We start from the raw sequence: 42,836 nt of genomic DNA, 5'->3' as shown, positions 1-42,836 counted from the left end.
ACGTTAGTCACTAGGGGAATGACTTTGACTTCTCCTGTTTCGGTAATCACAAAATCGACTTTAGTTCCTGTGTCTAGTTTGAGATAGTCTCTAATCTCTTTTGGGATTGTTACTTGCCCTTTACTGGTTATGGTGGCACAAGGCATTATTTTTTCCTTTCTCTTGTTCCTTACTTTATTGTAAGGAGTTTTGAGCAGAAACGATAAACATCTTTTGAACACAATTGTTAAGGTAAAATAAGGAGTAAGATTATTGATAACTAAAATGTCTAAACTTACTCGCTCTCTTGATGAAATTATTCATTGGCTAAAGCTTAATTGCCCCGAAGAGGTTTCTCAACTTCGCCGAGGATTAAGTATTAAAGAAATTGAAGAAATAACGAAAGATTTTCCTTTTGTACTTCCCAAAGAAGTCTATGACTTATATCAATTTTGTGATGGAGACATTATGTTAGGTTCTGATGATTTAGTATTATATCCTTTAAAATTAGCTTTGGAATGGTCTCCTCATTGCGAAGCATACAAAGATCCATGTAGTTTTGACAATCATATATTAACTATTATGCACGGCTGCGGAAAGGATGTTTACTATATTCTTTGTGATAAAAAAGAAAAGGATTACTCTTCAGTTTGGTACGCAAAAATGGGATTAGATTCTGTAATATATGCTTCTAGCTTGACTAACTTAATGTTGACGATAGCTGAATGTTATAGAGAAGGAGCGTATTACACAAAATTTTATGAAGAATTTGGTTATATAAGAATAGAAGAAGATTTGGAAAAAATCGAAAAAATCTTTCAAAAATACAATCCCGAACAAATAAATACTTGGCGAGGAATTTGGAAAGATTAATGTATATGAAATCATCTCTTAATAATAATTGGTACGAAACCTATCTCAAAATGATATATCCTCGCACTATAGAGCAGGATTTAGAAATACATCCAACACCATCTATGAACCAATATCTAGATAGATGTGTTTTTTCTTTAGAAAATTTAAAGTATAAAGTCTTCAACTTAAAACAATCATCTGTGAACAGAAATAGCCAGTTAGAAGAAAAAACCTTTCAGCGTGTAATTGAGTTTTTAGGTAAATTACAAACTCATATTAATAGCTCTAAGCTATCTTCAAAAGATTTACTAAAAGCTCACCAAATTATTAATGAATTTGAAAATATTTTTCAAGCAAATGAAGAAAAAATTATAGATATTTTTCAATCAGAGCGTAAGGATTCAGGTGGCAAATATTGACAAACAGGCTGACTGCGCTAAAGTAACGGTATGAGTCAAACTGAACCAGGAGTACAGTTAAATTCAGACGAATTAAACCAACTGTCAAAATCTGGGTTGGTACAAATTATCTTGGCTCAACAGAAACTTATCGAGCAGCTACAAAAAGAAATAGAAAAATTAAAGCTCAGTCGTAATTTAGATAGCCAAACCTCATCAAAACCCCCATCAACAGACTTATTGAAAAAGTCTGAGAAGGCTAAAACAACTGAAGACGATAAGGATAAGAAAAGAAAACCAGGGGGACAACCTGGACATAAGGGAAAAACAAGGAAAGGCTTTGGGAGAATTGACAGAATTCAAATCTTGCAACCATCAATATGTAGTCACTGTGGTCAAACAGAATTATTAATAGAACCAGTGAAAGTTGATTCTCAGCAGGTAGCACAACTGGTAGATAAACCCATTGAGGTAGTAGAATATCATCGTCATCATTGTCGCTGTGGGCATTGTGGTGAAGTGACCAAAGCGAATTGGTCGCCCAAGACCGTCCCAGGACAAGATTTAGGAGTGAAGTTACAAGCTTTTCTGGGATGGTTAGGGAATTATGGACATCTACCTTATGAAAAGCAACAAGAGATGTTGTGGGAGTTAGGGCAAATTGAGATAGGTATGGGGACCATCGTAGCCACCAATCAACGAGTAGAAACAGCCATTAATCCGTCGGTTGAACAATTATCCAAGTGGGTCAAAGTAGAACAACCCCCAATTCATGTTGATGAAACACCCTGGCCAGTGAAGGGAGTCAAAGAATGGTTGTGGGTATTTACCAATCAACTTTTCTGCCTGTTTCGGGCTGCTGATACTAGGGGGCGTAAGGAATTAGAAGATCAGTTAGGCCATGAATATGGTGGTGTTTTAAGTAGTGATGATTTGGGAGTTTACAATGGTTATACTGTTGTTGCTCAACAGAAATGTTTGGCACATTTACGCCGTCACTTTCAGCGATTAATAAAAACTCCAGGTCAATATAACAAAACCATCGGTCAAACTTTTCTCAAATTAATTGATGAAGCTTTCCGTCATTATCGTATTTGGCAAAACGATAAGAATAGGCATGGTTATCAAGTTTGGGCAAGACAATTCAAAGATAAGATAAAGATAGCCACAGAAGAATGGAAGCCTAAAGCCGGTTATGAAGCCGGAAAACTTTTGCGAAACCTTCGGCAAAAGGCAGAGCAATGGTGGTATTTTCTGGAGCATCCAGAGATCCCCCCTGATAATAATCTTGCTGAAAGATCCTTAAGATTAGCCATCACGAAACGGAAAGTTAGTGGGGGTTCAAGAAGCATGGAACGATTTAAACAAACAGCTAACTTATTGACGGTTATTCAAACTTGTCGTCGTCAAGAACGTTCGGTGATTGATTTTTTCGAGAAGTCATTAATAGCCAAAGTCGGTCATCCGAATTGTTTGTTTCCTTCCCTAATTCCTAACTTCTAGACCTGAATCCTTACATCAGAGCTAGATAATGACTTGCCTTCTAAACTAATAATTTGGAAGAATTTTGTCGATCAGTGTATGCAAGCTCAAGACAAAAAAAGTTCCTGGGATTATTGGTGGGATACAAAAGGGAATGAATTAGTTATGTGGGAAGGAGAAGAAGAATATGATGACTTTATTAATAGTATGCAAAACGATTCAAAATATATAAAAGCTTGGGAATATTGGGATTATATAGATCCTTTATTTATTAGAGATGAAATTTGCCCTACTATACAGTTAGGAAAAAGCTATTGTAGCGTCAATAAATATAATAAGCAGCTATCTTTTTTAGATGAACAATTGAAAAAAATACTTCTTAAGAAAAAACATATATTATCAAGTTCACAAGAACAGTATTACCCAAAATCTTATTACTGGTGGTACTATCATATTCCGCAAAATGTTGTACTTTGGAATGAAATAGATGATTAAGCAAGCATCAAAAATAAAAGACTCAACGCTTCCAAAGTAGAAAAGCCTTCAATTTTATCACCTTCCTATTTTGATTTCATCAAAGGTTGCCTAAAACGATAAACATCTTTAATCACTTGAACCCAACCATCAGAAACAGAGGCTAAGAGGCGATCACCTTTTTCTTTGGTTGCTGCGGTAGCATCCCCCATCACGCCACTTTTCGTTAACTCTTTAGTCAACCAAGCAAAGGGTAACTTTCCCTCCATACTGACTAAACTATCTTCTGGCAACCCTTGGGGATATTCCTTAACTGCTTGGGACATTTTCACTTGATCGGGTAATAAAGACAGAATAATACTCGTTTCTGCGTCTCCTGCATGGATACCATATTCTAACTCTTGAGACGTTAATAACTCCTTAGCAATATGAGGCACTCGCCAAGTAAAAAAAGGAAACACCGAAAAATTTTGATAGTGTTGATGAATATCTCTGGCTGCAATTTCCATAATTTGAGGTTGTCCCCCGTGGGAGTTCATTAAAATCAGTTTACGAAACCCTGAATTATAAACACTTTGAGCCACTTCTGTGATCACCGATAATAAAGTAGTAGCACTCAAAGTAATGGTTCCAGGAAAGCCGGAATGCTCATTAGATTTGCCATAATAAAGACAAGGCAAACTATAAGCAGGAATCTCTAAATCTAATTTTTCTAAGGTTTTACCCAAAACCCCTAAACTAATAGCAGAATCAACTGCGATCGGTAAATGAGGCCCATGTTGTTCGATCGCCCCAATAGGTTGCACAATCACAACATTTTCCTTATCTTCCATAGACTCAATTTCAGTCCAAGATAAATAGGGAAAAAAGCGGTGAGGAGGAATAAAACCGTGCATCATAATTATATTTAAGATGAGTGATCAAACTTAGACCTAACTTCCAGTTTACAGGGTTAGCCAAAATAGAGTAACTTAAGGTAAAAATTGTTACACACAATGGAAAGGGACAAACCAAACCCATGTTAATGCCAACAGAACTATATCATCTCGTTGCTTTTATCATCGCGCTGGTGGTGGTTTGGTGGAGTACCCCCATCATTAATGAATTTGGACAAAGAAAAGGTCTAGTAGATAACCCAAAAAGTAATAGTAAAGAAGAAAGCGATCGCAAAATTCACCGCCGTCCTATGGTGCGTCTCGGTGGAGTTTCTATTTTTGCAGGAACCGTTATTGCTCTTTTATTAGTTTGGATTTTTGGGGGGTTTGGTTGGTTACCCCCTCACAAAGAATGGGAAATTTGGGGAGTCACTATTGGAGGGGTTGCTTTTTTCCTCATTGGGTTGGCTGATGATCTTTATAACTTAAGCCCCATGACTCGCCTTCTGTTACAAACAGTGGTAGCTAGTACCGCTTGGGGGGTAGGGGTTCGCATTGAATTCTTATCAGTCCCTTTTGGTAGTTTAGTTCAGATTGGTTTATTAAGTCTTCCTATTACTGTTATTTGGCTGGTAGGTATGGCTAATGCTATCAATTGGATTGATGGGTTAGATGGTTTAGCTGCCGGAGGTTGTGGTATTTCTGCGGTGGTGATGATGGTATTAGCTTTATTTATGGAGCAACCGGCCGCTGCTTTGATTGCTGCTGCTTTAGCTGGTGCAGCGTTAGGATTTCTCCGCTACAACTTTAACCCTGCAACCATTTTTATGGGAGATGGTGGGGCTTATTTTATGGGGTTTACTCTAGCAGGGGTTGGGGTCATTGGTTTGGTAAAAGTCGCAACTATGGCCACGGTAGCAGTAACGGCTGTTTTATTGCCCTTCGTGGTTTTAGCTGTGCCAATTTTAGATATGTCTATCGTCATTATTTCCCGTATTAGTCAAGGAAAATCTCCCTTTATTGGAGATAACCGTCATCTGCATCATCGTTTGATTCAAGCAGGTATTTCTCACCGTCTCACGGTTTTATTTATCTATGCCTTAACCTTATGGGTGGGTAGTATTGCCCTAGGACTGTCTAATATTCCCAGTGGTTGGGGATTTGCGATCGCAGCCACGGTTTTATTAGGGTATGTCGGTTGGCAAGCTTGGCGTAAAAGCCGTAAGATTCGAGGTTGATGCCACTCTAGCACTAGAGTTCTCTTGCTACCTTTAAGATAGATTTAGCTGTTACCCTTAAATGCCCGTGAATAAAACCAAAGCAGACGATATTTGTCAGGTAAGATGTTTCAATACCGAGCTAGTTACTCAAATTCGAGAAACTTTACCCTCAGAAGATACTTTAGAGGAAATGACGGTTATATTTAATGCTTTAGCCGATCGCTCGCGGATTAAGATCCTTTATGCCCTCAGAAACGGTGATGAGCTTTGTGTTTGCGATATTGCAGCCATGTTAAATGTCAAGATCGCTACGGCTTCCCATCATTTACGGAAAATGCGAGATTTGAAATTACTTAAATATCGCAATGATGGAAAATTAGCTTATTATTCTCTAAAGGATGAGCGTATAACTGATATTCTTACTTATTCTTTACCAAGTTTTATTTAAAAACTATTTACTATTTTTTAGCTTTTATTAATTTAATTAATTTTACATTTTAATGTTCTTTTGAACGTTTAAAATATATTATAACTATTATTCAAACATTCATTTGAATGTTAAAAACTCATGGCAGAACACTGTTGTCAACACAAAGCTAAGGAATTACAAAAGCTGCAAAAACGCCAGAGTAAGGTATTGTGGATCATTTTGGTAATTAATGCAGTCATGTTTTTAGTGGAGTTTATTGGAGGATTTAAAGCGTCTTCACTCTCTTTAACTGGGGATTCTTTAGATATGCTTGGTGATGCTTTAGTTTACGGGTGTAGCCTTTACGTCCTTCAAAAAGGGAACAAAGCCCAGGCCAGAGCAGCAATACTTAAAGGCGGTATTATGTTTATGTCAGCGATCGCTGTATTTGCTAGAGCCACCCATCAATTATTTACTCAAACAGTTCCCACAGTGCAAATAATGAGCGAAATTGGGCTTTTAGCTTTGATAGCTAACTTAATCTGCTTTTTACTGTTAATTCGCCACCGTGATGATAATATCAATATGTCCTCAGTTTGGCTGTGTTCTCGTAACGACATTATTGCGAATACTTCAGTGTTGCTGACTGCTGGCTTAGTTTTTTTAACCGGTTCTTTTTGGCCAGATTTTATCTTGGGACTATTACTCACCGCAGTTTTTGCTCAATCTGCAGGCAAAGTTCTCACTCAAGCTAGACAAGCATTAAAATAAGAAACTGGGTGAGTAAATCTCACCCAGTTTCTTAGTTCTCAAGGATAATCAGAGGTTGAATTAAACAGTAGCAGTTTTCTTGGTATTTGCGCTTAATTCACCCTTAGCATACTTAGCAGCATACTCTTCAAGGGTCATTTGCTTGATCTTACTAGCATTTCCAGCAGTCCAGAATTGCTGATACCGATCAGAACAAACTTGCTTCATGTACTTGATAGAAGGCTTCATGAAGTGACGGGGGTCAAAGTTAGAAGGATCTTTAGCAGCAGCTTCACGAATAGCTGCAGTGATAGCTAAACGGTTATCAGTATCAATATTAACCTTACGAACACCACTCTTAATACCTTTTTGAATTTCTTCAACAGGTACACCATAGGTTTCGGGAATTTCACCACCGTACTGGTTGATCATATCTAACCATTCTTGAGGTACGGAAGAAGAACCGTGCATCACGATATGAGTATTGGGAAGACGGTTATGAATTTCTTCAATACGACTAATAGCTAAGATTTCCCCGGTCGGTTTACGGGTAAATTTATAAGCACCGTGACTGGTTCCAATAGCAACGGCTAAAGCGTCAACTTGAGTGCGTTCTACAAATTCTACTGCTTCATCGGGATCGGTGAGCAGTTGATCTTTGCTGAGGGTTCCTTCAAATCCATGGCCGTCTTCTTTGTCTCCTTTTCCGGTTTCCAAAGAACCTAGACAACCGAGTTCACCTTCTACACTAGCACCCACAGAGTGAGCAACTTTTACAACTTCAGCAGTTACATTAACGTTATACTCAAAGCTTGCAGGAGTCTTAGCATCTTCTTCTAAAGAGCCATCCATCATAACACTGGTGAAACCATTGCGGATAGCACTGTAGCAGGTTGCAGGACTGTTACCATGATCTTGGTGCATGGCAATGGGAATATGAGGATAACTTTCTACTGCACCTAAAATTAAATGACGGAGAAAGTTTTCTCCGGCGTATTTACGCGCACCACGAGAAGCTTGTAAGATTACGGGACTATCTGTTTCATCTGCTGCCTGCATAATGGCGATAATTTGTTCCATGTTGTTAACGTTAAATGCAGGGATAGCATAACCGTTTTCTGCTGCGTGGTCTAAGAGCAGCCGCATAGGTACGAGCGCCATAGATGTCCTCCTAGTCTATTTCTTTTATTTTGTGAGCGAGTTGTCAAGAAAATTAATTCTCTTATTCGTTAATCTTAAGATAGATTTCACTATTTGACTAATTTGATTTGTATTTTTTTTCACACACATTTAAGTCAATTTGTCAAGTCTAACCGTAAATGTCCAATAACCTATCCTAAAAGACTGGTGAGTGGTATTTTTTTTCCTCTTCTCGAAGCTTCCAACTTCTCAAGTTATCATAGTCAAGAGGCTCTAATTGGCGAGATTTGAGAAGATTCACTGTTTCTTTTAGCCATTGTAAATAATCGGATTCATAGAGAAGAGATTTTCTACATTTGCATTAACTGTCATTTTAACAATGAGTCAACTATTTTTAATACAAAAAGAGGTAATCAAGCAACTACCTCTATAAACGCTATAAATCATGCTAATTATTAACTACTAAGCAGCAGACACTTTATGTTGTTGATGACGGTGTACTTTTCCAGTTTCTTCACATAAAGAGCAAGACACCATATTTTCTTTTCCCTCTATAGTTAGTTTTCCATGACCTTGGCATTGTTGACAAGTTATTTTTTCTTGCCACCAATAGTTTTTTAAAAAGTTACCATCAGTAATATAATTAAAATCTTCGTACATTCAAAACACCTCAGCTATCATTGATATTTTAGTAATTATTCCTTAATCCAATTGCTTTATTAAATTACTATATAAATAACATTACTTTCTGTATACTGACTAGCTAAATTAATATTTTTTAAAGATGTATAAAGAATCAGAAAAATTGAATTTTGTATTAATTAATACAGAAAAAACTAAATAATACCCTTTGTAATTAATAACGCATTTGTAAAGTCACCATCGCTTCTATGTTTTGTTCTCCTCCAATAACAGGAGTGCTATCAGCAGCACTAGCTGTTCTTAAGCTTTCTGGTGATTGTATAATCTGAGGTTGGGGTTCATTAGCACCATTAATAGAAATACTAATAATTTCTTGAGATTGAAAATTTAAGGTAGATAACACCGCTTCAGCTTGTGCTTGTGCGTCCATAGTGGCTAATTTTAAAGCTTCTTTTTGTGCTGCTGAAATCGCGGTTTCTGTTGCGCTAAAACTCACTCTATCAATACGAGTTGCTCCTGCTTTGACTGCATCATCTAATAAACTGCCAACTTCCTCGGTTTTCACCCGAAAACTAACTATATTAGTACCAATATAACCCACTAAACGTCGTTGATTGTTATCATATTGATAATTGGGTTGTAGACGAATTCCTGTGGTTTCTAATCTTTCTACTTGACGTGATCGCAAAAAATCTACTAAGGATGAAGTTCGTTGAGCCACATTTTGTTGAACTTCTGCTGCTGTTTTTCCTTGTATTTCTACTCCTAAACTAACATCGGTTAAAGTAGTAGGAATTCTCACTGTTCCTTTTCCTGTCACGGTTAAAGTTCTTAAAACCTGTTCTTGTGCCATTGCTGGAGTAATTAAAGGTATACTAACAACTGGATAGGTAACAAAAGTTAATAAAATGGGCAAAAAGGAGAATAGTAATTTCTTCATTTTTATTATTTTATTTTTTATTATTTTTTTAGTATAACAAATAATTTTTCATAACTTAAGGTCATAGTAAAATGTAGTATTATTTTTATTTAACTTAGCGATCGCCTTATCGCAAAAAATTTGCTTAAAATACTTTGTAATCCTTTATTTTGAGAAAATTTTCGTTTCCTTAGTAACAAAGCTGCTTTACTATTGACTTCGGATAAAGTTGGGTAAACATGAATACCTGATAAAGCTGATACTTTAAGATTATTAGACATAGCTAAAACAATTTCATGAATTAATTCCCCTGCGGATTTACCCACTAAATGCGCCCCTAAAATTTCACCATTTTCTTTAACAATGATCTTAGAAAATCCTTCAATTGCTCCTTCTGCTTGGGCGCGATCTACTTCAGAAAATTGTTGTTTCAAAACATAAATATTATCCCCATATTTTTCTTTCGCTTGTGTTTCGGTTAATCCCACTCTAGCCAACTCAGGATCGGTAAATGTTGTCCAAGGAATGACATTATAACTTATCTTATTTATAGGAAAAAATAGAGCATTAGTTATTACTGTAACTGCTTCATGGGATGCTACGTGAGTAAACTGATAACCGCCAATAACATCCCCACAAGCATAAATTTTAGAATTGGTGGTTTGTAGTTTATCGTTAACTTTAATACCTTTTTTATCGTATTCTACCTCGGCTGATTCTAAGTTGAGAGATTCCGCATTAGGCGATCGTCCAGTACAAACTAAAATTTCATCAACCATAACTTCTTGTTCATTAGCTCGTAATTTTTTTTTGTTTCCAATGATTTCTACTTTATCTGCTCTAGCATTTTTTATAATTTTTATCCCCTCTTCTAAAAACTGTTTTTCTATAACATCTGCTGCTTCAGGATCTTCTTTAGGAAGTAAATGAGGATGACTATTAATTAACGTTACCTTAGTTCCTAAACGATGAAAAGATTGACCTAATTCACAACCAATAGGTCCAGCACCAATAATAGCCAAAGATTCGGGACAGTGTGTTAAAGAAAATACGTCTTCATTAGTTAAATAACCACTTTCTTTTAATCCAGAAATATTAGGAATATTGGGACGAGAACCAGTAGCAATCACAAATGCTCTTGCCTTTAAAATTTTTCCATTAACTTCAAAAATATCAGAATTAATAAACTTTCCTGAGCCAAATATAACCTCTACCCCTAACCCTTCAAACCGTTGCGGAGAATCATGGGGTTCAATAGCTGCAATCACATTTTTTACATAATCCATTACCTGAGAAAAATTAACACTCGAAGTGTTAACACAAACCCCAAAACGTTCACTATTTTTTACTTCGTAAGCCACTCTAGCAGCATGAATTAATGACTTACTGGGTACACATCCATACCATAAACAATCCCCTCCTAAACGGTCTTTTTCTACTAAAGCAACCTTAGCATTTAATTGGGCTGCAGCACCGGCAATAACTAATCCTCCAGAACCGCCACCGATAACAACAATATCATAGTCAACTCTCATAGTTTTATCTCCCCATTGTTATCTATAATTTTACGAAAAGATATTATTTATACTATTGTATCTTCCAAATTTTTAACTAGATAAGTTTTTAGTTTGACTTTGCACTTTTTAAACAAAACTTATTGACTTCTCACCTTTAAAATACTTTGCTTTCTTTGATTTAAGTAACTTTTATGATCTAACCATTTTCCTTGTTTAATAAATCCCCAATTTTTTATCCTTGGGCCGCATAAAAATAAACTCCAAGAGCCTTGAGAATTAGAAGAAATTTCAATACGATGAAGAGATTGAGGCGAACGAATACGAAAATGTCCAGGACCTCGCCAAAATTTACCGTCTGGAGTAATTTCCCAATAACCCCCTTTTAAAATTAGGGTGGCATACCACCAAGGATGATCGTGTAAATCATCAGGATCACTTAAACAAATGTAGTGTAACATGACATTAAAGGGAAGAAAGCGTGCGCTTTCAGTTTCAGTTAGTTTATCTCTAAACAGCAAGTAATAACGGATTAAATAAGGTTGTACACCATTGCGATCATAAATAATCCGTTTACGGCCTAGTTTCTCTAAAAGTGTTAGTAACATTTTTAAAAATTTATCAATAGTAATCAAACTAAATTAATTATAAACCCTAATTTTTATTTTCTTGACTCTTGAACCTTTTGACAATTTGAGCGTCTTTGATCATAGGCGCATTGAAGATAAATTGTATTTTGATTTGTGTCTTCTGCACGACATTGAATCCATCCATCGTCATTATTATCTTGTGAGTTACATTCAAGGGGAGTTAGGTTATTTTTCTGGGTAAACAAGATTAAATTTTCTTTAACAACTTTAGCAATAACTGAACTATTTTGCCGTTTAATAAATTGAGGTAGAATCAAAGCGGAAACAATCCCACAGAAAACAATAATTAAAAGTAGCTGCCAGACAGCTAAACCAGCATTTTCTATTTTTAGGTCTTTTACATTCATTTTTAGTAAAAAATAAGACTTTTTAGCAACAAATAGCACCATGATTATAAAATTTTTATTAAGTTTAACCAACAGTGTGACACTTTGCAGGGTTTCACCCAGTCATAGTCATCAGCAATAAAGTCGTAATACAGTAAAAGAGTAATTAGACTAGCTAGTCTAGTTTAATGAATGTGATGATTATCATCAGGTGGTGTGAGATGTTTGGAAGATTTATTGAAGCGTGTACAATTACGCTAGGACTGTATATCTGTTTACAATTAAGCAGTATATCTATTCCTTCTTCTAGTGTTTTATGGTTTAAACTATCTAGATCAAATCAGTTTTTTCTATCTAATATGCAAGAGACGGTTGAATCTGATAGATGGTTAAGTTGGAAAAATCAGAAAAACTTTAATCCTAGAGTGAATAGATATTGAACCCTTTTTAGCCATTACTGAGAAAAGCTCAGGAATAGTTACAGAAGTATAGAGGTTTGTGTCGTCTTTTATCAATAAAATTACTGAGTTAATTTGACAAAATTATGAGAATTACTGAAAAACACTCAAGAATCTTCTCTAATTTTTGATTAAATTAACATCAATGCTTCTACTCTTTACGCTCACTTTCCTTATCATCAAATCTCTATTTGCTTTTTTATTTGCTTAAGCGTTTAACTTATGAAAAATTCTCAACCGATTGAAATTCTTTTAACCCATATTAAATTACAAGCAGTTCTCTATAACATTGAAGAAACCATTGCAGTTGATTACACATTGCTCAATTTATATCGAAATACAGGGGAAATTTCTAAACAAGAGTATCATGAAACCCTTTGGGAAATAACTGCTGAGATTGCCCAAACCGAAGAAGTTTGGGAAAAGTACATTAATTTTTCTGAATTTGTCACCACCCTAACCAACGAATACTTTGTTGAATACTGGTTTGAGTTAGAACATTTTCTCAGTCTTTTTCCTTTAAATGAATAGAGAAACCCGCCTCAACCCAAAAAACTCTTATTAATACCCTATTAACTCCTGCCTATTATGGCATTGCCTGTTGCTTTAAGATATAAATCTACCATCAGGGGTGCTTCTTTGATAAACTGTAAATCTTAGATAGATACCGATTAAAAACATATGGCACAACGCACTCGATTAGGAGATTTACTCAGACCCCTTAATTCTGAATACGGGAAGGTTGTTCCTGGATGGGGAACTACTCCTCTAATGGGAGTTTTCATGGGCTTATTTTTAGTCTTTTTGTTAATCATCCTCCAAATTTACAACTCTTCTCTAATTCTTAACGGATTTACCGTTACTTGGGGAGGTTAATCCCCAAGTTTGTTATCAGTGATTAATGGTGATAGCGTTTCTCAAAATTCCAGAAAATATATCACGAGTAATCCTGAGTTAGATTTTCCCCGACTTTTCGGGGTTTTTTTGTCGGTAATTGGGATATACAGCACTTTGCAAGTGATTAAAGTAGGTCTGACACCAAATCTGTAAACAAAAATCTACTTATAGATTTCTCTCTCCCTGCTCCCCTGCTTTCACAAATGAGGTTTATGGCAATCGAATCTAGTATGAAAGAAACCTGCCTCCTGCCTCTTTCCCTCTACCTCAAGCTTTAACTTCTTGTACCACCCTAACTCGAAAACTGCTGTCTTAACCCCGATCTCTAAACTCCGAATGACCCTTATCCTTCAACTCTTGCTGCTATAAGATAGACTGAAAAAAGAATATATAGGAGTAACTTATGAATGTTTTTGGCATTGGACTGCCGGAAATGGCCTTAATTTTAGTCATTGCCTTATTAGTTTTTGGTCCGAAAAAACTACCCGAAATTGGTCGGAGTCTAGGTAAAGCCATTCGCGGGTTTCAAGATGCGTCTAAAGAGTTTGAAAATGAATTCAAACGAGAAGCCCAACAACTCGAAGAATCTGTCACCATGAACGCAGAACTCGAAGAAAACAAAATGGCTAATCCTACCCCAACGGATAACGATAAGACTCAAATGAATACCTAAACCTAGTTACTCATTAGAAGATGACTTAGGAAACATTGTGAAATCTTTTCAGAATTATACAACCTAATTCTGTTGAGAAAGGATATAATCGATGACAAAATGCCCGTCAACAGTTAAGTACCCTTAAGGGTCAACTATTTTGACAAACAAAATGATAAATTTCATTATTTCAGTGGTTTGATAAAGGAAATATAGAAGGAGGCCCTAGATGAGTGAACAAACACCCTATGAAAAGCTTGGTGTCGGCGAAAACGCCTCTTTTGAGGAGATCCAAGCAGCAAAAAATCGTTTAACACAAGAATATAGTAATGACGTAAAAACCGTAGAAGACATCGAAGCAGCCTATGATTCTATCATCATGGAACGGCTGAAACTGCGTCAAGAAGGTAGGATTAAAGTCCCCGATCGCATTCGTTTTGCTGAACGTCAGCGAGAAACTCCCCCAAGCCCTCCGTCCCTTTCTTTAGATAATTCTCCTCCCTGGTTACAACAGTTTATCGATACCCCTTCTTCTAACGACATTCTTTGGCCGACAGGAATTTTCCTAGTTTTAGCCCTGATCACAGGTTTTTCTAATGGGGATTCTTCTTCAATTTCTGTCCTTTTAGCATTAGGGGTTTTTGCTAATATTTATTTTCTCAACCGCAAAGAAAATAAGTTCGGTCGCGCTTTATTAATTACCTTAGCCGGGTTATTCATAGGAATCGCTTTAGGATGGGGAATTAGTCAATTATTACAAGGGGCAAATCTTCCTGGAGAAATTAGTCAATCTGTTATCGGAATCGCCATCTTTTTTATCTTTTGGCTGAGTAGTAGCTTTTTACGTTAATTCTGTGAATCAATTTCTAGATAATATTGATCGCCTGTTTTCGAGTCTGGTGACTCTGATTGAACGGGTACTTTTTTTTGAGGTTGCCCATTTTCCTGTGATTATCCTTTGGTTACTCATAGGAGGGATTTTTTTTACCCTACGCATGGGCTTTATTAATATTATTGGCTTTAAACACGCGGTTAAAATTGCGTTAGGTTTATACGATCAACAAGATGACATTAAAGGGGAAGTGTCTTCCTTTCAAGCCTTAGCTACCGCTTTATCAGCCAGTATTGGTCTAGGAAACATCGCAGGCGTTGCGATCGCGATCCAAATGGGTGGCCCTGGAGCAGTATTTTGGATGACGGTAGCCGGTTTCTTGGGAATGTCAAATAAGTTCGTTGAATGTACGTTAGGGGTAAAATACCGTATTGTTAACCCAGATGGAACTATTATCGGCGGGCCGATGTATTATCTATCCCAAGGGTTAACAGAATTGGGAAAAGGAAAATTAGGTAGAGGACTGGCAATTTTTTACGGTATTGCTGGCTTAGGGGCGGCCATTGGCGGTGGTAATATGTTCCAAGCTAATCAATCTTTTGCTGCTTTAGCGGCGGTGGTTCCCGCCGTGGAAAATTACGATTGGCTATATGGTTTGACGTTGGCCTTATTGGTGGGATTAGTAATTATTGGGGGCATTAGTCGCATTGGGGTGATTACTAGCAAGTTAGTGCCAGTAATGGTCTTTTTTTACCTTTTAGGGTGTTCATGGGTCTTAGTGGCTAATTTTACCGCTATTCCTGCTGCATTTAGCTTGATGTTGAGGGATGCTTTTTCCCCCTCTGGCATGGAAGGGGGATTAATTGGTATTTTGGTTCAAGGGATCAGACGTAGTGCCTTTTCTAATGGGGCTGGGTTGGGATCGGCTGCGATCGCCCATGCAGTGGCTAAGACGAAAGAACCCATTCAAGAGGGCATTGTTGCTATTTTAGAGCCATTTATTGACACCATTGTTATCTGTAATGTCACAGCTTTAGTGATTATTACCACAGGAATGTATGGGGAGTCTGTTGGGGATACGATTAGTGGATCTACCTTAGCAGCTATGGCTTTTGGTCAAGTGATAGATTGGTTTCCCTTTGTGTTAGTAGGAATTATCTGTTTATTTGGTTTTTCTACTATGATTACTTGGTGTTATTACGGGGAACAATGTTGGGCTTATGTGTTTGGCCAACCGAGTTCTATTGTGTTTAAAATTATCTTTTTAACTTGTATTTTTATCGGTTCTGTGGTCAGTTTAGGGGCAGTGGTTGATTTTAGCGATATGATGTTATTAACCTTAGCTATTCCTAACCTGTTGGGGTGTATGTTGTTATCAGGAAAAGTAGCTACATGGTTAAAAGAATATTGGCAGAAATTAGCAATTTTTTAATTATTTTTCAGACTTCATCTTTCTACTTCCTAGGTTGGATAAAGTCGCATTGTCTAACTTAGGGACAAGGTTTAAACAAAAATGAACTAAGAGAAAAAATGGAACATTCACTAGAATTTGAAACAAAAGTCAAACAAGGTATGATTGATATACCAGAAGAATACCAACATGAACTTAAAGAAGGAAGTAAAGTCATGGTTATTATTAATCCTGTTAACGAGGAAAGTAAAACAACAAGATTAATGGATAAATTAGCAAAAAATCCTATTAGTGTCAAAGGAAAAAGAAAGCTGACAAGAGAGGAAATTCATGAAAGATAATTATGAGTGATCCAAAAATATTCATTGACTCTAATATTTGGTTATATCGTTTTCTCGCTGATCAAGATCCCAATCCCCAAGAAGATGCTAGAAAACGTAAAATAGCAGTTTCATTAACTAATTATAAAGGTATTATAATTAGTACACAAGTAATTAATGAAGTTTGCTCTGTGTTAAAAAGAAAAACTAACCTTAAAGAAGAAGATATTTACCAACTTATTGAAGAATTTGAAGAACAATGTGATCTTATCCAACTAACAACAGTTATCCTGAAAAAAGCATCTCTTCTAAGAAGTCAGTATAACTTATCATTTTGGGATAGTTTAATTGTGGCAACTGCTTTAGGTGCAGATGTCGAGATTCTCTATTCAGAAGATATGCAAGATGGATTAATTATTGATGATCAATTAAGGATGATTAATCCATTTAAGGTAAATTGATATTGTTAGAATCAAGACTAGGATAATTTTTGAAGCAAAATTGAGCGATGACAGCAGTAATTTTAAATTTAGATACGGTTAATCTAACGGATGAGCAATTTTATCGTCTTTGTCAAGTTAATCAAGATTGGCAACTAGAAAGAACTGCAAAAGGAGAATTAATTGTTATGCCACCAGTGGGGGGAATTAGTGGAGAACGAGAAGCTGATTTAATCAGTTTACTGGTAGTGTTATTTAAGTAGTGAAAGTCGAATTTTTGCCTAAGTTTCTATTAGAATAAGGGAAAGAAGTGAAAAGAGTTATCAAATCTGGGATAATTATCTATAGTTTAGACCGAATTTTTAATAACTCAGCAAAAAAACTGATAATGGATAACGACTATTCCTTAACTTCTCGTCCACCTTGTCCCTCTTGCGGTTCAAGACAGATTTTGAAAAATGGAAGTACACATCATAAAAAACAGAAGTTTTTATGTAAAGAATGTGGTCGTCAGTTTATTGAAAAACCACAGAAAAAACAAATAACATTAAAGGAAAAGAAACGAGTTAAAAAATTACTATTAGAACGAATTTCTCTCAGAGGAATTACTCGCTCTTTAGAAATATCAATGACTTGGTTACAAAAATTTGTTAATAGCTTATATCGCTCTGTTCCTCTTGAATTAAAGGTTAGAGAAACATCCGATTTAGAAATTGAGGTTGAATGTGATGAATTGTGGTCTTATGTAAACTCCAAAGAAAATCCAGTCTATATTTGGCTGGCGATCTCGAAGAGATCCGCTTCGCGGTGCGCTAGAAAAACTAGGCGAATTGTGGGATTTTATTTAGGCGATCGTAGTAGACTTAGTGCCAGAGAGTTTTGGAAGACGTTACCAAAAACTTATCAGGATAATGGGAAATTTTATACAGATTTATGGGAATCATACTGTGATGTACTGCTTAGCGGTGCAGCCGCACTCGCGGAGCGAGACCGCCACTATCCTAGTACAAAGAAAAGTGGTGAAACAACAAGAATTGAAAGATTAAATAATACCTTAAGGCATCGCTGCTCTCGTCTAGTCAGAAAAAACCTAGCGTTTTCTAAAAACTTTTTCAATCATGAAGGAGCAATTTTATATTTCATTCATCATTATAATGAAGAAATACTATCAACTTAGATTGATTTTCACTACTTATGATACACTACCCTTTTTTCAAATTGAATAATAAGGAGATTGTAGATCCAAGTTTGAAATTCCTATCCCTGCCTTATTTTGCTGGTGGAATACCTTTCAAAGAAATCAACGCATCCATAACTAATTTAGCCACAGGAGCCGCTACCGTTGAACCATAAGTATTACCTCCTTTCGGTTCATCTACCACCACCAAAACCACATATCGAGGAGATTCTACAGGCAAAATAGAGACGAAACTGGTAATCTTAGCATTCGGCAAATAACCTCCCCTCGGCCCTGCTTTTTGGGCGGTTCCAGTTTTCCCTCCAATGCGATACCCTTCTGTTTTAGCTGGCTCTCCTGATCCCTTATCTACCACTGTTTCCATTAATTCCACCACCGTTTGACTGACTTCTGGAGAAATAATTTGTTTGCTAGGATAATCAGGCTGCCAGTGTAACGTTCCTTCTATATCAACTAACCCTTTCACCAGATGAGGCGTGACTAACTTGCCCCCATTGGCTAAAGCACCATGTAACTGAACTAACTTCATGGGGGTTAAGGAAAATCCTTGACCAAAAGAGGCAGTAGCAACTTCAATAGAACGCTCAGTAAAAACCTCTTTGCGCTTGAGTCTCCCTGCGACTTCTCCGGGTAAATCAATGCCTGTTTTTTGGTTAATTTCTAACGCTTGTAAACGATTATAATAATCCTCTTTTTTCAACCGTCGCATCATGTGAACCATAGCTACATTACTCGAAGTTTGCAAAACTTCAGCAATATTAATGGAGCCATTACCCGTCTTAGAAGCATTTTTAATCGGCCAACCGTCCACTGTTACCAAGCCAGAATCATGGATCACGGTATTCCTTTGAATTACCCCCGCTTCGAGGGCTAAAGCCACATTGAGGGGTTTAAAAGTAGAACCGGGTTCATATAAATCGCTAACCGTCCAATTCTTTAACAATTCGATGCTGGACTTGTAGAATGTATTCGGGTCAAAAGTAGGTTCACAAACCAACGATAAGATCGAGCCATCCGTAGCGTCCATAACGATAACGGCTCCTCGTTTGGCGTTGAACTTGTTAACTTGTTTTTGCAAAGCAGCCCTGACCGCCCGTTGCAAGCGCATATCTACGGTTAATTGAACCCGCCAATCATTGGACTTGAGTAAATCTTGAGGTAAAGAGTTGGGAAGAATAGCACCGAGGGCGGTTCTTTGAACGTATAAACTTTCTAAATCCCGTTGTAAGAGTTTTTCTTGACTTAATTCTACCCCGGCTTGTCCTTGTCGTTCATGATCGACAAATCCAACCACATCAGCCATCATTTTTTCTTGGGGATAAAAACGGACATAGGTTTCATTAACTTCGACCCCATCTAACCCCAGTTTTTGAATTTGTTCAGCTATCCCTTCATGTAAATTTCGAGCGACGGGAATCCCTGTTTTGCGCTGTTTGAACCGTTCTATTAGTTCTTGGGGGGTTCTATTTTCTAGAACACTGCTTAATTTGTCCGCTACTTCTGCTGGTGGTAGTTTAAATTGAATGGGATGAACATATAAGATATATTCGAGATGGTCTGTAGCTAATATATTGCCTTCACTATCAATCATTGACCGTCGTGGAATATAAGGACGGATATTAACCGTTTGTTGGAGACGAGCTTTTTCTTTTAATTCCTCGGCTTGAACAATTTGTAATTGATAGGTTTTCCAACCTAATCCTAACATTGCGCTCACTAAAAATGCCCAAACCAATAAAAGACGAAATTTAGGTAAGGTAAGAGTTTTCGTTTCTCCTCTCTGTTTTGAGGAATTAAGCGATCGCCGTGTAATTCCATTTTGAGCGACTGGTTTTTTAGAAGAACGAGTTTGACGAATATTTTTAGAACGATTAGAACGCCGTTGAAATCGAGAGTTAGCCATGGCCAGTTCAAGTGAGAGAAGTGATTGAATGAACTCAGAAATCAGAAGTCAGAAGTTTAAACGGTGAAACATCTAAAATACTGTATTCACTAATAAGCAACAGGGGTTTCTGTGATAACAGGTATTTTATGCTTTTTTTGAGGTTGCTCACTAATCTCAATAACAGGAACTTCAGTAGGAGCCAGAAAGATTGATTGATGGGGATTTGGAGCGGTTAAACTCGATCCAGGTTGTTCAGCTTGTTCTGCCATTTTATGCTTTAAAGATTCATTGGTCGAAGTCAGTTGGCGTTCATTTCTTTGTAGGGTTTTTAGTTTAGAAAATTCTTGACTCCACAGGGTCGGCGCATAAACTGTCCAAGCATAAACTCCCAACGTAATAGCCACTAAACCACAGGTGAAAGTCGTCGAACTTTTCTGTACCAATAAGAGAAATTGTAAGGCTAAAGGAAGTCGTTTGGGCTTCGTGGGAAGACGAGTCACTTTAGAACGAGATTCAGACGGACGACGAGTAACGGTTTTGGGCGCGACAGATTGATAAGTGCGGGTTGGGGTCGCTTTTTGACGACGACGGTAACGGGTGGGGGGTGGTGTGGGTAAATAATCGCGAGCAGCAGTCATAGTGATAGTTTATGAATCTTGCAAATACTTTGATTGTAAATAACCCTCATTCAATGATTCTGATAAGAATCTTAAAAAGGTGACTGGTGGGTTAGACGGCCAGAACCTTCACTATGTTGCATCTATTATTTATGATTTGTTGAACGTCTAAAAAGTCATGAAATCTGTATAATTGAAAAAAGACATTGAAAACTAAAAAAGAATGAAAAAAGAGAAGCTAATTTTCACGGTTACCATTATTATAATTAAACGTTTACCATAACAACAAGTTTAATTAAGTTGAATTTGAGAACAAAAGAGCAAATAGCTAAACAATCCTTGAATAAGACCTTACAGTAAAGAAATTATTAAAAATAACTTGCTCATGCTAACGCCTTTAAGTCTTTGTTTAAAACTTAATTAAAATTTAATGTTTACTAACCCAAAATGTATAGTAATATGCAGATTATAGAGATAAATTTGATTTAAGTGTGACGGACTATCAAAACAATCAAATTGTCTTGATCAAGATTTGAAGGAAAACCAATAAATATGATTGCAGCAGCACCCTCCTCCAACGGATACCACATTCATGGGACTAAACCAGGACTACCTCCCATTAGTGGTTGGGAAGACGAGATCGCCTCAGTTGTCAACCACAATGATCCTATTTTTGCCCCTCATTCCAATATCAATCTAGCTAATGTAAAATCAGGGTTTGCTTGCGCCCTTCATATGCACCAACCCACCATCCCTGCAGGTCAAGATGGTGCTTTAATCAGTAATCTCCAGCATATGTTTGAAAATCAACATATTGGAGATAATCATAATGCTCCTACCTTTGCTTGGTGTTATAAGCGCATTGGTGAGTTTATCCCTGAATTAGTCGGTAATGGTTGCAATCCTCGCATCATGTTGGACTATTCGGGAAATTTATTATGGGATTTCCAACAAACCCCCCGACATGACATCCTTGAACCTCTCAAACGGATGGCTTGTGATCCCCAATATCAGCCTTATGTCGAATGGTTAGGTACCATGTGGAGTCACGCCGTTGCTCCTTCCACTCCCATTCCTGACCTAAAATTACAGATACAAGCGTGGCAACATCAATTTGCTGCTTTATTCGGTTACGATGCCCTCAGACGAGTTAAAGGGTTCTCTCCTCCAGAAATGCACCTACCGAATAATCCTGATACCCTTTACGAATATATCAAAGCACTTAAAGAGTGTGGTTATCGTTGGTTATTAGTGCAAGAGGACTCCGTAGAACGGTTAAATGGGGATGACTTCCACAAAAACGGTGATGATAAGTATGTTCCTAACCGTTTAGTTGCCCGTAACTCTCACGGCGAAACCATCAGTATTACTGCGTTAATCAAAACCCAAGGGTCTGACACCAAGTTAGTGGCTCAAATGCAGCCCTATCATGAAGCAAAAGCCAGAGGAAAGCAAAAAGTAGGTAACGTAGAAGTACCTAGTTGTGTCTCTCAGATCGCTGACGGAGAAAACGGCGGTGTGATGATGAATGAGTTTCCCGACGGTTTCCGCAATGCTTTCTATAGCATCAAGGATAATAATGAAGGTGTGGTTGGTTTCAACGGAACTGAATACATCGAACTCTTAGAACAAGCTGGTGTTACTGAAGATGATTATCCTGTTTGCCAAGCAGTGGGACAACATAAAATCTGGAATAAGATCGGTACCGAGAATCTGACTCCAGAAAAAGTCAATAAGGCCATTGAAGAATTACAACAAGAAGACGATCGCTTCCACATGGATGGTGCATCTTGGACTAACGATCTCAGTTGGGTCAAAGGTTATGAAAACGTCCTAGGACCCATGAACGAACTCAGTGCTGGTTTTCATCAGAAATTCGATTCTCGTGTTAAAGAAGATGGGAATGTTACTCGGACTCCTGAGTATCAAGAAGCTCTACTCTACACCATGTTAGTTGAAACTAGCTGTTTCCGGTACTGGGGACAGGGTGCTTGGACAGACTATGCTCGCGAACTTTATAATCGCGGTCAGCATTTCGTTAAATAAGTCTTTGTTGGGTACATTTTATGCGATCGCTTCTTTAATTAAGGGGCGATCTTTTTTTTTTAATTTCCTGTTAATTCGGAATGATAATCAAACACTTATATTTATAATTCATTAAGATCAACCCCCAATTCTCTCAATTTTTCTTCTAATTTTTTAGCTTTTTCTTGTGCTTTTTTTGCCTCTTCTTGAGGAGTGAGATAGCGTTTGCCTTTTTTATCATACCAATATAACCATTCTCTTTCTACTCCTTGATAAACCCCGATTTCTCTACCAATTCCTAAATTAATTTCTGCTAACCAAACTGGTTCTCCTGCTAATAATTCATACTTTCCATTTTCCAATTGATACACTTCTAAACGAGGTTTTCTTTTTCTTAAAGGGTTATAAATTACATAATATAAAATCCCCATTTTCGCATAATCTTCTTTCTTTTGTGTATATTCTCCTCTTCTGGTTTGAGAGACGACTTCTAACACCATTGTGGGGATAACCAGTTCATCCCATAACACATAAGATAACCTTAAATCTGAATCGATAATACGGGGAACTCCTACGCTTAAAAATCCATCAGGAACGATGACATCTGTAGGGTTTTCAGGGTCATAATAGATACCCATATCGACCCCAAAATACCAATTCATTCTATCTTCCCAAATCAAGGCTAAAATATCTTTGAGAATATGGGGAATTAAGTCTTGTAATTCGTTATCCACAGGAGTATCATCAGAGTCGGGTAAATCTTCAGCAGAGGGTAAACAATGACGAGGATTATAGTTTAATAACATTGTTAGAAATTGAATTCATTTGGGAAGATTTGATTTTATTCTATCATTATAGTAATTGTTTCTTGCTTTTAACGGTTAAAAATATCATTAACCATAATATTAATATCAGGAAAAGCTAAAGGTGATACTTGCTCATCTAAAGATAATATTGTTTCATTTTCATACAATCCATCCACAGGAGATCGATAGACAATCAACTTTTTATTCTTAACATCAACCACCCAATAGTCTTGAATATTTGCTGCTGCATAAATATCCCTTTTTTCGGAAGTATCGAACTTCAAAGTAGAATAGGATATTTCAATTAATAAGTAAATATCTTCAGAGTAAGGATGATGGGAACGATAAAGAGAATGAGGAAGACGAACAATAGCAATATCGGGTTCAGGTTCAGACTTAGAAAGGGTAATAGGTCTTGTTTCTCTAACCCAAGCTACTTCTTGAGTTAATCTGCGTAAATAATCAGCAAAAGTTTCCCCAATATAAGTATGTTCTGTTCCTTCAGGAAACATTTCTAAAATAAGTCCATTAATTAACTCAACGTGACGATAATTTAATAGTCCAGATTCTATCATTTTATTATAGTCTTCAACAGAAAATTTAGCAGTTATTGTTTCCATTGTTCTCAGTTTATTCATTTAAGCTACAGTAAAATTTTCAAAGCTAAGGTAAAACCAGGAATGACCGTTTCTCCGTTTAAAATTGCATCAGGAGGATAAATAGTAATAGAGTCATCTTGACGATAAACTAAAGCTTGCTGGTTATGACGATCAATTAACCAACCTAATTTAACTCCATTATTTCTATACTCTTCCATGTTTCCTGATATTTTATCTGCGGGTTTCATAGTAACTAAAGTTCCATCTGCGTTGCGTTCAAATCTCAATTCTGGGTTTTGAGAACTGAGTTTTATTAATTCTTGATCGGTAATCGTTGAAGAAGTTTGTATCATATTTTATTTATAGTTTTCAAAGGTTTAACTAATAATTGTTTCTAAAGATTATCAGCAAAATAACGATGGTATAATTGACAACTAGGTTGAGCTTCATCTCCTACTAAAGTAATCAATCCCATACTTTCTAACTTATAAGCAACAGATGGTTCTAACTGAACACCTTTATCACTTTTTACTACCTCTTTCATTGCTTCTGCTAAGTCAGGAGAAGATTGTAAATTATCCCAATGACGACGTAAATGACTACTATAAATTCCTCCTTGGGTGGGTGCTTCTGCTAATAGTTTATCGGGGGGAATTTTTTTAGAAGCTAATGCTTTTAAAGCTAAATCAACTAGATAAGGATGACCCCCTACCATCTCAATTAAATCTTTAGTAAATTTTTTTTGTTCAGGGTTTTCTGACCAATCTAATTTATAAACTTTGGCTAACTTTAATACTTGTTCTAAGTTAAATCCTGGTAATTTAACTTGTTTTCCTACATTAAACGGAGATTGATTAGCATCTAATTTAATATAAACTTCTGTGGAGTTAGCAATTACTAATCGTAAGTTTTGCCAAATTTCTAAGTTATTCGCTTCTTCGTGCCAATAGCGTAACATCGGTAAAAAATCTTTCGCAATATCTGCGTATTCAAAAATGCGATCTAAATTGTCTAAACCCAAAACTAAAGGACGATCAATATTTTCTAAAACATAACTTTGAAAATAGGTTTTACAACTAACTAAACTACCAAATAATTCCTCATCCCAATAATCATCTAGCTGAGGTTTTAAGCCTAATTCTCTGCTGATATTAGCACAAAACCACCGTAAAAATTTATCTAAACTACTAAACATAGCCGATTCAGCAGAGCGAAGATTGAGGTAAACTTTACAATAATCACTATTTTCTGCATGGTCTAAAATCAATTTTAAGAGAGATGTTTTGCCCATTTTTTCAGGAGCTTTGATACGAATTAATGCTCCAGGTTTAAGAATGGTTTGATAACAATCTGATTCAATAGGGGGACGAGAAATATAATCACCATCAGGGATAGGGGGATCAATGATAACAATATCACCGTCTTGTTTCCATTCAGGATATTTAATATCTTTTAACCATTCTCGTAAGATTTGAAACTTTCCTGGTCCTTTGCTACGGGGGTCTAATTCAGGACAACCATTTGTTTTTTCACTAGAAAAAGAACTATAGAGTTCTGTCATTTGCTTTTTATAAGTTTCATGACTGGCTGCTTCTGCCAATTCCCATACTTCTGTATCCGGTTTACGCCAATTTTCATAAGCAAACCGAACTAAAAAAATTTCTCTTAATCTTCCTTTTAAATTTTGATCATTGGCAACTTCTTTAAGGAATAGATCCCAGTTTTTTGGTTTCATAGCGATCGCATTAATGATAATATCAATTAAAACAAATATCCCTGATTTGACCAGGATGAAAAAAAGTTTCTGAGGGGAAACAGTCTTATCATTCTACTATTTTCTACTTTATTCCATGTTACCTCCTACAAAAAATGGAAAAAATCAACGATCAATGGGACTGACATTCTAACAAGTCATACCTATCATGAGAGTAGAGGACAAAAGAAACCCTCTAACCAGGTGTGAGTTAAGGAGATGACCTAACCATGAACAACAAACTAAACCTCAAACGTAAACTAGCGACAATAATGGCAATTTCCCTTCTGGTTGTTTTCGGTGTGGAAACTATGGCCGTTGCATCTTCTAACCCCTACTCAGACAGTTCTATGGGCTATGCTAAAGACTGTCCAGGGGATGACAAAGATGATTGCTAAATGTTATTGCCGTTCTTAAACTCCGACCACAACACACCTAGAAATGAAACAAAGCTAGGACTTTTCCTGGCTTTTTTTTTCAAAGCCTAACAGGTCAATGGTAAAAATAGAGATAACAATGATTATAAAGTACGAAAAAAGTTATCCTAGAAACTCATAAGTAGTTTCTTCGGTAATATGTGGCTTAAACAATCTTCCCAGTCCAAATGGCAAAACCCTATACCTACGGATAATTATAGTTCCTACGATACCCGACAGAAAAAAACGAACCGAACTATCGGGCAACAACGTCAACCCCTATTTATCATGTTATTTGTCAGTGTCATCCTTTTGGGAGCTATTGGCACTCGTCTCGCCTTTTTACAATTAATGCAAGGGGAAGTCTATCGAGAAAAGGCAGAAAATAATCGCGTTCGCATTGTCCCTAAACCCCCTGTCCGTGGTAATATTTTTGATCGCAAGGGGCGGGTTTTAGCCTCCACTCGTCTCACCCACGCAGCTTATCTCTGGCCAATGGTGGTTAACCAACCCGACTGGCCGCAAAATCGTAAATATTTAGCCCAACTTCTGGCTGTCCCTGAAGAAAGTATTGAAAGTAAAATTCAACAGGCAGGCTATAATGCTTCAACCTTAATTAGAATCGCTCGTAGTTTAAATCCTGCCCAAATTACAGCCTTAGAAGAATTTAAAACCGAATTAAACGGTTTAGAAGTCGATATTGAAACCGTCAGAGATTATCCTAACAAAGAAATTGCAGCCCACGTTTTAGGCTATACCGGAGAACTTAACGCCGAAGAACTTAAGCGAAGACGTTCTGAAGGCTATCGTTTAGGGGATATTGTCGGTAAAATGGGGGTCGAAGCGGCCTACGAACAACAATTACGAGGAGAATGGGGCGGTATCGAATTAGAAGTTGACGGGGCCGGCAAAGTCATGAAAGTATTAGGCCAAAAAGTCGGCCAACCCGGTAAAGATGTTACCCTTACCCTAGACCTCGATGCCCAAAAAGCAGCAGAAGCAGCCCTAGGGGAACGTATCGGGGCTGTCGTTGCCATTAACCCCCAAACCGGAGGGGTTCTCGCTATGGCTAGTAATCCCACCTTCGACCCTAATATTTTCTCAACTCAAATTACCCCTCAAACCTGGAAACGCTTACAAAAGAAAGGTAACCCCTTTGTTAACCGTGCGTTACGGGGCTTTCCCCCGGCTTCTACGTTTAAAGTGGTAACTGCTACTGCTGGCATGGAATCGGGTAAATATCCTCCTGATACCATCTTGAGTACCTTTGCTTATCTCAACGTAGGAGGGACAGCCTTTGGAGAATGGAACCGAGCCGGGTTCGGGCCGATGGGTTACGTTCGGGCTATGGCTTGGAGTAGTAACACCTTTCATGGTCAAATTGGCCGAGGGGTCGGTGGACCAACGTTAATTAAATATGCCCGTCTCTATGGTTTTGGTTCAAAAACTGGAATTGAATTAGGGGAAGAGGCTGCCGGGTTAATCGCAGATAATGAATGGAAAATGGAAAATTATGATTGGGAATGGACCGACGGGGACACGGTTAATATGTCCATTGGTCAAGGGTTTACCCAAGCTACCCCTTTACAAGTAGCCATTATGTTTGCAGTTCCGGGTAACGGGGGTTATCGCGTCAAACCCCATTTCTTTGAAGAAAAAGATGACCTTGAAAAATGGCGTACTTCTATGAACCTGAAACCCAGTACCTTAAAAACCCTACGAGAAGGGCTGAGGGCAGTGGTTTCCAGTGGAACAGGAAAAGCCCTTAATGTTCCTAGTTTGCCTCCTGCAGCTGGCAAAAGTGGCACAGCAGAAGCCCCTCCAGGAGACTCTCATGCTTGGTTTGGTGGCTTTGCACCTTACGATAACCCAGAAATTGTAGTGGTTGCCTTTGCAGAACATTCTGGAGGCGGTGGGGGTTCCGTGGCCGCTCCAATGGTACGCCAAGTGATGGAGGCTTATTTTCAGCATAATAAAAAGTAAAGAGAGGAAACTGTCTCTTTTTTTGTTGCTAAAATTTGTATAAATAAACGTCAAAAATCTAGTGTGTGTTGAGGAGGAAAAATGATTAAAAAATCCCTCGGTTTAGGTTTATTAATGACCACAGGTGCAGCGTTAGGAGAATTCGCATTCTCTCCGAAAATGGCACAAGCATCAGAACTTTGTAATTATCGTAATGAAATTGTCCGTGTATCAGGTGCTTATCTCAATCAAGATGAGGTTTGGGTTAGTAAGGGATGGTGGCTCGTTGAACCTGGGGAATGTATGGTTTATCCGGACGATTGGTATACTTATGTAGAAGTTGACCGCGCTCAAACCGTTGAACGTACCTATTTATTAAATTTAGAAGAGGAAGAAGTACAAACTATTCAATTATGCGTTCTTCAGGATAGATACACTTTCTACAACGCAGAACTTTTTGAGGCCTGTGATAAACATCATTATGGGTTTACTGATAATTCTATGCAAACATTTTATTTAATTGGTGCTAGACGCGAATTGATTGAATATACGCAATAACTAATCAATAGTTATTGATAATTCTAGGGGTTTTAATGAATTTAAGCCCCTATGCTATTTTCTGAAAAAAAAACGATCTTAAGCTCAAGTAAATAGTTAATTGATCGCCAAATTTAAACTAACCTAAAATTCAGCCAAAGGAACTAACCCGCCACTGCTTTTAGGATCACCTCGGTGGCTATTTTCCCAGTCTTCATCCTCCTGTTCAACATCAACTAAATCAGACTCATTTAACAAATTTGGTGAAACATTGTACTCGATATTTTCAGAGATAATGCCGTCACTTTCCTCAATATCCCAAGACCATTGTTCCCTGTCTTTGACTTCTAACCCTTGCAAGTCTTGCCACTCCCCAGTAGAAGCTTCTAAGGGTTCAACGGTTTCGACGTTAGTAACCGAGGGTTGATTGGCCAATACTTCCGGTAAAGAAGCCACGATCGCACTTAAAATGATCATACTGATAAAGGCAGGCCAAAGATAATTAACAAGTCGTAAAGGGTTCATAACTGATTCGTTGACTCCATCACAATAAAGACTAGGCTAATTAGCCCTACTTATTAAGATAATCAAAACTCAAAAAGATGCAATGTATCTAAAGTATAGGGTAGAGAGTCAGTGATCAGTGACCAGTGAACAATGAACACTTAACAGTGATCACTATCGTTAAAATGTAACTAAAGTTTCCCCTTTCTTTATAAAGAGGGTTGACAATAAAAATAAAGATCACTATCTAGTAGATTAACGTGGAACTGAAACAAGTCATCATTGCTTATAAGGCAGGAGACATCGAAAGCCAAAAATGGGCGCAACGGTGTGCTAAAGAATTAGAAGTCCTCGACTGTAAAGTATTGATGGGTCCGAGTGGCTATAAAGATAACCCTTATCCTGTGTTTCTTTCCTCTGCATCAGAAAAAATTGACTTAGCCATCGTTTTAGGAGGAGATGGCACAATTTTAGCGGCCGCGCGACAACTAGCCCCAGAAAGCATTCCTATTTTAGCGGTTAATGTTGGGGGACATTTAGGCTTTTTAACCGAACCCTTTGAGTTATTTAGAGATACTCAACAAGTTTGGCATCGTTTACAAGGCGATCGCTATGCCATGTTACAGAGGATGATGTTAGAGGCGCGGGTATGTGAAGGCGATCGCTGTTCTCCTCAGTCTAGTAGCGATCGCTTCTACTGTCTCAATGAAATGTGCATCAAACCGGCTAGTATTGACCGAATGCCCACCGCTATTTTAGAACTAGAAGTGGATGGGGAAGTGGTTGATCAATATCAAGGGGATGGCTTATTAGTGGCGACTCCTACCGGTTCAACTTGTTACACCGCCTCTGCTAATGGTCCCATTATTCACCCTGGAATGGATGCGATCGCCGTTACCCCTATTTGTCCTTTAAGTTTGTCGAGTCGTCCCATTGTTATTCCGCCGGGTTCGATAGTTGATATTTGGCCCCTAGGAGATTATGAACTCAATACTAAGTTATGGACTGATAGTTCTTTAGCGACTTCTATTTGGCCGGGTCAATGGATATCAGTAAAAATGGCTCATTGTATGGCCAGATTTATTGTCTTACGAGAAAATTATTCTTTCTATCAAACCCTACGAGAAAAATTACAATGGGCAGGAACAAGAATACATTTTGATAATAATCATCGAGTTAATTAAATTAATAAGAATTATTACCAGTCATAAATTGTCGGAAACCTTCTCTTAAAATGCTAAAGTAATAATCTGATCTATCGAAAATAATTAACCATGAGTTGGACAAAAGTGCTTGCTGTTGATAGCCTGCCAATAGGTTCTCGTCAAGTGGTAAAGACAGAGAATCATAACATATTATTGTTAAATCATAACGGACAAGTTTATGCGGTAAAAAATAGCTGTCCTCATCTAAAAATTTCTTTAAAAAAAGCTAAAATTAACGAAGATGGTGATTTAGTTTGTCCTATGCACCGCAGTGCTTTTGACCTTAAAACAGGAGCAGTAAAAGAGTGGACTCCTTGGCCACCTTTAGTGGGCAAAGCGATGGGCATGATCTCTCAAGAAAAAGCCTTATCTGTCTTTCCTGTGAAAACCGAAGAGGGAAATATTTGGGTTGATTTAACCGATAGTTAAGTTTTATTTATTTCCCTGGATAGAGGCGTTTTTCATAACGTCTCGATACCATCAATTTGATAGTTGAATTGATGAAAGCTGATGGCAAATTTAATTGAATTCGAGTTATTTGCTCCTTACAATGAAAAGGCAACCATAAAAGGGTCTTTTTCTGATTGGTCAGACATTGAAATGGAGAAGGACGAAAACGGTTATTTTCGCACAAAAGTAGAATTAGAAGATGGGATTTATGAATATCAATTCCGTGTGCAAAGTAAATCTCCCTTTTTAGATCCCGATGAATGGGTAGAAATTAACGATCCTTATGCAAAAGAAATAAATACAGAGAGTGGAAATAGCGTAGTTCGTGTTAAAGAGGGTGAAAAAATAATCGATACTTACGTCTGGAAAAATGACGATCATTCCTTACCCAAAAATGAGCAATTAGTTATTTACGAATTATTTGTTAATAAATTTTCTGGAAATTTTAAAGGAATTATAGAGCAACTAGACTATTTATCAGAATTAGGAATTAATGCCATTCAATTAATCCCGATACAAGCTTTTCCTGAAGACAAAAAATGGGGTTATACCCCTCGTCATTATTTTGCAGTTGAACCCAGATATGGATCATCAGAAGACTTAAAATATTTGATTGATGAGTGTCATGGTAAAGGAATTCGTGTCTTATTAGATTGTGTTTTTAACCACTCTGATACAGAAAACCCTTTAACCCAAATTAATCATGATTATTGGTATCGCGAACAACCCAATGATCCCGATCATAGTTGGGGTCCCGAATTTGATTATGAATATTATGACGATAATTTAGACATTAAACCTGCTTGGCAATTTATTGGTGATGTCGTTAAGTTTTGGGTTGAAGAATATCATATTGATGGGTTTCGTTACGATGCAGCAAAACAAATTGATAACTATGATTTTTTAGATTGGTTAAGTGAACAAGCGAGAAATTCTACAGGAGATAAACCCTTTTTTAATACCGCAGAATATATACCAGAAAATCCTCAGTTAGCTGGTTTTGATCGACCCGTTGATGCTTGTTGGCACGAAAGTTTTTATCAGCAAGCCATTGTTCATATTTGTGGAGATAATTATAATTTTGAAGACTTAAAAGAAGTTGTTAATTGTAAACAACAAGGTTATCAAGGGGCTATTAGTACCATTAATTATATTTCCTGTCATGATCATCAATCCGTGTTCAGTGAATTAGGCGATCGCAATATTTTTGAAGAAGAAGCCTTTCAAAGAGCTAAGTTAGGAGCTATATTATTAATGACAACCGTCGGTGTTCCCTTACTTTGGATGGGAAATGAGTTCGGAGAATATGATGCAGATGCAGAATCAAGTATCAATTGGAATTTACTAGAAAATGAGAGTAACAAAAATCTGTTTGAGACTTACCAAAAACTGATAAGGTTAAAAACCCAAACTAATGCTTTGCATACCGATAATATTGACTTTATTCACGAAGATATTGATAATAAAGTCTTAGTTTATCATCGTTGGGATAACGAAGATTCTCGTGTGGTTGTTGTACTTAATTTTTCAGGTAATTCTTTATCAGATTATAGAATTCCTAATTTTCCTAATTCGACAGATTGGAACGATTATCTCAACGATGAAGAGTATCAAGCATCCGACAATCAATTAATTCTTGATATAGGAGAGTACGAAGGGAAAATATTAGTTAGTTAACCTTACTCATTAAGACGGTGATGGTGTAAACTTCAAGATTTAAGGTTAAATAATAACCATAGAAAAAATCTAACAGGAAAATCTATGTCGTCACCGTCTAAACGCATATTATTTATCAGCAATGGCCACGGAGAGGATAATCACTCATCCTATGTCATTGAAACCCTATTACAACTGTATCCTAATTTAGATGTGGCGGCCATGCCCATTGTGGGGGAAGGGAACGCCTATCGTCGCTTAAATGTACCCATCATCGGCCCAACCCAAAATATGCCCTCTGGCGGATTTTCTTATATTAACCGTTTACGCTTACTGACAGACTTAAAAGCAGGGTTAGTGGGGTTAACTTGGCGACAGTTACAAGCAGTCTGGAAATATGCCCCTAGTTGCGATTTAATTATGGCAACTGGTGACACTGTATCCCAAGGGTTTGCTTATTCGACAGGCTATCCTTACGTTTCTTTTATTTCCTGTCTATCTGCTTTATATGAAGGAAAGTTAAATGTTGGGCCGTTTATTGGGACTTTTTTGCGATCGCCTCGTTGTTTAGCGGTGTTTACTAGAGATCCTTATACAGCCAAAGATTTAAAAAAACAAGGCATCAGTAAAGCGCAGTTTGGAGGTATTCCTTCCCTCGATAAATTGCAACCCACAGGGAAAGATTTACAATTAAAGTCCGATATTCCTATGGTTGCATTACTGCCCGGATCACGCTTACCTGAAGCGGTTCGTAACTTTAAGCTACAACTCAATCTTATTCTAGAAATTGTTAAGATAATGTCCCCTGAAAACATACAATTTCGGGCTGCATTAGTACCAAAAGTGATGCAAGAATTAGCAACGATTGCTAATAGTGAAGGATGGCAATATGAAGAGAATAAATTAAGCAAAAAAACTGAACAAGGAACCGTAGAAGTCTTCTGTTATTCTGATGGGTTTAATGACATTTTACACAACTGTACGTTAATGTTAGGCATGGCAGGATTAGCGGTGGATCAAGGCATTGCTTTAGGTAAACCGGTTATTCAAGTCCCTGGAGAAGGCCCTCAGTTTACCTATGAATTTGCTGAGGCACAAAACCGTTTGATTGGTAGTTGCGCCCAAACCATCGGCAAAGGACCAGCCAGTTCCGAAACCCTCACAGAAGCAGCTAAATGTGTTGCTAAAACCGTTACAAATCAATCTTATTTACACGAGTGCGAGGAAAAAGGAAAAGCCCGTTTCGGACCCCCTGGGGCTTCTGAAAGAATTGCTCGTTTTTTATTGTCCCATATGGGAGTTAATCAAGATAGGGAATAGGGAATAGTAAGCTGTCACTGCATTTCAAAAAACGAAGAAAAAAGAAGCAGTTTTGCTTCCTTTTTATAAAAATTATGGCGATAAACTAGATTTTAAAAATAACTTTTTTAAAATTTACTGTTGAGGAGGTTCTACAGTTTCGTTCGTAGCTGAATTGATAGGAGCCTCGTTTTCAGGGGGATTTTGATTTGTAGAAGATTGAGGTTCAGACGGATTTTGTTGTATCGAAGAAGGAACATTAATTTCTACTTTTGGTTCTGGAGAAGACGTTTCGGGTGCTTGTTGCACTGGGACAGGAATGATTTCTTTTGTTTTTTCAATCACTGTTGTTTCCTGGTTAGGTTGTTGTTGTTCAACTGTCTCGTTAGATTCAACAGGGATAGGAATAAGCTCTTGTGTCCTTTCAATAATGGTCGTTTCCTGATTAGGTTTTTGTTCCTCACTAATAGCTGGAGATTGATCAGTTTCTTGCTGTTGAGCAAAAATAGAGTAAAATATACCTGAACTTACCCCCATACAAATCTAGTACACGAAGCTAAAAAGCCTATCTATCAAGGGATATAGAGATTAGACTCCGACGCTGTACCCATGTAAATCGTAATATTTCTTAATGGACAGTAAGAAGGGAACTAAGCTAAAATAGTAGTCATGTATATAGAGCGTGTTCCTAACAGAAATTCCCCACCGGCTGTTCTTCTTCGCGAATCTTATAGAGAAGGAGATCAAGTCAGAAAAAGAACCCTGGCAAATTTATCAACATTGCCAGATGATGTTGTTGATAATATGAAACTGGTTTTAAAAGGGGCTAAAGTTTCAATGACTGAAACAATACCCGATAATTTTGAGGTAATTTCAAGCCGTCCACACGGTCATATAATGGTCATATTAGAGACGATTAAAAAGTTAGGTTTAGACAAAATTATTGCTAAAACTCCCTCTCGAACTAGAAACCTAGTTTTGGGGATGATAATTGCGAGAATTATCAATCCTAAATCTAAATTAGCCACAGCAAGAGGATTCCATGAGAAAACGTTTAGTAATAGTTTAGGAAAAGTTTTAAACTTAGAAAAGGCTGACGAAGACGAACTCTATGAAGCTTTGGATTGGTTAGTCAACAAACAAGAGAAAATTGAAAATAAATTAGCTGGTTTGCATTTAGATAATGGCTCATTAGTTTTATATGATGTTACCTCAACTTATTTGGAAGGAAAGAGCTGCGAATTAGGAAAATATGGATATAATCGAGATAAAAAGAAAGGGAAAACGCAAATAGTATTTGGACTACTCTGTGACCAGAATGGTTGTCCTATCGCTGTAGAGGTTTTTGAAGGAAATACTTCAGATACTAAGACACTAAAAAGTCAAATAGAAAAAGTTAGGAAAAGGTTTGGTGTTCATAACGTAGTATGGGTAACAGATAGAGGGATCTTAACGTCTTCAAATATTGAAGAATTAGTTAAACCAGTGGAAGGATTAGATTATATTAGTGGTTTAACTAAAGCAAGCATTAGAAAATTAGCAGAAGTAGAGTCAATTCAATTAGGATTATTTGATGAGGTGAATTTAGTTGAGTTTGAAAGTGAAGATTACCCACATGAAAGATTGATTGCTTGTCGAAACCCGTTGATAGCTGCTAAAAATCAGAAACAAAGAGAAGCATTATTACGAATAGTAGAAGAACAATTTGACTTGATTGTTAAAGCCACGAAAAGAGAAAAAAGAGCTTTGAAAGGAGCCGATAAAATAGCTTTAAGAGTTGGAAAAGTCTTAAACAAGTATAAAATTAATAAATACTATAATCTAAACATCACAGATTCAGAATTTACTTATGAGCGTAAACAAGAATTAATTGACCAAGAAATAGCTTTAGATGGGATTTATATTTTGAGAACTTCTGTAGATAAAACTTTGATGGATGGGTTTGAAGTGGTCAAAGCGTATAAAAGTTTATCTTCTGTAGAGGAAGCTTTCCGTTGTTATAAATCTATTGATTTAGCGGAAAATGCGGTCTTGGGGTTTCCCCAAGTAGAGCAATTTTCCAAGACAAAAGTGCGTCCTATTTATCATTATAAGGGAGACAGAGTAAAAGGGCATATTTTCTTATGTATGTTAGCTTATTACGTTGAATGGCATTTAAAACAAAAATTAGCTCCTTTATTATTTGAAGATGAAGAAATTGATGACAACTATCAAGATATCATCAAAGCTAGTCGTAGTGATTCTGCGGTTGCTAAAGATAGAAAAAAACGCACTGAAGATAACTTCCCAGTTCATAGCTTCCGCACCTTAATAGAAGATTTGGGAACAATTTGCTTAAATACAGTCGAGTGTACTTTAGAGAGTGGAAAATACGTTTTTGACAAAATAACTCGACCCACTGAACTGCAACAAAAAGCTTTAGATTTACTAGGTATTTCTTCAATTTGTACCCAGTAAAGACAGGTGGCTAATTCGGCGTATCCTTCACGCAGCATACGTTATGGCATTTTGTCAAAGGGGAAGTTCAGATATACCAGCAACTAGACCGATCGCAAGAGTTAAAAAAATCCCTAATAATAACCCACCTGTTGCGTTATTGTTATCACGATTTTTAAGTTGGTTTTGTTTGTATTTTTCCCTTATTTGACCATCTACGTATCCATCACGATAGGAAACTTCTTCAGAACTAGCAGGTCTAGCATTAATATTTCCTGTTACTTTCTCAGTGTGATAAATTTCTTTTTTGGACATAATTTTACCTCCATGAAAAATAGTAAAATATAAAAAAGAAAAACTTTTTTTTATGGTTATTTTGGTTTTAAAATAGCTAGTCAAAAATATTCGATTAGCCATACTATACAGTCTAATCATTTATTTATTTCATTACCTCTATCTTAAGCAGGAATTAATAACTATCTTGATATATCCCAAGATAGAGATAGAGCCAATAAACTCTAGATTCTTCTCTCTTTCTTTGGAAAAGTTAACAATAGATATGCTCTTTTAATGCACGAATCCAACTGGGATAGTGTTATTGAAGTAGTGAAAGTTAATCTCAGTTGATAGTATTTCCTCATTCTAATGATGGAGGTAGCGCATCAAGGGAGGGAACAGGGAACAGGGAATAGTCATACTAGATCCGTTTTAGATAGTATAGTATTAAGTCTTGACGCAGGGAGCAGGGAGCAGGGAGCAGGGAGCAGGGAGCAGGGAGCAGGGAGCAGGGAGCAGGGAGAAAAAATGTTACTCTACTAAAATAAGCGGATTTGGTATCAGACGTTAACTATTAACAATGTTGGGATAAAACCTTTCAAATTCCCCTGCGTTAAAATTTGTATTTGGGTCATCAGGAAGCCTTTTTCGACTCCCTTCTTGATCAGGTCTTTCTAATAAAAAAATATATTCACAGATTACACCCTTTAGCTGAGTGTGTTGATCGATTTTCCATCCTTCTAAACAAACACCTGTCAAAATAGCCTCCGAAAAATCGGTGTTACTAGCCAACACTTTCGTTAAATTTGCGTTGGTGAGATTAGCCCCTCGAAAGGTGGCATTGGTGAGATCTGCCTGTTTTAAATTGATTCCTTTAAGATTAGCACCTGCTAAATTAGCTCCTCGTAAATTAGCTTGTCTATAATCTTGAAAATAACCCAGATGAAGATCCTTCAATAAATCTCGAATGGCAGGTTTACGGAGAATCGTCTCTCCTACTCTGGCACTTTCTAATTTTAAAGTGTGGTCAAAACGAGTCCGTATTAGGATAGCTTGTCTGAGATCGGTACTTTTTAGAATGGCTTGGGTAAAATCTGCCTCTGTGAGATTAGCTTGGTAAAAACTGGTTCCGCCAATAGAGGTAAAAGCAATGGCAATGTTACGAATCCATGCATCTCTAGGATCGTTATGAATAGAACGCCAACCCAAATAAGCACTTAGTGAAGTAACCGCTACAGCAGCAATTCCTGAACCAACAATGGTGAAAGACAAGACTTCGGCTTCTGCCACTGCCATCGTAAAAGCAATAATCACAGCAAACGGAAAAGCCCCTGCAATGGCGGCCGTTCCCGCGATCGCCCCTGCTGCTGCACCTGCGATCGCCCCAAGCGTCGCGGCAATAATAGCTACCACTAAATGAAACACAAAGGTAACGCCAAAGGAAAAAGCCACCGACAAAGAAAAGGGCAAAGACTCAGCAAAAGCGACTGCAATCACCGCCGTTGCCATTAAAGAAATCACAACTGACCCTAATCCCCCTTCTAATCCCTGAAAATAACTAAAAATACAAAAAATCATCAAAATAATAATCGCTGTCCCCCCTGCTATTTGATTGATCAAGTTTCCACTCTCGGCGGTTAGTACCACAAAACTTCCTGCAAATCCTGAACATACCCCTGATAATGCTGATAGCAGCCACGAAAACGCCATTAACGTGATTGCCCAACGTCTTTGTAATCCTCCTCTCCCTTGACTCAAGTTAGCCCCTGTGAGGTTGGTTTGAGCAAAATTAGTTCCCCGAATATCTGCTTCCCTCAAGTCTATATTGACTAAATATTTAGCTTTAAATGATTGTCCTCTGAGGTTTTCCCCTCGAAAATCCCGTCTTCCTTGTTCGTAGCTTTTGAGGAGTTGAGATGCTTTCATTTTTTAACTGGTTTTATTTTTTTAATCGTCAATAATCTATCCTTATATTCAGTAAACCCTATTTAACCTGAGTTCGGGATAAGAAAAGGAAGGAGTAGTAAGCTGAAAATAACCAAATAATTCAGTAACTCCTCCCTATGTTAAGTAGGGATGCTTTGTGCTATAGTTTCGATAAAACTAGCTAGTTTATAAGCCTAGGTGCTGATGGCTGAATGCTGACGTTTATTAGTTATTGAAAATGCTTTTTCTGATAACTCAAAACAGTGTTTTGTAATAACATAGCCACCGTCATTGGTCCCACACCACCGGGAACAGGAGTAATATAATTACTTACCTGAGAAACTGAGTTAAACTCAAAATCTCCCACTAATTTAGAAGCGGAGTCTTCTGTCATAATACGGTTAATGCCAACATCAATGGCGATCGCTCCAGGCTTGACCATCTCCCCTGTAATTAAATTGGGTTTGCCCACTGCAGCGATAATAATATCTCCTTGACGGGTGATTTCTGCTAAGTCGGGGGTGCGAGAATGGGCAATACTCACCGTTGCATTTTTTTCTAATAACATCAACGCCAAGGGTTTACCCACTAAAATGCTGCGTCCTACCACTACCGCGTGTTTTCCTGCCACATCTAAGTTATATTCTTCTAAGAGACGCATCACACCCCAAGGGGTACAACTGCGTAACCCCTCTTCACCCCGTATTAAATGACCTAAGTTCATGGGGTGTAAACCATCGGCATCTTTTTCAGGGGCGATCGCATGGAGTAACTTAACAGTATCTAAATGGGGAGGTAAAGGTAACTGAACTAAAATACCATCCACTCGTTCATCTGCATTTAATTGATGGATTAAAGCTTCTACTTCTTCTTGAGGCGTTTCCGTGGGTAAATGACGACCAAACGAAGCAATTCCTACTTTAGCGCAAGCTTTTTCCTTATTACGAACATAAACCGCACTAGCTGGGTTATCGCCCACCATAATCACCGCTAACCCAGGAGGACGACCGATATTCCCTTGTAATTTTTCAACGGTTGTTTTTAATTCTCCCTGAATTTTTTGCGCTAATGCTTTACCGTTTAACAAAGAAGCAGTTTCAGAAGACATGGATAACCTAGATAAATTTGGAACGTAGGAGTAGTTTATGGTGTCCTATAGCTTAGCCTATCTCAAGACCGTCAATTTCACCGCACTCATCATGAAAGTTTTAAACATTCGAGGGGTTCATGGTGCTATTTTTTCCCTTTTGGTTGGAGGGTTGCTCGGATGTACCCCCGTCAACTATTTAGGGTTAGCACAACCGTCTATTACCCCCATTGGAGAACTGTCTCCCCAATCATCGACAGAACGCACCTCCGAAGAAGATATCATCTATTTAGAAGGCAAAGTGGTCGACAGTGCGCCTTTTATGGAAAGTGGTTCCTATCAACTCGAAGATCAAACCGGAACCGTCTGGGTACTCACTAATGGACCACTCCCTCAAACTGGGGACAGGGTACAAATTACAGGAAAAGTGACCTATCAATCAATTCCTATTGATGGTCAAGATGTGGGAGAGTTGTATATCTTAGAAGTTGAAAAACTAGAGGCTAATATGGTTGATAATAGCTCAGTCGTTAAACCTGTAGTTGATACTGAAGTCGAGACTTCTAGTGATACTGAAGTTAAGCCTACCCCTAAACCAGAAGCGAATGAGTTTCTCCTCCCCCACAAACGTAACACCAAGTAGTCCCCGTTCCGTTGCTTTGGCTATTCTTTATCAAGATGGTCATTTTCTGATGCAGTTACGGGATAATATTCCCACCATCATTTATCCCGATCGCTGGGGTTTTTTTGGTGGCCATCTTGAACCTGGAGAAACCCCAGACATTGGAGTCAAACGAGAAGTCAAAGAAGAGATTAATTTCACCCTTGAAAATCCTATTTTTTTCTGTCGTTACGATGATGAAGTTGCTTTGCGCTATATTTTTTATGCTCCTTTAACAGTGTCTATCAATGACTTAAATTTACAAGAAGGGGCGGACTTCAGGTTAGTTTCTCCTGAAGCGGTTAAACAAGGACAATGTTATTCTGAAAAACTGGGTGATGTTCGTCCTTTAGGGAAAATTCATCAAAAAATTTTGCTAGATTTTATTAATAGAACATGAAACTAAATTGTTAAATTTTGTGGTTTTTTGTAAAAAAATGAGGTGAGTTTGATTATAAATAAATGTTAGTTTGTATTTTTACTTTTCTGAAGGAAAAATTTTATGGGTTTTAAATATATTAATCAAATTGCTAACCCCGACAATTTACAGGAATTTCTCACCTTAGTTGATTTAGCTGCTGGTGCTGGTCAAAATGTTAATAATGCTATTGATTTAAGTCAAAAGTTACACGAAACAGCCCCAATGAAGGTTTGCCTTCAGATACTTAATCAAGATCCTGACTGCGCTCAAATGCTTAAAGAACGCTACGTCGGCCCTTATTTTGACTTAGAAACCATGTTAAAAATGCCGAAAGGATCTTTAGGATGGACTTACGCTAAAGTATTAAGTACCCTAGGTTACGATCCTCAGTTCTATAAAAGCACTGAAAACTTTAAAACCGATGCTGATTATGTTACCTTTCGGGTCTTTAAAACCCATGATCTCCATCATATTTTAACCGGCTATAGTTTAGATGATTTGGGAGAATTAGGGGTTCTTTCTGTTAGCGTTGGACAATTTGCTTATCCTGGTTTTACGTTTCTTGATTTGATGTCGTTTTTGTTTAGATTTTTCAAAAATGATCAAGCCTATAATAAAGATATGACTCCCCAAGAACAAGTAAAAACTTTAAATTATGCTTTTAAATTGGTGTCTGCTGGTATCGATATGGGACAAGCTGCTAAACCCTTATTTGCTGTAAAATGGGAGGAAAACTTAGACCGTTCTTTAGATGAATGGCGGGAAATGTTGAATATTAAACCAGCTTTAGACGGTCCCTATAGTTGGTACAGTCGCGAAAAACTTAAAGCAGCGATCGCTTAATTAATAGCTAAAAATTATGTTGAATATGCTACAAATATTAGCAAATATTATTATCTCTATTGTGGTTGGCTTTTGGATAGGAGCGATCGCAATTTTTTCTATTCAGAATATTACCGCCGTTTCCCTAAAATTTCTACTCTGGGAATCCATTAAACTACCCATCGGTGTGTTACTCTCGTTTTGCGTGGGAGGAGGCTTTATTGTCGGTGGGTTGTTACCTTTTCTCTTAAAACCTTTTAAACGCAAGAAAAAACGACCTTTGAGAAGTCCAATAGATGATGGGGGTTACTTTGACTTTGATAATTAAATTAATGTAGGTGTTGACTATGAGTAACCCCCGTATTTTAGTGGTTGAAGACGAAGCTAAACTTGCCCAATTTATTGAGTTAGAACTGAAATATGAAGGCTACAATATTACAGTGGTTAATGATGGGTTATCGGGACTGACAACAGCAAGAGAAAGTAACCCCGACCTTATTTTATTAGATTGGATGTTGCCAGGCATATCAGGACTCGAAATTTGTAAGCGACTCCGACAAACCGGGAGTAAAGTCCCTATTATTTTATTAACCGCTAAAGATGATATCAGCGATCGCGTCGCTGGTTTAGATGCAGGAGCCGATGATTATATTGTTAAACCGTTTAATTTAGAAGAATTATTAGCAAGAGTTAGGGCAAATTTAAGACGAAATAAAGAAGAAAACCCGGATCTTTTGCAATTTTTAGACCTAAGTTTAAATCGTAACACCCGTGAAGTCTTTCGGGGTAATCGTTTGATTGAACTAACGGCCAAAGAATTTGACTTACTAGAATATTTAATGTCTCATCCGAAACAAGTCCTTAGTCGGGATCAAATTTTAGAAAGGGTATGGGGTTACGATTTTATGGGAGATTCTAATATCATTGAGGTTTACGTGCGCTATTTACGCTTAAAATTGGAAGCTGAACAAGAAAAACGACTGATTCAAACCGTTCGAGGGGTGGGTTATGTGTTGCGAGATTAAACTTAGGAACTCACCAGAATAAAAAACTCATAACGGTTATGAATTAACAGGGTCACCTAGTTGATGAGTGAACATAAGATCACTTATCATTATTTTCAGCATCAATGCATTAGGATAAGTGTACCGACAAGTTGCTTATTTCCCTCCAATATTAACTACAAGACAGGTCAAAAAATAATATGAGTGCAACGACCCTTAACGCTAGAGACTTATTTCGTGCTGCTTACGAGAACCGTTACACTTGGGATAAGGATTTTCCAGGTTATACTGCCGATGTTACCTTTAAGGATAACGATCACACCTTTACTGGTCAAGTGCGGGTAAATGGCGATATGTCTACAGAAGTCTTTAACATAGAAGATGAACAAGCCTTAAATCAAGTCAAGTCTCAACTTTGGGAAACAGCCATTCATCGGGTTCGTCGTTCCTTTGAAGATGTTCATGGTCAAAACACCTTTCGTTACGGCGATACCGACGAAAACGGTGCTGTAGAAATCCTAATGGGAGGAAAATCAGAAGGCGATCGCTATAAACTCCGTGATAATGAGGTCTGTCATGTTCACCGTCATATTCATGGGGTTGTAGTTACCATCGATACTTTTAGTAGTCATAAAACAGAAGAAGGCT

The 42,836-nt window shown here is 37.4% G+C and carries 49 protein-coding genes and 2 pseudogenes (1 of these 51 only partly in view); 31 read left to right on the top strand and 20 right to left on the bottom strand.

The window, feature by feature from the left end; genetic code table 11:
* The coding region (locus CY0110_RS12540; protein ID WP_008275817.1) for an AbrB/MazE/SpoVT family DNA-binding domain-containing protein at positions 1-146 on the bottom strand (146 nt) is incomplete at its 3' end.
* 118 nt (positions 147-264) lie between these two features.
* Here CY0110_RS12540 and CY0110_RS12535 point away from each other — a divergent pair.
* From CY0110_RS12535 to CY0110_RS12520, 4 genes are all read left to right on the top strand, one after another.
* Positions 265-852: an SMI1/KNR4 family protein gene (locus tag CY0110_RS12535; RefSeq protein WP_008275816.1), complete on the top strand. Its 588-nt coding sequence runs from the start codon at positions 265-267 to the stop codon at positions 850-852.
* A 5-nt stretch (positions 853-857) separates the two neighbouring features.
* Positions 858-1,253, top strand: coding sequence for a hypothetical protein (locus CY0110_RS12530; protein ID WP_157464573.1), 396 nt, complete (start codon positions 858-860; stop codon positions 1,251-1,253).
* 30 nt (positions 1,254-1,283) lie between these two features.
* On the top strand, positions 1,284-2,735 hold the full coding sequence (locus CY0110_RS12525) for an IS66-like element ISCysp3 family transposase (protein ID WP_008275162.1): 1,452 nt from the start codon (positions 1,284-1,286) through the stop codon (positions 2,733-2,735).
* A 78-nt stretch (positions 2,736-2,813) separates the two neighbouring features.
* Entirely contained in the window at positions 2,814-3,209 is a 396-nt protein-coding gene (locus CY0110_RS12520; RefSeq protein ID WP_008275814.1) for a hypothetical protein, read from the top strand.
* Between the two features lie 65 nt (positions 3,210-3,274).
* Here CY0110_RS12520 and CY0110_RS12515 read toward each other — a convergent pair whose 3' ends face one another.
* Positions 3,275-4,087, bottom strand: coding sequence for a creatininase family protein (locus CY0110_RS12515; RefSeq protein ID WP_008275813.1), 813 nt, complete (start codon positions 4,085-4,087; stop codon positions 3,275-3,277).
* A 125-nt stretch (positions 4,088-4,212) separates the two neighbouring features.
* Here CY0110_RS12515 and CY0110_RS12510 point away from each other — a divergent pair, with 125 nt between their 5' ends.
* The 3 genes from CY0110_RS12510 to CY0110_RS12500 all read left to right on the top strand — a co-directional run bounded on the left by CY0110_RS12510 (position 4,213) and on the right by CY0110_RS12500 (position 6,463).
* On the top strand, positions 4,213-5,301 hold the full coding sequence (locus tag CY0110_RS12510; RefSeq protein WP_008275812.1) for a glycosyltransferase family 4 protein: 1,089 nt from the start codon (positions 4,213-4,215) through the stop codon (positions 5,299-5,301).
* Between the two features lie 61 nt (positions 5,302-5,362).
* Positions 5,363-5,731, top strand: a complete 369-nt coding sequence (locus CY0110_RS12505; RefSeq protein WP_008275811.1) for an ArsR/SmtB family transcription factor — start codon at positions 5,363-5,365, stop codon at positions 5,729-5,731.
* A 120-nt stretch (positions 5,732-5,851) separates the two neighbouring features.
* Complete coding sequence (locus CY0110_RS12500) at positions 5,852-6,463, top strand: cation transporter (protein ID WP_008275810.1); 612 nt, start codon at positions 5,852-5,854, stop codon at positions 6,461-6,463.
* A gap of 60 nt (positions 6,464-6,523) precedes the next feature.
* On the opposite strand, the gene fba is transcribed toward CY0110_RS12500, so the two are convergent.
* From fba to CY0110_RS12470, 7 genes and pseudogenes are all read right to left on the bottom strand, one after another.
* Positions 6,524-7,603, bottom strand: coding sequence for a class II fructose-bisphosphate aldolase (gene fba, locus CY0110_RS12495; protein ID WP_008275809.1), 1,080 nt, complete (start codon positions 7,601-7,603; stop codon positions 6,524-6,526).
* A gap of 175 nt (positions 7,604-7,778) precedes the next feature.
* Positions 7,779-7,910, bottom strand: a pseudogene (locus CY0110_RS29250) (DUF29 family protein); the annotation flags it as partial.
* Positions 7,911-8,044: 134 nt separating this feature from the next.
* The gene (locus CY0110_RS12490; protein ID WP_008275808.1) at positions 8,045-8,242 is read right to left on the bottom strand and encodes a hypothetical protein; all 198 of its coding nucleotides are present in this window, start codon (positions 8,240-8,242) and stop codon (positions 8,045-8,047) included.
* Between the two features lie 196 nt (positions 8,243-8,438).
* Positions 8,439-9,164, bottom strand: coding sequence for an SIMPL domain-containing protein (locus CY0110_RS12485; RefSeq protein WP_008275807.1), 726 nt, complete (start codon positions 9,162-9,164; stop codon positions 8,439-8,441).
* An 89-nt stretch (positions 9,165-9,253) separates the two neighbouring features.
* Positions 9,254-10,678 (bottom strand): dihydrolipoyl dehydrogenase family protein, encoded by a 1,425-nt coding sequence (locus CY0110_RS12480; RefSeq protein ID WP_008275806.1) that lies wholly within the window; start codon positions 10,676-10,678, stop codon positions 9,254-9,256.
* 119 nt (positions 10,679-10,797) lie between these two features.
* The gene (locus tag CY0110_RS12475; RefSeq protein WP_035799316.1) at positions 10,798-11,265 is read right to left on the bottom strand and encodes a hypothetical protein; all 468 of its coding nucleotides are present in this window, start codon (positions 11,263-11,265) and stop codon (positions 10,798-10,800) included.
* A gap of 53 nt (positions 11,266-11,318) precedes the next feature.
* A complete protein-coding gene (locus tag CY0110_RS12470) occupies positions 11,319-11,696 on the bottom strand; it encodes a hypothetical protein (protein WP_008275804.1) in 378 nt (125 codons plus the stop codon).
* A gap of 617 nt (positions 11,697-12,313) precedes the next feature.
* Between CY0110_RS12470 and CY0110_RS12465 the strand changes: the two genes are divergently transcribed.
* The 9 genes and pseudogenes from CY0110_RS12465 (at position 12,314) to CY0110_RS12425 (ending at position 17,820) form a co-directional block, all read left to right on the top strand.
* Positions 12,314-12,622, top strand: a complete 309-nt coding sequence (locus tag CY0110_RS12465; RefSeq protein ID WP_008275803.1) for a hypothetical protein — start codon at positions 12,314-12,316, stop codon at positions 12,620-12,622.
* Positions 12,623-12,772: 150 nt separating this feature from the next.
* The gene (gene psbH, locus CY0110_RS12460; protein WP_008275802.1) at positions 12,773-12,967 is read left to right on the top strand and encodes a photosystem II reaction center phosphoprotein PsbH; all 195 of its coding nucleotides are present in this window, start codon (positions 12,773-12,775) and stop codon (positions 12,965-12,967) included.
* A gap of 424 nt (positions 12,968-13,391) precedes the next feature.
* Positions 13,392-13,661, top strand: a complete 270-nt coding sequence (locus CY0110_RS12455) for a TatA/E family twin arginine-targeting protein translocase (RefSeq protein ID WP_008275801.1) — start codon at positions 13,392-13,394, stop codon at positions 13,659-13,661.
* A 208-nt stretch (positions 13,662-13,869) separates the two neighbouring features.
* On the top strand, positions 13,870-14,490 hold the full coding sequence (locus tag CY0110_RS12450; protein ID WP_008275800.1) for a CPP1-like family protein: 621 nt from the start codon (positions 13,870-13,872) through the stop codon (positions 14,488-14,490).
* A gap of 4 nt (positions 14,491-14,494) precedes the next feature.
* Positions 14,495-15,904: an alanine/glycine:cation symporter family protein gene (locus CY0110_RS12445; protein ID WP_008275799.1), complete on the top strand. Its 1,410-nt coding sequence runs from the start codon at positions 14,495-14,497 to the stop codon at positions 15,902-15,904.
* A gap of 98 nt (positions 15,905-16,002) precedes the next feature.
* On the top strand, positions 16,003-16,224 hold the full coding sequence (locus tag CY0110_RS12440; protein WP_008275798.1) for a hypothetical protein: 222 nt from the start codon (positions 16,003-16,005) through the stop codon (positions 16,222-16,224).
* A 2-nt stretch (positions 16,225-16,226) separates the two neighbouring features.
* Complete coding sequence (locus CY0110_RS12435; protein WP_008275797.1) at positions 16,227-16,664, top strand: PIN domain-containing protein; 438 nt, start codon at positions 16,227-16,229, stop codon at positions 16,662-16,664.
* Positions 16,665-16,711: 47 nt separating this feature from the next.
* Positions 16,712-16,888: pseudogene (locus CY0110_RS12430) on the top strand (Uma2 family endonuclease); the annotation flags it as partial.
* Positions 16,889-16,953: 65 nt separating this feature from the next.
* Positions 16,954-17,820, top strand: a complete 867-nt coding sequence (locus CY0110_RS12425; protein WP_008275795.1) for an IS1-like element ISCysp1 family transposase — start codon at positions 16,954-16,956, stop codon at positions 17,818-17,820.
* Positions 17,821-17,911: 91 nt separating this feature from the next.
* Here CY0110_RS12425 and CY0110_RS12420 read toward each other — a convergent pair whose 3' ends face one another.
* Positions 17,912-19,744: a peptidoglycan D,D-transpeptidase FtsI family protein gene (locus CY0110_RS12420; RefSeq protein ID WP_008275794.1), complete on the bottom strand. Its 1,833-nt coding sequence runs from the start codon at positions 19,742-19,744 to the stop codon at positions 17,912-17,914.
* Between the two features lie 89 nt (positions 19,745-19,833).
* Entirely contained in the window at positions 19,834-20,364 is a 531-nt protein-coding gene (locus CY0110_RS12415) for a hypothetical protein (RefSeq protein ID WP_008275793.1), read from the bottom strand.
* Between the two features lie 531 nt (positions 20,365-20,895).
* On the opposite strand from CY0110_RS12415, the gene CY0110_RS12410 reads away from it, so the two are divergent.
* On the top strand, positions 20,896-22,389 hold the full coding sequence (locus CY0110_RS12410; RefSeq protein ID WP_008275792.1) for a polysaccharide deacetylase family protein: 1,494 nt from the start codon (positions 20,896-20,898) through the stop codon (positions 22,387-22,389).
* A 101-nt stretch (positions 22,390-22,490) separates the two neighbouring features.
* Here the strand turns inward: CY0110_RS12410 and CY0110_RS12405 are convergent, their stop codons facing one another.
* From CY0110_RS12405 to CY0110_RS12390, 4 genes are all read right to left on the bottom strand, one after another.
* The gene (locus CY0110_RS12405; RefSeq protein WP_008275791.1) at positions 22,491-23,174 is read right to left on the bottom strand and encodes a Uma2 family endonuclease; all 684 of its coding nucleotides are present in this window, start codon (positions 23,172-23,174) and stop codon (positions 22,491-22,493) included.
* Positions 23,175-23,242: 68 nt separating this feature from the next.
* Positions 23,243-23,794, bottom strand: a complete 552-nt coding sequence (locus CY0110_RS12400; RefSeq protein WP_008275790.1) for a Uma2 family endonuclease — start codon at positions 23,792-23,794, stop codon at positions 23,243-23,245.
* Between the two features lie 23 nt (positions 23,795-23,817).
* Positions 23,818-24,126 (bottom strand): Uma2 family endonuclease, encoded by a 309-nt coding sequence (locus tag CY0110_RS12395; protein WP_008275789.1) that lies wholly within the window; start codon positions 24,124-24,126, stop codon positions 23,818-23,820.
* A 41-nt stretch (positions 24,127-24,167) separates the two neighbouring features.
* Positions 24,168-25,508, bottom strand: coding sequence for an AAA-like domain-containing protein (locus tag CY0110_RS12390; protein ID WP_008275788.1), 1,341 nt, complete (start codon positions 25,506-25,508; stop codon positions 24,168-24,170).
* Between the two features lie 248 nt (positions 25,509-25,756).
* On the opposite strand from CY0110_RS12390, the gene CY0110_RS30415 reads away from it, so the two are divergent.
* From CY0110_RS30415 to CY0110_RS12380, 3 genes are all read left to right on the top strand, one after another.
* Positions 25,757-25,924: a hypothetical protein gene (locus tag CY0110_RS30415; protein WP_008275787.1), complete on the top strand. Its 168-nt coding sequence runs from the start codon at positions 25,757-25,759 to the stop codon at positions 25,922-25,924.
* Positions 25,925-26,101: 177 nt separating this feature from the next.
* Positions 26,102-27,925, top strand: coding sequence for a penicillin-binding protein 2 (mrdA, locus tag CY0110_RS12385; protein ID WP_008275786.1), 1,824 nt, complete (start codon positions 26,102-26,104; stop codon positions 27,923-27,925).
* A gap of 81 nt (positions 27,926-28,006) precedes the next feature.
* Entirely contained in the window at positions 28,007-28,462 is a 456-nt protein-coding gene (locus CY0110_RS12380; protein WP_008275785.1) for a DUF1036 domain-containing protein, read from the top strand.
* Between the two features lie 123 nt (positions 28,463-28,585).
* Here CY0110_RS12380 and CY0110_RS12375 read toward each other — a convergent pair whose 3' ends face one another.
* A complete protein-coding gene (locus tag CY0110_RS12375) occupies positions 28,586-28,966 on the bottom strand; it encodes a hypothetical protein (protein ID WP_008275784.1) in 381 nt (126 codons plus the stop codon).
* Between the two features lie 239 nt (positions 28,967-29,205).
* Here CY0110_RS12375 and CY0110_RS12370 point away from each other — a divergent pair, with 239 nt between their 5' ends.
* From CY0110_RS12370 to CY0110_RS12355, 4 genes are all read left to right on the top strand, one after another.
* Positions 29,206-30,129, top strand: a complete 924-nt coding sequence (locus tag CY0110_RS12370) for an NAD(+) kinase (protein ID WP_008275783.1) — start codon at positions 29,206-29,208, stop codon at positions 30,127-30,129.
* Positions 30,130-30,219: 90 nt separating this feature from the next.
* The gene (locus tag CY0110_RS12365) at positions 30,220-30,579 is read left to right on the top strand and encodes a Rieske (2Fe-2S) protein (protein ID WP_008275782.1); all 360 of its coding nucleotides are present in this window, start codon (positions 30,220-30,222) and stop codon (positions 30,577-30,579) included.
* 81 nt (positions 30,580-30,660) lie between these two features.
* Positions 30,661-32,277, top strand: a complete 1,617-nt coding sequence (locus CY0110_RS12360; RefSeq protein ID WP_008275781.1) for an alpha-amylase family glycosyl hydrolase — start codon at positions 30,661-30,663, stop codon at positions 32,275-32,277.
* Between the two features lie 84 nt (positions 32,278-32,361).
* The gene (locus CY0110_RS12355) at positions 32,362-33,576 is read left to right on the top strand and encodes a lipid-A-disaccharide synthase-related protein (RefSeq protein WP_008275780.1); all 1,215 of its coding nucleotides are present in this window, start codon (positions 32,362-32,364) and stop codon (positions 33,574-33,576) included.
* A gap of 114 nt (positions 33,577-33,690) precedes the next feature.
* Here the strand turns inward: CY0110_RS12355 and CY0110_RS12350 are convergent, their stop codons facing one another.
* On the bottom strand, positions 33,691-34,092 hold the full coding sequence (locus tag CY0110_RS12350; protein ID WP_008275779.1) for a hypothetical protein: 402 nt from the start codon (positions 34,090-34,092) through the stop codon (positions 33,691-33,693).
* A gap of 132 nt (positions 34,093-34,224) precedes the next feature.
* On the opposite strand from CY0110_RS12350, the gene CY0110_RS12345 reads away from it, so the two are divergent.
* A complete protein-coding gene (locus tag CY0110_RS12345; protein WP_008275778.1) occupies positions 34,225-36,012 on the top strand; it encodes an IS1634 family transposase in 1,788 nt (595 codons plus the stop codon).
* Between the two features lie 54 nt (positions 36,013-36,066).
* Here CY0110_RS12345 and CY0110_RS12340 read toward each other — a convergent pair whose 3' ends face one another.
* The 3 genes from CY0110_RS12340 to folD all read right to left on the bottom strand — a co-directional run bounded on the left by CY0110_RS12340 (position 36,067) and on the right by folD (position 39,301).
* A complete protein-coding gene (locus tag CY0110_RS12340; protein WP_157464572.1) occupies positions 36,067-36,306 on the bottom strand; it encodes a hypothetical protein in 240 nt (79 codons plus the stop codon).
* Between the two features lie 528 nt (positions 36,307-36,834).
* Complete coding sequence (locus tag CY0110_RS12335; protein WP_008275775.1) at positions 36,835-38,193, bottom strand: pentapeptide repeat-containing protein; 1,359 nt, start codon at positions 38,191-38,193, stop codon at positions 36,835-36,837.
* A 229-nt stretch (positions 38,194-38,422) separates the two neighbouring features.
* Positions 38,423-39,301, bottom strand: a complete 879-nt coding sequence (gene folD / locus CY0110_RS12330; protein WP_008275774.1) for a bifunctional methylenetetrahydrofolate dehydrogenase/methenyltetrahydrofolate cyclohydrolase FolD — start codon at positions 39,299-39,301, stop codon at positions 38,423-38,425.
* Between the two features lie 37 nt (positions 39,302-39,338).
* Between folD and CY0110_RS12325 the strand changes: the two genes are divergently transcribed.
* The 6 genes from CY0110_RS12325 to CY0110_RS12300 all read left to right on the top strand — a co-directional run.
* Entirely contained in the window at positions 39,339-39,923 is a 585-nt protein-coding gene (locus CY0110_RS12325; protein ID WP_008275773.1) for a DNA-binding protein, read from the top strand.
* Positions 39,886-40,341, top strand: a complete 456-nt coding sequence (locus CY0110_RS12320) for an NUDIX hydrolase (protein ID WP_035799283.1) — start codon at positions 39,886-39,888, stop codon at positions 40,339-40,341. Before CY0110_RS12325 ends, CY0110_RS12320 begins: the two co-directional genes overlap by 38 nt.
* Positions 40,342-40,443: 102 nt before the next feature.
* Positions 40,444-41,205, top strand: coding sequence for a Coq4 family protein (locus tag CY0110_RS12315; protein WP_008275771.1), 762 nt, complete (start codon positions 40,444-40,446; stop codon positions 41,203-41,205).
* A gap of 16 nt (positions 41,206-41,221) precedes the next feature.
* A complete protein-coding gene (locus tag CY0110_RS12310) occupies positions 41,222-41,512 on the top strand; it encodes a lipopolysaccharide assembly protein LapA domain-containing protein (protein ID WP_008275770.1) in 291 nt (96 codons plus the stop codon).
* Between the two features lie 19 nt (positions 41,513-41,531).
* A complete protein-coding gene (locus CY0110_RS12305; protein WP_008275769.1) occupies positions 41,532-42,209 on the top strand; it encodes a response regulator transcription factor in 678 nt (225 codons plus the stop codon).
* Between the two features lie 179 nt (positions 42,210-42,388).
* Positions 42,389-42,836 carry the 5' portion of a DUF3386 domain-containing protein gene (locus CY0110_RS12300; RefSeq protein ID WP_008275768.1) on the top strand. The gene runs 209 nt beyond the window's last position, so 448 of the gene's 657 nt are visible here — the first part of the coding sequence; the start codon lies at positions 42,389-42,391; its stop codon lies beyond the right edge, outside the window.

Origin of the sequence: Crocosphaera chwakensis CCY0110 (assembly GCF_000169335.1) — a bacterium.
In the GTDB taxonomy this organism is placed as follows: domain Bacteria; phylum Cyanobacteriota; class Cyanobacteriia; order Cyanobacteriales; family Microcystaceae; genus Crocosphaera; species Crocosphaera chwakensis.
This window is presented reverse-complemented; position numbering and strand designations above follow the sequence as displayed.

Bases quoted from the DNA above. Each gene is read 5' to 3' on its own strand.
- CY0110_RS12535 (WP_008275816.1), top strand. From the start codon at position 265: ATGTCTAAACTTACTCGCTCTCTTGATGAAATTATTCATTGGCTAAAG.
- CY0110_RS12530 (WP_157464573.1), top strand. From the start codon at position 858: ATGAAATCATCTCTTAATAATAATTGGTACGAAACCTATCTCAAAATG.
- CY0110_RS12525 (WP_008275162.1), top strand. From the start codon at position 1,284: ATGAGTCAAACTGAACCAGGAGTACAGTTAAATTCAGACGAATTAAAC.
- CY0110_RS12520 (WP_008275814.1), top strand. From the start codon at position 2,814: ATGCAAGCTCAAGACAAAAAAAGTTCCTGGGATTATTGGTGGGATACA.
- CY0110_RS12515 (WP_008275813.1), bottom strand. From the start codon at position 4,087: ATGATGCACGGTTTTATTCCTCCTCACCGCTTTTTTCCCTATTTATCT.
- CY0110_RS12510 (WP_008275812.1), top strand. From the start codon at position 4,213: ATGCCAACAGAACTATATCATCTCGTTGCTTTTATCATCGCGCTGGTG.
- CY0110_RS12505 (WP_008275811.1), top strand. From the start codon at position 5,363: ATGCCCGTGAATAAAACCAAAGCAGACGATATTTGTCAGGTAAGATGT.
- CY0110_RS12500 (WP_008275810.1), top strand. From the start codon at position 5,852: ATGGCAGAACACTGTTGTCAACACAAAGCTAAGGAATTACAAAAGCTG.
- fba (WP_008275809.1), bottom strand. From the start codon at position 7,603: ATGGCGCTCGTACCTATGCGGCTGCTCTTAGACCACGCAGCAGAAAAC.
- CY0110_RS12490 (WP_008275808.1), bottom strand. From the start codon at position 8,242: ATGTACGAAGATTTTAATTATATTACTGATGGTAACTTTTTAAAAAAC.
- CY0110_RS12485 (WP_008275807.1), bottom strand. From the start codon at position 9,164: ATGAAGAAATTACTATTCTCCTTTTTGCCCATTTTATTAACTTTTGTT.
- CY0110_RS12480 (WP_008275806.1), bottom strand. From the start codon at position 10,678: ATGAGAGTTGACTATGATATTGTTGTTATCGGTGGCGGTTCTGGAGGA.
- CY0110_RS12475 (WP_035799316.1), bottom strand. From the start codon at position 11,265: ATGTTACTAACACTTTTAGAGAAACTAGGCCGTAAACGGATTATTTAT.
- CY0110_RS12470 (WP_008275804.1), bottom strand. From the start codon at position 11,696: ATGGTGCTATTTGTTGCTAAAAAGTCTTATTTTTTACTAAAAATGAAT.
- CY0110_RS12465 (WP_008275803.1), top strand. From the start codon at position 12,314: ATGAAAAATTCTCAACCGATTGAAATTCTTTTAACCCATATTAAATTA.
- psbH (WP_008275802.1), top strand. From the start codon at position 12,773: ATGGCACAACGCACTCGATTAGGAGATTTACTCAGACCCCTTAATTCT.
- CY0110_RS12455 (WP_008275801.1), top strand. From the start codon at position 13,392: ATGAATGTTTTTGGCATTGGACTGCCGGAAATGGCCTTAATTTTAGTC.
- CY0110_RS12450 (WP_008275800.1), top strand. From the start codon at position 13,870: ATGAGTGAACAAACACCCTATGAAAAGCTTGGTGTCGGCGAAAACGCC.
- CY0110_RS12440 (WP_008275798.1), top strand. From the start codon at position 16,003: ATGGAACATTCACTAGAATTTGAAACAAAAGTCAAACAAGGTATGATT.
- CY0110_RS12435 (WP_008275797.1), top strand. From the start codon at position 16,227: ATGAGTGATCCAAAAATATTCATTGACTCTAATATTTGGTTATATCGT.
- CY0110_RS12420 (WP_008275794.1), bottom strand. From the start codon at position 19,744: ATGGCTAACTCTCGATTTCAACGGCGTTCTAATCGTTCTAAAAATATT.
- CY0110_RS12415 (WP_008275793.1), bottom strand. From the start codon at position 20,364: ATGACTGCTGCTCGCGATTATTTACCCACACCACCCCCCACCCGTTAC.
- CY0110_RS12410 (WP_008275792.1), top strand. From the start codon at position 20,896: ATGATTGCAGCAGCACCCTCCTCCAACGGATACCACATTCATGGGACT.
- CY0110_RS12405 (WP_008275791.1), bottom strand. From the start codon at position 23,174: ATGTTATTAAACTATAATCCTCGTCATTGTTTACCCTCTGCTGAAGAT.
- CY0110_RS12400 (WP_008275790.1), bottom strand. From the start codon at position 23,794: ATGGAAACAATAACTGCTAAATTTTCTGTTGAAGACTATAATAAAATG.
- CY0110_RS12395 (WP_008275789.1), bottom strand. From the start codon at position 24,126: ATGATACAAACTTCTTCAACGATTACCGATCAAGAATTAATAAAACTC.
- CY0110_RS12390 (WP_008275788.1), bottom strand. From the start codon at position 25,508: ATGAAACCAAAAAACTGGGATCTATTCCTTAAAGAAGTTGCCAATGAT.
- CY0110_RS30415 (WP_008275787.1), top strand. From the start codon at position 25,757: ATGAACAACAAACTAAACCTCAAACGTAAACTAGCGACAATAATGGCA.
- mrdA (WP_008275786.1), top strand. From the start codon at position 26,102: ATGTGGCTTAAACAATCTTCCCAGTCCAAATGGCAAAACCCTATACCT.
- CY0110_RS12380 (WP_008275785.1), top strand. From the start codon at position 28,007: ATGATTAAAAAATCCCTCGGTTTAGGTTTATTAATGACCACAGGTGCA.
- CY0110_RS12375 (WP_008275784.1), bottom strand. From the start codon at position 28,966: ATGAACCCTTTACGACTTGTTAATTATCTTTGGCCTGCCTTTATCAGT.
- CY0110_RS12365 (WP_008275782.1), top strand. From the start codon at position 30,220: ATGAGTTGGACAAAAGTGCTTGCTGTTGATAGCCTGCCAATAGGTTCT.
- CY0110_RS12360 (WP_008275781.1), top strand. From the start codon at position 30,661: ATGGCAAATTTAATTGAATTCGAGTTATTTGCTCCTTACAATGAAAAG.
- CY0110_RS12355 (WP_008275780.1), top strand. From the start codon at position 32,362: ATGTCGTCACCGTCTAAACGCATATTATTTATCAGCAATGGCCACGGA.
- CY0110_RS12350 (WP_008275779.1), bottom strand. From the start codon at position 34,092: ATGGGGGTAAGTTCAGGTATATTTTACTCTATTTTTGCTCAACAGCAA.
- CY0110_RS12345 (WP_008275778.1), top strand. From the start codon at position 34,225: ATGTATATAGAGCGTGTTCCTAACAGAAATTCCCCACCGGCTGTTCTT.
- CY0110_RS12340 (WP_157464572.1), bottom strand. From the start codon at position 36,306: ATGTCCAAAAAAGAAATTTATCACACTGAGAAAGTAACAGGAAATATT.
- CY0110_RS12335 (WP_008275775.1), bottom strand. From the start codon at position 38,193: ATGAAAGCATCTCAACTCCTCAAAAGCTACGAACAAGGAAGACGGGAT.
- folD (WP_008275774.1), bottom strand. From the start codon at position 39,301: ATGTCTTCTGAAACTGCTTCTTTGTTAAACGGTAAAGCATTAGCGCAA.
- CY0110_RS12325 (WP_008275773.1), top strand. From the start codon at position 39,339: ATGGTGTCCTATAGCTTAGCCTATCTCAAGACCGTCAATTTCACCGCA.
- CY0110_RS12320 (WP_035799283.1), top strand. From the start codon at position 39,886: ATGAGTTTCTCCTCCCCCACAAACGTAACACCAAGTAGTCCCCGTTCC.
- CY0110_RS12315 (WP_008275771.1), top strand. From the start codon at position 40,444: ATGGGTTTTAAATATATTAATCAAATTGCTAACCCCGACAATTTACAG.
- CY0110_RS12310 (WP_008275770.1), top strand. From the start codon at position 41,222: ATGTTGAATATGCTACAAATATTAGCAAATATTATTATCTCTATTGTG.
- CY0110_RS12305 (WP_008275769.1), top strand. From the start codon at position 41,532: ATGAGTAACCCCCGTATTTTAGTGGTTGAAGACGAAGCTAAACTTGCC.